A 55563-nucleotide genomic window follows, 5' to 3' on the forward strand; every position below is an offset into this window, starting at 1 on the left:
TGACGACCGACGCGATAACGGTGAGTTCCCAACTGACGCCGTAGAGAGGAGTGACACCCTTGTCCTGCGCAGCTGACAGGAGAGCAGAAAGGGTCGCGCAAAGCGATGAGAGCAGGTAAGCGCGAATGCGCACCCAGCGCGTGCGGATGCCGGCATAGGCTGCAGCCTGCTCGTTTCCGCCCGTAGCAAAGGTCTCATAGCCCCAACGGGTCTTGGCAAGCACATAAGCGCCGATGACAGCGATGAGAAGGAAGATCGCGATCTGGTTGTTGAAGCCGAGAGCATTGATCTCGCCGAGATGAAAGAAGAGCGGATAGTCTTTCGCCTTGCTGGAGTAATAGATCGCCTGACCATGCGTAAGCGCAAGAACGAAGCCGCGACCGATGAAAAGCATCGTCAGCGTAGCAATGAAGGCAGGCACTCTCAGGGTCGTCACAAGCACGCCGTTGACGAGGCCAATCACCGTGCCCAGCAGCACACAGAAGATTGCGGACTCCATGACCCCAAAGTCGAGAACGTTCGACGCAAAAAGCCTGGCGAAAACCACGGCGATCAGTCCGTAGGTGGAGCCGACCGAAAGATCGAGATCCTTGTTGGCGATGACAAAGGTCATTCCGACCGCGATGGTCCCGACACGGGATGTATCGCGCAGCAGCGCGTGAAGGGCTTCCGGAGAGCCAAAAAAGGCCGGATTGACGAAAGCGCCGCCGAGATAGAGCAACATGAGGAAGAGCAGCAGCCCAGCCTCCCAGCCGCCGACGAGCTGAGGCGGTGCGCGGCCTAACGATGTTGTCGTGGACGCCATGGTCTCTGCCGATCAACCTTGCCGTCGCGATGCCGGAGGCTTGCGTCCTCCCGCATCGATTTCAGGCGTTTCAGGTGGTTAGTTCTCGAAGCGCTTGCCAACGTTTGCGACGGTCTCCTTCGTCACCAGTTGTGCACGCGTGTCGAGGTTGGCGGCAGCAATGCCGCGATCGATCTGCAGGTAAAGCTGCATGACAGGCCAGAAGCCCTGCAGGAAGGGTTGCTGTCCCAGCGAGCCGGTCAGGTTTCCAGCGGCAATGCCCTCTTGCTGCGCCGGGCCGAGATCGAAACCAAATGCGCAGAACTTGCCGGTCCGCCCCATCTGCGCGACCGCCTTCACGAGCGGTGGCGTGAAGACGTTGTTGGCTGTGAAGGCGCCGACCGCGTCGCCGCGGGACTCGAAGAGCGAAACGAGCGCATTGACCGGATCGTTCGGGTTCGTGTCGATCCCGACATTCTCCGGCCCGGCGTCGACCTTGAAAGCGTCAAGCTTGCCGGCATCCTTCAACGTCTTGACGATGGCGTTGAAAGCGGCAGTCACGCGGTTGTTCACCTCAACGTTGCCCATCGCGGTCGACGACGGCAAGAGAATCGAGCCGCTGGTCGCGCCGCTTGCAAGCACGCAATTGGCGAGTGCCTCGCCGCCGATTGCTGCGGCCGATGCGTCCTGGCCGGTATGACTAATGTTGTTGCGATGGAGGATGGTCCCATCGAACGAGTTGGTCGTCGCGATCGGTATGCCTGCCGCCTCGGCTGCCTTGACGATGTCATTATAGGCGCCAATCTGCGGCGTCGTCATGATAATACCGTCTATTGTCGGGTCCTGGGCAATCTGGTTCAGGATCTCGATCTCACGCGCTGGATCGTCTACCGGTGATTCCGAACCGAGCAGCAGGATCTTGGCGCCGATCATGTTGCCGGCGACGGTCGCGCCGACATAGACAGGATCAAAAAAGCCGTTGCCTGCCGTATGCGTCACGATCGCGAAGGTCAAATGACCGTCAGCCGAATGGAAATCTTTCGTGCCGGGCGCTTCCTTGGCAGCTTCTGCAAAATTGTAGCCGCCAACCGCTTTCTCAACGCTGCCCGACTGCGCAAATGCGTGCGAGACGCCGAGCGATAGTACCGCAGCTGACGCCGCGTACAGCAAAGTCCGCCTCATGATTAATCCTCCCTTGAGCCAAGGGAGGAAAGCCGTTCGGGCGCAATTTATAGACAGTGAGGGCCGAAGGCTTCCTCCCATGCGCTAATATTCTGCGCAATTGTGATGCAAGTAAACGATGAACTCATCGTAAGGGTGAATTTGTTTGCCGTGGACACTTCTTATACTTGTGTTGACCGGCAAATAGCCGTCGAAGTCGTGTTTGGATGCCTCCAGGCAGATCGGAGCGCATTTCGCCAGCGCTGGCGGGCGTCGGTATTCGAAATCCAGGACCGGGCATCACCGGTTACGGCATTTGCAGCCGCGGACCTTCGACCCGGCACAAACCGACGGACACCGGGTATGGCGATGGCTGCGGGATTGACCGCCCGCATCGGGTTGCCACTATCATCTAGCCGCGATGCGCTGGCACACGACTGTGGGAATAGCCGGTTGCCGTTCATCGATCCGGTAGTTTGCGGTCAGGGCTGCCACTGCGGCATCTGCCGAAGCCTCGCTTGCGGCATGCACCAGCGCAATCGGGTCGCCTTGTTCGACAGCCGTGCCAAGCGGAAGAATGTCTGAAATCCCAACGCGATGATCGATCCTGTCGTCGGGATGCCGTCGTCCGCCACCGAGGTCGACAACGGTCATGCCGATCTCGCGAACGTCGCAGCCGCAAAGCCAACCGGGCCGAGGCGCGGGAACCGGCTTCGTGACCGGTGCCTTGACGAGATATTTGTCCGGCGCTTGCAAAAGATCCGATGGGCCGCCGAGAAGGTGGACCATGCGGGCAAACTTCTCGGCGGCGCTGCCTGAAGCAAGGGCGTCTGCGGCCCGCGTTTCACCGTCCCGCAGTGACGAGGCCAGGCCGGATTTCATCAGCATCTCGGCCGCAAAGGCCAGCACGGCCGCCTCGAGGCGTGTGTTCTTCTTGCCGCCTGCCAGAAATTCCAGGCAATTGCGGATCTCGACGGCATTTCCTGCCGCATCCGCGAGCGGCTGGTTCATGTCGGTGATCAGCGCCGACGTCCTGACGCCTGCGCTATTGGCGACATCGACAAGCGCGCGGGCCAGTGTCTCGGCGTCTTTCGGCTCGGCCATAAACGCGCCGCTACCGACCTTGACGTCGAGGACCAGTGTCTGCAGCCCGGCCGCAAGTTTCTTCGAGAGGATCGAGGCGGTGATGAGCGGGATCGAGTCGACGGTCGCCGTCACATCCCGCACGGCGTAGAGCTTGCCATCGGCAGGAGCAAGGGCTCCGGTCTGCCCGATGATAGCGCATCCGACATCCTTCACGACCTTGCGAAAGAGGGTTGCGTCGGGGGTGATGGTGTAGCCGGGAATGGCTTCGAGCTTGTCCAATGTTCCGCCGGTATGGCCAAGGCCACGACCGGAAATCATCGGAACCGCCAGGCCGCATGCTGCGGCGATCGGCGCGAGCATCAGGGAAACGTTGTCGCCGACACCGCCTGTTGAATGCTTGTCGGCGATCGGACGGTCGATGTCGGTCCAGCTCAGCGTGTCGCCCGAGTGCGCCATTGCAAGCGTCAGGGCCACGACCTCTTCGCGCGACATGCCCTTGAACCAGACTGCCATGGCAAAGGCGCCGATCTGCCCCTCCGAGAGCTGGCCGGACGCAAGTGCGGCAATGAACGACTGAATGTCCCCTTCGGAAAGCGTCTCGCCGTTTCGTTTCTGGCGGATGATCTCCTGCGGGATCATTTCAATAGCTCGATGCAGCGGCGGGCGCGGATTGCGTGCCGCTAAGAACGGCAAGGATATCGTCGAGCAATCCGGACGCACCGAAGCGGAAGGTGGATGGCATGGGCCAATCCGGTGCCATGATCGTCTCCGCAAGGCTCAGATAGAGCGCAGCGTCTGCCACCGATCCGATACCACCCGCCGGCTTGAAGCCGACCTTACGGCCACTCTGGCGGATGACCCGCAACATGATGTCGGCAGCTTCCAACGTCGCATTGACGGACACCTTGCCGGTGGACGTCTTGATGAAATCAGCGCCGGCCTCGATGGCGAGTTCGGAGGCGCGACGGATCAGCGCCGCGTCCTTGATTTCGCCAGTCTCGAGAATGACCTTCAGAAGAACCGGATCCTTGCACTCGGCGCGGACGGCCGCAACCATGTCGGTGACGGCCTTGCCGCTACCCGTCATGAACTTGCGATAGGGGATGACGAGGTCGATTTCGTCGGCGCCATCGGCAATCGCCTCGCGAGTTTCGGCGGCGACGTCGGCAACTTCCATCTCGCCGGAGGGGAAGTTGACCACGGTCGCAATGCGCACCGGATGGCCTGTGCCGAGGACGGCGCGGGCGCGGGCAACGAAGCGTGGCCAGATGCAGATCGCTGCCGTGCTGCCAAAAGGGGTCTGAGCCCGGGCGCACAGCGCATCGATCTGCGCCTCGGTGCAATCATCCTTGAGGTTGGTGAGATCGAGGAGGGAAAGGGCGACGGCCGCCGTCTCCTTGCTGGAATGACTGGTCATTGTTCGCGTTCTCCTGCAATCATTTCTTTCAGTATGGCAGCGAGGCGAGCGCCGCCGATCGGAGCCATGTCCTTGGTTTCGTCATGGCTCAGTTCGCCGCCGGTCATGCCGGCTCCATAGTTGGTGATAACGGACGCTGCCGCAACCCTTAAGCCCAGCATTCGCGCGATAATGACCTCCGGCACGGTCGACATGCCAACGGCATCCGCGCCGAGAATGCGGGCCATCCGGATTTCAGCGGGCGTCTCGAAGCTCGGACCAGAAAACCACATATAGACGCCTTGCGACAATGCGATGCCGATCGTCGCTGCAGCCTTACGCATCTTGTCGGCTAGGCTTGCATCGTAAGCGCTTGTCATGCCCACGAAGCGTCGGTCACTTTCCTCGCCGATCAGCGGATTCATGCCGGAATAGTTGATGTGATCGGTGATCTGCATCACCGAGCCGGGCGGCATGTCGTTTCGCAAGGAACCGGCGGAATTAGTCAGGATCAAGGTTTCAATGCCAAGACCCTTGAGTACCTCGATCGGCAGCCGCATCGCGCTCGCATCGCCTTTCTCGTAAAAGTGGACCCGGCCGGACAGCATGACGACCGGGACACCACCAAGCGAACCGGCAACCACCTCGCCGGCATGGCCCGAAACAGCGCTGACCGGAAAGCCGGGCAAATCATGGTACGGAATGCGATGCGCGTCTGTCAGTTGGCCGACCAGCGAACCGAGGCCGGAGCCAAGCACAATGCCGTAGCGCGGCGAAAGGCCGCCGAGCTTGCCGGCAAGCACGTCCAGCGCGGCGCTCATCCGAGTTCGGTCTCGAAGCTGAAGGGCAGGAGCTCGTCCATGGTCATCGTCTTCTTCACGCCGGCTTCGTCGCAGAGATAGATCTTCGTATCCTTGGAAGCGAACTCCGAGATCTTCTGCCGGCAACCGCCACAGGGCGGGCAAAGGGGCAGCTTCTCGGCGATAACAGCCATTTCGACGATTTTCTTGGCACCGCCCATGATCATGGCGCTGATAGCGGTCGGCTCCGCACACCAGCCCTGCGGGAAAGACAGGTTCTCGATATTGGCGCCGGTATAGACCTTGCCATCCTCGGCGCGGATCGCTGCACCGACCGGGAACTTCGAATAGGGGGCATGAGCGAAAGCCATGGCTCCGCGAGCGGCCTCGAAAAGATCGTGGGACATGTTCTCAACGTTCCTTCGTATAGGGGATACCCCCCGCCTTCGGCGGGATTGCCACGCCGATGAAACCGGCGAGCAGAATGCAGGTGAGGATATAGGGCAGCGCCTGGAAGATCTGCACCGGCACTTCGCCGATCAGAGGAACCTGCTTGCCCTGCATGAAGTTCGCCAGCGCATCGAGGAAGCCGAAGAGGAGGCAGGCGAACATGACGGGTACCGGCTTCCACTTCGCAAAGACCAGCGCCGCAAGCGCAATGTAGCCCTTACCGGCCGACATATCCTTGATGAAGGCTGCCGATTGCGCGATCGCCAAGTAGGTTCCGGAGAAACCGCAGAGGATGCCGGCGCACATGACCGCACGATAGCGCAGCCAGCTCACCGAAATGCCCGCCGTATCGACCGCGCCGGGATTCTCGCCCACCGCCCGCAATCGCAAGCCGAAGCGAGTGCGATAGAGGATCCACCAGGAGAGGGGAACGGCAAGGAAGGCAAGGTAAGTCAGGATGTTGTTGCCCGAGATCACGTTGGCATAGAGCGGACCGATGACGGGAACGCCGCGGATTGCATCGGCACCGGGCAGCACGATCGGAGCAAAGCGGGCGTCCGGAAGCAGCTGCGGCGTGCGACCGCCCTGGCCGAACCAGGCGCCGCCGAGAACGATCGTGATACCGGCGATGAAGAAGTTGATCGCCACGCCCGAGATGATCTGGTTGCCGCGATTGGTGATGGAGGCGAAGCCATGCACGAGGCTGAGCGCCATTGAGCAAATGATACCGGCACCAAGACCGAGCCAAGCTGAGCCGGTCAGGTAGGCGACGCACGCCGCCGCGAACGCCGAGCCAAGCATCTTGCCTTCGAGGCCAATGTCGAAGATGCCGGCACGCTCGGAGAACAGACCTGCCAACGCGGTGAAGATCAGCGGGATCGACAAGCGGATCGTGGAGCTCAGGACGCTGATGAAGATGTCATAATAATCCATCGTCCGTTCCCCCTCACGCGGCCTTGAACTGTTGGTAGGCGCGAACCATCGCAGGTCTGAACATGTATTCCAGCGCGCCCGCGAAGAGGATGACGAGACCCTGGATAACCAGGATCATTTCGCGCGTGATGTTCGGCATCTCGAAGGAGATCCAGTCGCCACCCTGATAGAGGATGCCGAAGAGGACCGCCGAGAAGATGATCCCGACAGGATGATTTCTTCCCATCAGCGACACGGCGATGCCAACGAAGCCGGCTCCACCGACAAACTCTACCTGCAGACGGGCCGAGGAGCCCATCACCGGATTAAGCGCCATCATGCCGGCCAGCGCGCCGGAGAGCAGCATCGCGATCATGACGGTACGGGCGTAGGGGATGCCGGCATAGGCTGCCGCGCTTTGGCTGACGCCAAGCGTCCGCATTTCGAAGCCGAGCTTGGTGCGCCAGATCAGCAGCCAGACGAAATAGGCGGCAATGAGCGCGATAAGGAAGGAGACGTTGAACGGTGCGGCGCCAAGCTTGGCGCCGAAAAGGTTCATAAGCCAGCCGAGTTTCGGCAATTGACCGCCTTCAAGGAATGTCCGTGTTTCCGGAGCCATCTTGCCAGGCACGATAAGCACATGCACCAGCAGATACACCATCAATGCTGCGCCGATATAGTTGAACATGATAGTGGTGATGACGATGTGGCTGCCGCGCTTGGCCTGAAGGAAAGCCGGGATGAAGGCCCAGGCGGCACCAAAGAGGCCCGCGCCCACCACCGCCACCGGCATGGTCACATACCATGGCACATAGTGGTCGAGCGCCAGCGCCACCAGCGCGCAGCCGAGGCCGCCGAGATAGGCCTGGCCTTCCGAACCGATGTTGAACAGGCCCGCGTGAATAGCCACCGCTACGGAAAGTCCGGTGAAGATGAAGCTCGTCGCATAGTAGAGCGTAAAGCCGATGCCTTCGCCGCTACCGAGCGCGCCTTCGATCAGCAGCGACAGGGCCGCAAGCGGGCTCTCCCCGATCAGCCAGACGACGAAGCCGGAGATCAGGAAGGCGACGAACAGATTCAACAGCGGGATGAGGCCGTAGTTGATCCAATTTGGAAGTGGAACTGAAGCGGTGCTCATGAAGGCCTCACGCGGCAATGCCGGCCATCATCAGGCCGAGGGTCTGTTCACCGGCATCGGGCGTCTTCTCGCCGACGATATGGCCGGCAAACATGACAAGGATACGGTCTGAAAGGGCGCGGATTTCGTCAAGCTCGACGGAGACAAGCAGGATCGCCTTGCCTTGGTCGCGCATCTCGATGATCCGGCGATGGATGAATTCGATGGCGCCGATATCGACGCCGCGCGTCGGCTGGCCGATGATCAGCGCCGTCGGATCGCGCTCGATCTCGCGCGCCACGACGATCTTCTGCTGGTTGCCGCCGGAGAAGTTCGCGGTCTTCAGCCGCGGGTTCGGCGGACGGATGTCGTATTTCTCGATCTTCTCCATGGCGTCCTTGCGGATCGCGTCGAGATCGAGCAGCGGGCCTTTGCTGTAGTCAGGATTGCGGTGGTAGCCGAGAACGGAGTTCTCGTATTCCTCGAACTTCAGCACCAGCCCCATGTGATGCCGGTCTTCCGGAATATGGGCAAGGCCAAGCTCGCGCAAGCGCGCCGGATCGGCTTTGTCGATCGTTTGCCCGTCGAGGAAGATTTCGCCGGAATGCGGCTTGCGGATGCCGGCAATCGCCTCCAGCAATTCGGACTGCCCGTTGCCGGCGACGCCAGCAATGCCGACAATCTCGCCGGCGCGGACATCGAAGGACACGTTGTCGACCATGATGACGCCGCGATTGTCCTTAACCGTGAGGCTGCGGACCGACAGGATCACCTTGCCAGGATTGGCCTCACCCTTCTGAACACGCAGCAGGACGCGGCGGCCGACCATCAGCTCGGCCAGTTCCTCGACGGTCGTCTCGGATGTCTTGCGGGTCGCCACCATCTCGCCGCGGCGCATGACGGAAACGGTGTCGGTGATCGCCATGATCTCGCGCAGCTTGTGGGTGATCAGAATGACGGTCTTGCCTTGGTCGCGCAGGACGCGAAGGATTTTGAACAGATGGTCGGCTTCGGCCGGCGTCAGCACGCCCGTCGGCTCGTCAAGAATGAGGATCTCGGCGCCGCGGTACATGGCCTTGAGGATTTCCACGCGTTGCTGCAACCCGACCGGAAGCTCTTCGATCAACGCATCGGGATTGACCTCGAGGCCGTAGTCCTTTTCCAGGCGCCGCAGCTCGGCCCGCGCAGAAGAGACTCCCTTGGCGAGCAGCGCACCGCCCTCGGCCCCAAGCATGATGTTTTCGACCACCGTGAAATTGTCGACCAGCATGAAGTGCTGGTGCACCATACCGATCCCGGTGGCGATCGCAGCCTGGCTGTCCTTAATGGTCACGGGATTGCCGTTGACGCGAATCTCACCGCTATCGGCATGGTAGAAACCGTAGATGATCGACATCAAGGTCGATTTCCCGGCACCGTTTTCCCCGATGATGCCGTGAATCGTACCCTTGGCGACGGTAAGATTGATGTCTTTGTTGGCGTGAACGGCACCGAATTTCTTGTCGATGCCCACAAGTTCGATAGCGGGCGTGTCTGTCACAGCAGGCTCCAAATACGAAAAGGGCGTATGACGGAGTAACTCCGCCATACGCCCGTCTCAGTCACGGATCACTTCGGGCAAGCGTTGTCCGTCGTGTAGTCGTGAACCTTGATGGTTCCCGCGATGATGCCTTCCCTGGCCTTGTCGAGCGCAGCCTGCATTTCCGGCGTGATCAGCGCCTTGTTGTTGTCGTCGACGGCAGCGGCAACGCCGTCCTCCTTGACGCCGAGCGCCTGGACGCCGGCCGTGAACTTGTCACCCTTGACATCGCTGAAACCGTTGTAGACTGCGAGGTCAACACGCTTGACCATCGAGGTCAGGACGGAGCCCGGGTGAAGGTGGTTCTGGTTGCTATCGACGCCGATCGAGAGTTTCTTGTTGTCGGCAGCCGTCTGCAAGACGCCGAGGCCGGTTGCGCCCGCTGCCGCGTAGATGACGTCCGCGCCCTGATCAATCTGGTTCTTGGTGAGTTCGCCACCACGTACCGGGTCATTCCAAGCAGCCCCCGTCGTGCCGGTCATGTTCTGGAACACTTCGACATCAGCCTTGACGGAGCGTGCGCCCTGCTCGTAGCCGCATTCGAACTTGCGGATCAGCGGAATGTCCATGCCGCCGACGAAGCCGACCTTGCCGGTCTTCGAAGCGAGGCCAGCAAGTGTGCCAACGAGGAAGGAACCTTCTTCTTCCTTGTAGACGACGGAACGGACGTTCGGTTTGTCGACGACGGCGTCAACGATGACGAACTTTGTGTCGGGAAATTCAGCCGCGACCTTCTCGATGGCCGAGGTCCAGGCGAAGGAGACGGCGATAACCGGGTTGAAGCCACGGCTTGCGAAGTTGCGGATTGCCTGTTCGCCCTGGGTGTCGCCGGTCGGCTCGAAGTCGCGATAAGCGATCCCCGTTTCCTTCTTGAACTTCTCGGCGCCATTATAGGCTGCTTCGTTAAAGGACTTATCGAACTTCCCGCCGGTACCGTAGACGAGCGCCGGCTTGACGTCGGCGGCGAGCGCCGTCGTGGACATGGCAGCCACGGCCAGGAGAGTCAGAAGGGATTTTTTCATGAGTTGCAGCCCTATTGTTTCTAATTGTTTGGGTCCTCCCGCAAGCCTGTTCCAGGCATGTCTGCGGAACCACCGACCTCCCCCCGGAGGCCTGGCTGGCGCATCCTTGCATGGCTCAAAAAAAATTTCACGAGAAATTTTTCGGCTGGTAAAAATTTGCCGCAATTGCCAAAAATCAGCTCATGCGGGCTGATTTTTGCGCAAAATCATCGTTGGGCTGCGATTTTTCTAGCCAAGCGGGCAGCTTGAGCCGGTTTCGCGTAGGACCGCATATCCGTTCGGATTCGAGGCCAACGAGATAGGTAGCGACTTGGATTATGCAGCGAAACGGCCCGCGACCGGCGGCTTTTTGTAGCCCGCCATCCACAACAGAAGCGATAGCACCAGAAATACCGCGAAGGCCGGCTGAAGCATGAGCCACTGGAAGGCAAGTGTGTAGAACCGCGGGTGGATATAGTAGGCAATGCTCGATTGCAGTGCTTCCAACGACGACGGATTCAAATCCTGCCATGCGTCACCCATGGGCGTTATGACCACGGAAGAGGCGGCAACGGACTGGATTGAATCGATCGTTCCGGCAATCACGGCAACAGCCAGGGCAACAAGACTTGCCAAACGCAAAAGGAAACGCATCGATCTCTCCGGCCACTAATGCACCGGGCTCTCGCCCGGCCAGCCGCGCCATTCGCCACCCAAATTAAAGATAGTTACGGGTGGGTGGAACTGCAATGGAGGCCCTGGCCGCACTTTTACCGGAAGAAGTCAAAAAACTGTTAGATTTGGGTTGATCGGCGAAAATTCATCGGTATATATCGCGGCCGTTCCGACGATTTGCATCTTAGCCGATGCAGACCGCCTAAAGGACAGGTGGCCGAGTGGTTTAAGGCGCACGCCTGGAACGCGTGTGTACGTGAAAGCGTACCGTGGGTTCGAATCCCACCCTGTCCGCCATCTCACCTATTGTCCAGTGCGGAGACATAGGTAATAAAACGTGCCTAACACATGGGTGACAACCTCGTGCCGAACGGGTTGTCGATGGTTTGCAAAGTCCGCTGCTCCAGGTCGATATATCCCAGATCATAGTGCATGAAACTGACGAGCCAAATACCGTCGTCGACTTCCGTGATTCCGAGTTCTGGCCGGCCATGACGGTTGAGATATTGATCTTCTTGCGGTGCATGCAGATGCGGCCGCCCGAAAGATCGTGCGACAACTCTTTCAGATTCCACCCTCTCTTGCTTGCGTTCCGTTGGGCATCGGCAAGCGAACTACCCAACTCGAAATTGCGCAAGCCATGAAGTGTTTTGCGCGCACACTATGCCGCTGTTCGACACCGACGCGATCACCGCAAAGAAGAAGCGGCAAACTAAACACAAGGGATGGCGCATCATCAGAAGAGAAATTATGCTCGTCATCACGAATGGAACGCTTATCCGCAAGGGGCCCGATAGCTGACGACGCAGCCGTTTCTTCGGCGAGATCGTAGACACGAGCAATGGAGCATCCTATATTAGCAATTGGTACTACCTTTGACTAAGGAAGCTGGCATGGCATCTCCTACCTCGCTCAAGCTCGATGACGAACTGAAAGGCCGAGTCCAACACTTGGCCGAAGTCCGTCGCCGCTCGTCTCACTGGATCATGCGTGAGGCGATTGAGCAATATGTGGAACGTGAAGAGAAACGGGAGGCGCTGCGGAGTGAAACACTCAACGCCTGGGATGAATTTCAGGAAACCGGCCTGCACGTGACTGGCGATGAGGTCGAAAAATGGCTTTCGACCTGGGGAACCGACGACGAGCGCGCTCCACCTGAATGCCACAAATAATCTTCTCCCCGGCCGCCGTTCGTGACCTTGAAAGACTTCGGGAATTCTTGCGGCCGAAAAATCCCCTGGCGGCAAAGCGAGCGGGTGAAACTATTCTCAAGGGCCTACGGGCACTTGGCGCACATCCTTACATGGGCCGCCTCGTTGAGGATCTGCCTGATCAGTATCGGGAATGGCTCATTGATTTCGGTGACAGCGGATATCTTGCGCGCTACCGTATCGATGAGGATATCTTGACGGTCCTCGCCGTGCGCCATCAGAAAGAGGTTGGCTTTTGATGGCACCGTCGTATCGATTTTCCGGCAAAGCTCGCGTAGCCAAGAGCTTCAGTCGCAACATGGCGGCGGGGATCTCGGTTCGATTCCTATCAAGAGCCCAGAGCTGTCCACCGCATCTTCTTCAACAGCGGACCGCGTTCGAAACGCCAACCCCGGGTTCGCGATGTGTTCCGACCAAGCATCTCCAGACGCTCAGAGCACACCGCCTTAACAATCTGAAGTAGCAAATCGGTTTGCTTGGCAAGCCAGTCAAGAGCCTTCCCGCTGATCTCGAAATGCTTCGAATAACGGGGTTTTACATAGGCCTCGTTCAGGGTGTTGAACCAGGCGCGCTCACGATGCTGCTCGCGAGGAAAGGCTTCTGCCAGACGCCGTCCTGTTCTTCGGCTAGAGAGCGGAGGAATTTGATGTTATGGGAAGGTGGACCGTAGTTGGTTGGCGTCAGCAGGACGCAGGATAGGCCTGCTCGATCGATTGATGAAGCTCAAAAGCGGCCACGCGAAGCTCCTGCTCTGGAACATAGAACCGACATCCCTTCAGAAATGTCCGTGCCAGCGAAAACCGATCCACATAATGCTCACTCGCCACTCGCAATTGATCCGCCGGTGAGAGTGGCTTGGGTTCCGCAAGCGGCTCATCATCCAGTTCATAAAGGACGATACCTTCCTTGCGGATATCGGCGAAGAAATATTGTCCTTCCTTCAGGTAGGCGTTCACCTCGCGCCTGGAATGAACGATGAAGCTCACGGCGTTTCGATCGACCTTTCGTGGATCAACCGGTCGGGGGCCTTGTACCAGTAATCGGCGAACTCGCAGAGTTTGCGATTGTTGACGATGATCAGGAGATCGAAGTCCGACCGATAGCCCTTCATCGTGAAGGGTTCATCCACCCAGCCTCCCTTGGGCATAGGAGCCGAACAGGACGATCTTCAGGATACGACCGCGCTTCTTGAAGTCTGCAGTGCCGTCCGTCAGCGCGTCTTCAAATTCCTCATGGAGGATTTCCAGAATGCGGCCAAGCTCGCGCTGCTTGGGGTAGCGGAATATGATCGACGGACGACTGCATGGAAGACCGATAGGTGAAAGATCCTGCACCGTCCACCCGCAGTTTTAATAGTCTCCACCTTGCTTGAAGGACACGGGCGAGATACCCCGGACGTCGTGACGGGGGCCATAGCCGCAAAAGGCCTTGCCCGGAAGCAAGGCCTCTTTAATTCAGACCCAATCCGGCGCTGAGAAAGGCGCGACGGAAGGATCGCCGATCCTAGCCGACGGCAGCTGCGCTTTGGTCGCGCTTCGGCAACTTCCAACCCGGTCGGACAAAGTGGCAGGTGTAGCCGTTCGGAATGCGCTCCAGATAATCCTGGTGCTCCGGTTCCGCCTCCCAGAAGGCGCTCACCGGAACGACCTGGGTGACGACCTTGCCGGGCCACAGGCCCGACGCGTTCACGTCAGCGATGGTGTCTTCGGCGGTCAACCGCTGTTCCTCGTTGTCGTAGAGTATCGCCGACCTGTAGCTGGCGCCGAGGTCGTTGCCTTGCCGGTTGAGCGTCGTCGGGTCATGGATCTGGAAAAAGAATTCGAGGATGTCGCGGTAGCTGATCTTCGAGGGATCGAACATGATCTCGATTGCCTCGGCATGATTGCCGTGATTGCGATATGTCGCATTCGCCACCTCGCCACCCGTGTAGCCCACGCGAGTTGACACGACGCCGGGATAGCGTCTGATGAGATCCTGCATACCCCAAAAGCAACCGCCCGCCAGTACCGCACGCTCTACAGTCATTGGATCGTCCTTTCAGTCAAACAATGCGCGTCAAACATAGGCAGCCCGCGCCTTGCCCCGTAAATGGGGAGTGGAACCGACTTTTGCCAGTTCATGTCTCCCTCCGGCCGTTTCGTATCTGCCGCTGCGAATTACCGCTTCATGTCGGGGCAGACGTATGGAGCCTTCGCCGCAGCATAGGTGCGCTCGACAACATCCTTTCCTGCGGTGATCTGAAGAGTGAGACCATCCGAGGAAACGGCTTTTATTTTGGCCCGTATCGTCGCTCCGTCCTCGTCCCATGAAAGCTCGTTGGGGGACAATTGCTTCCAAGTCCTGAGAGCATAAGTCTCCCAGCAGGAGTCGATAAGGAGTTTGCCTTTCGGCAGAAAGATCATCATTGGACCGGGCAGGCCGGACTGCGCTTTGGCTTCTATCCACGGCGTGCCGACCAGCAAAGCTGTGACAGCCTTCTCAGCAGCAAGGGTTGGTGTTGAGAGAAGCAATGCGGCGATCGGGCCGGCTGCGCAACTGGGGTTATCCTCAAAGTCGTTCTCCATAGGCCGGAATCGCCGCCCCGAGCGTCAATCACGATTGGGCGAGAATGTGGCCGGACCCTTAGGCGCACTGCGCACTGTAAAATAGGATCGGCATTTCAGGACGAACGTCCAAGCGTGGCGCTTAAACGAGCACCGCCTGATCGACGCGATCTTCCGTTCCAAAGAACTTCAGGTAGCGCTGAACCTCTGCGGGATCGCCCGTTGCCTTCTGCGGATTGTCCGACAGTTTCACGGCGGGGCGGCCATTGGCGTCGATGACCTTGCAAACGATGGAGATCGGGTTGAGCCCGGAGATCTCCGTCGGCGCGCAGCCGACGAAATCGTTGGTGAGGTTGGTGCCCCAGCCGAAGCTCATCCGCACCTTGCCCTCGAAGTGCTTGTAGGTGTCGATGATCGCATCGACGTCGAGCCCGTCCGAGAAGATGAGCAGCTTCTGGCGGGGATCGCGACCCATCTTTTTCCACCACTCGATGATCTTCTCGCCGCCCTCGATCGGCGGGGCGCTATCCGGACGGAAGCCGGTCCAATCGGCGACCCATTCAGGCGCGTCGCGCAGGAAGGCGGCCGTGCCGAACGCATCCGGAAGCACGATCAGCAGGTTGCCGCCGTAAAGCTTGTTCCAGTCCCGCAGAACCTTGTAGGGCGCATTGAGCAGTTCCTTGTCTGTTGCGGCGAGCGCTGCGGCCACCATCGGCAGCTCGTGGGCGTTCGTGCCCACGGCCTCCAGATCGGAATCCATGGCGAGTAGGACGTTGCTGGTGCCGGTGAAGGCAGGGCCAATGCCTTCCTTCAATGCTTCGACGCACCAGCGCTGCCACAGGAAGCTGTGGCGGCGGCGTGTGCCGAAATCCGAGATGCGGAGACCAGGCAGTTCACGCAGCCGCTCTACCTTCTCCCACATCCTTGCCTTCGCGCGGGCATAGAGAACATCGAGCGTGAACGGCCCAAGCGCCTTCATCGCAGAGCGCGACCGCAGCTCATTGACGATGGCGAGCGCCGGGATTTCCCACATGGTCGTCTCCTTCCACGATCCGTGGAAGTCGAGCCCATACTGGCCGTCGCGCTTCGACAGCTCATATTCTGGCAGCTGGAAATGAGAGAGCCAGGCGAGAAACTCAGGCTCGAAGATCTGCGCGCGCCCGTAGAAGCTGTTACCTGCGAGCCAGATCATCTCCTTCTTGGAGAGGCGGAGCGAACGGGCATGGTCGAGTTGCTCGCGCAGTTCGCCCTCGTCGATCTCTTCGGCCAGCAGCACCCGTTTTGTGCGGTTGATGAGCGTGAAAGTCGCGTTGACGTCTGGATAGAGTTTCCAGATCATCTGCAACATGAGCAGCTTGTAGAAGTCGGTGTCGATCAGGCTGCGAACAATCGGATCGAGCTTCCAGGTGTGATTGTAAACGCGCCGTGCGATATCGGTCTTGGCCATGAACTCCGCCCATTTCCGAACCGGACAAATCGCGCCAAAAGCCGACGCACGAAGACCGGCTCGTGTGCTTTCTTATCGAAAAATCGGTCGATAAAGTCCAGCGCAAATAGAAATGTACCCCTGCCGGCAATCCGGCAGGGCTTGCTGGTGACCGCCTTGACCCGCCGCGTTCTTATTGCGCAGGCGCATTCGGGGTTGCCGGTGCCATGTTCGATGCCGGCGGCTGGGACGGTGTCTCGGTTGGTACGGCCTTGCCGTTCTGCAGCGAAGGCGATGGCGCCGGTGACGGCTGCTGCGACTGAAGCTGCTGTCCCGGCTGCTGCGGCGCGACCTCCGCCGACTCCTTCTTGCCCCAGATTTCAACGGGGATCCATACGATGAAGGCAAGCATCAACGCGACGATCAGGACCGTAAGAATACGAGTGCCCATGCGGCCCTGCTTCGCCTTGACTGGCGAAATCGTCTCTTCGGCGTGGAGCTTGCCGTCGGATTGTTCCCAGCGCGTTTCCGTCTGGTGAGCCATGCCTTTCTCCTTCCGGTGTCGCGCGAGCCATGGTCGGCCCGGGCGCTTCATCTGGGAGAAAAACGAATGGCGCGCAGCATGGTTCCTGCGCTCAATAGCCTGCCTGTCGGTCGACAATGAATTGCAGCGGCTCGCCGCTCTCATAGCGCGCGATCTGGTGCTCGACGTGCCGGAAGAGCGCGGTCTCGTCGGATACGGCTGCATCGTGCGGCGTGATGAACACGTTCTCCAGCCCCCAGAGCGGATCGTCGGACGGCAGCGGCTCGACCGCGAATACGTCGAGCGAGGCGCCGCCGAGCACGCCGTTCTGAACCGCGGCGACAATGTCGGCCTGGACCTGGCTTTTGCCGCGGCCGGCATTGATGAACACCGGCTTGCCGAGCGCGCCGCCCTGCCGCAGTTTTGTGAACAGCTTGGCATTGTAGAAGCCGGTGGTCTCAGGGGTCAGCGGCAGCAGGCCGACGAGAAAATCCGTTCGGGACAGGAATTCATCGAGCTCACCGGCGCCGAACGTCTCGACGCCGTCGATCTTCTTGCCGCTGCGCGACCATCCGATGACGTCGAAACCCATGATCATCAGCTTGCGTGCGGCGTCCTGGCCTAGCACGCCCAGTCCCATGATGCCGACGGTGATCTCGGCTGCCTCAGGCGGAACGAGCTTGCCCCAGATGCGCGCGCGCTGGTCCTTGTCGTGCTGGTATTGTTGCCTGAGGTGCATGAGGCACTGCATCACGACCCATTCGCTCATACGGGTCGTCAGGCTCCGATCGACGAAACGGACGATCGGAACGTCGGGCAACCCTGGAAGGTTCATGAAGCTGTCGACGCCGGCGCCGCCGGAGAAGATGGCCTTGAGGTTCGGGGCACGTGTAAAAAGATCCGCGTCCGGCTTCCAGAGTAGCGCATAGTCAATGCCGGTCAGATCACGATCCTTGCTCGCTGGGTCGGCAATATTGATGCTGCCGCGATCCGGAAAGGCCGTCTTGAGGATGCGGGCAACGGTCTCAGGGTCGAACTTGAGGTCGACGAGGATGGGCGGTCTTGCGGTCATGGTGTTCTTTACTGTTGGACGGCGGGTGTCGGAACCGCCTCGATGTTGAAGGCGGCAGCCATCAGGGCCTTGGTATAGTCGTCCTTTGGCGCGCGAAAGATCTCCGCGGACGGACCCTGCTCGACGACCTTCCCGAAACGCATGACGATGACGTCGTTTGCCAGCGCCTTCACCACTTTCAGGTCATGGCTGATGAACAGGTAGGCGAGGTCATGCTTCTTCTGCAGATCGCGCAGCAGGTCCACGACCTGTGCCTGAACGCTCATGTCGAGCGCGGATGTCGGCTCGTCCAACATCACGAAGCGCGGCTTCAGCACCATGGCGCGAGCAATGGCGATGCGCTGGCGCTGGCCGCCGGAAAACTCGTGCGGATAGCGCCAGCGGGTCAGCGGATCGAGGCCGACTTCCTCCAGCGCCCAGCAGACGCGCTGATCGCGCTCCTCGTAGGAGAGTGACCGCTCATGCACCTTGAGGCCTTCCGCGATGATGTCGCCAACCGACATGCGGGCGCTGAGCGAGCCGTAGGGGTCCTGGAAAACGACCTGCAGCTGATTGCGCAGCGGACGCATTTCCGTGAATGAATAGCTGGCTATATCCGTGCCGACGAAGCTGATTTGACCTTGCGAGGAGATCAGCCGCGTCAGCGCCAGGCCCAACGTTGTCTTGCCGGAGCCGGATTCGCCGACGACGCCGAGCGTCTGTCCGGCGCGCAGCTGGAGATCGATGCCGTCCACGGCCTTCACATGATCGACGACCTTGCGCATCAGGCCGGCCTTGATCGGGAACCAAACGCGGATATCGGCCCCCTGCATCACGACCGGCTTGGAGGGATCGGCAAGCGGCGGCTCACCGCGCGGCTCGGATGCCAGCAGATGCCGGGTGTAGTCGTGCTTCGGATTGCGGAAGACCTCTTCCACCGTACCAGTCTCGACGATCTTGCCCTTGGTCATCACGCAGACGCGGTCGGCGAATTTGCGAACGATGCCGAGGTCGTGGGTGATGAAAAGCATGGACATGCCATGCTGGCCCTTCAGTTGCCGCAGCAGCTCCAGAATCTGCGCCTGCACGGTGACGTCGAGCGCGGTCGTCGGCTCGTCGGCAATCAGCAACTCCGGGCGGTTGGCGAGCGCCATGGCGATCATCACGCGTTGTCGCTGCCCACCGGAAAGCTCGTGCGGATAGGCGTTCAGGCGCTTTTCCGGCTCGCGGATGCCAACCTGGTTCAGCAATTCAAGGATCCGCTTGCGGGCAGCCTGCCCGGTCAGGCCCTGGTGCAGTTCGAGGATCTCAGCAATTTGCTTCTCGATCGTGTGCAGCGGGTTGAGCGATGTCATCGGCTCCTGGAAGATCATCGTGATGTCATTGCCGCGCACCGCGCGCAATGCTTTGTCGGATGCCTTCAGCAGGTCCTTGCCCTTGAACAGGATTTCGCCCGAGGGATGGCTTGCCGCCGGGTAGGGAAGCAGGCGCAGGATCGAATTGGCAGAGACCGATTTGCCGGAGCCGGACTCGCCAACCAGCGCCACGACTTCGCCCTTGCGGATATCGAACGACACGTGATCGACAGCCAGCGATGTATCTCCGCCCTGGTGGAAAGCCACCGAAAGATCGCGAACGGAAAGCAGTGTTTCGGCAGCGTCACTCATTGAAACGTCTTCCTGGGATCGAATGCATCACGAACCGCTTCGCCGATGAAGATCAAGAGCGACAGCATGATCGACATGGTGAAGAACGCGGTCAGCCCGAGCCACGGCGCCTGCAGGTTCGCCTTGCCCTGGGCGATCATCTCGCCGAGCGAGGGCGAACCGGGCGGCATGCCGAAACCGAGGAAGTCGAGCGAGGTCAGCGTCGTGATTGAGCCCGACAGGATGAACGGCAGGAAAGTGAGCGTCGCCACCATCGCGTTTGGCAGCAGGTGACGCCACATGATCGTCCGGTTGTTCACCCCGAGCGCGCGGGCAGCGCGCACATATTCGAAGTTGCGGGCCCGCAGGAATTCCGCCCGCACGACGCCGACGAAGCCAACCCACGAGAAGAGCAGCATGATGCCGAGCAGCACGAAGAAGCCGGGCGGCAGGATGGCCGCGATGATCAAGAGGATGTAGAGCACCGGCATCGACGACCAGATCTCGATGAAGCGCTGCAGCAGCAAGTCCGTCCAGCCGCCGAAGTAGCCCTGGATCGCGCCGGCGCTGACGCCGATGATGGCGGAGCAGATCGTCAGGACCAGGCCGAACAAGACCGAGACGCGGAAGCCGTAGATCACACGGGCAAGCACATCGCGTGCCTGATCGTCCGTGCCGAGCCAGTTGAGATTGCCAAAGTTGCAGCCGCGGTCGGCCGCTCCCTGCGGATAGCCGGAGCAGCGCTCCTCCTTGCTCATCAGCCAGAAGGGCGGTGTCGGGGCCGAATGCGGGATGTTCGAATTGACAGAGCGATAGGAGTAGCGGATCGGCGGCCAGATCATCCAGCCGTTGGCATTGATCTCGTCGGTGATGACGTCGGAGCGGTAATCCGTCTCGGCCAGGAAGCCGCCGAACTTCTCCTCGGGATAGTTGACGACTACGGGAAACAGGATCTCGCCCTTGTAGGAGGCGACGATCGGCCGGTCATTGGCGATGAACTCGGCAAACAGGCTGAGCACGAACAGGATGAGGAACAGAAAGAGCGACCAGTAGCCGCGCCGGTTCGCCTTGAAATTCTTCCAGCGGCGGACGTTGGTCGGCGACTGCAGGCCTTTGCGAGGCGGCTTGACCGGCGTCGCGGTCGTCGGATTGGCGGCGGTGTCCATCAGACGTCCCTCCGCTCGAAGTCGATGCGCGGATCGATCCATGTGTAGATCAGGTCGGAGATCAGGCTGACGAACAGCCCGAGCAGCGAGAAGATGTAGAGCGTCGCAAAGACGATCGGATAGTCGCGGTTGACGACCGAGAGATAGCCGAGCCGCCCCAGCCCATCGAGCGAGAAAATGTTCTCGATCAGCAGCGAGCCGGTGAAGAAGGCGGAGATGAACGCGCCGGGGAAGCCGGCGATGATGATCAGCATGGCGTTGCGGAACACATGGCCGTAAAGCATCTGCCGCTCGTTCAGCCCCTTTGCCCGCGCGGTCACGACATATTGCTTCTTGATCTCCTCGATAAAGGAGTTCTTCGTCAGAAGCGTCGTCGTCGCAAACGCCGCCAGCGAGAGCGAGATCAGCGGCAATGTCAGATGCCAGAAGTAGTCGAGCGGCTTCTGCCACCAGGCGAGCTGATCGAAGTTATCTGAGACAAGCCCGCGCAGCGGGAACCAGTCGTAGAACGATCCGCCGGCAAAGAGCACGATCAGCAGGATGCCGAACAGGAAGCTCGGAACGGCATAGCCGATGATGATGATACCTGAGGTCCAGACGTCGAAGGTGGAACCGTCCTTGACCGCCTTGCGGATGCCGAGCGGGATCGAAATGCCATAGGAAAAGATCATGATCCAGACGCCGAGCGAGGCCGAGACCGGCAGCTTTTCCTTGATCAGTTCGAGCACGGATGTGTTGCGGAAGAAGCTCTCGCCGAAATCGAAGCGGATGTAGTTCCACATCATCTCGCCGAAACGCGTCAGCGGTGGCTTGTCGAAGCCGAACTGCTTTTCCAGTTTGGCGATGAGTTCCGGATCGAGGCCCTGGGCGCCGCGATATTTCGAGCTGCCTTCGTCAAGTCCGCTGCCAAGAAGATCACCGCCGCCACCGGAAATGCGCGCGTCTGCGCCCTGCGCATCGCCGGTCAGTTGCGCGATGACCTGCTCGACCGGACCGCCGGGAGCGAACTGAATGACGGTAAAGGAGATGGCCATGATGCCGATGATCGTCGGGATCATCAAAAGCAGACGGCGAAGGATATAGGCTCCCATCAGTGAAGACCCTTCCGGGAAAGCTCGCGTCGTATGCCGTCCAGTCTATCGCCGTTCAATCGGTGCAGTCTCCTTGTGGTGCCGCCCGGCACGCAGTGCCTTGTCCTGATTCGCATTGTTCATTTGGAGCCCAGTCACCTCAGCAATGCAAGTCCGCCCGCCTGCCTGCCTATTTCGCATCTTTCGACCACCAGACATCGGGAAAGCCGATGGAGTAAGTCGGCAGTTCCGCGGGATGGGCCAGCTTGTTCCAATAGGCTATGCGCGAGTTATTGCTGTAGAAAAGCGGGATGACATAGTGATTGGCGAGCAGGACGCGGTCCATTGCCTTAATCGCGGCGACCTGTTCATCACGATTGGGCGCGAAAATGATCATCCGGATCAGGGCGTCGATGGCTGGATTGGCGATGCCGGCGTAGTTGCGCGAACCCTGCTGGTTTGCGGATTGCGAGCCCCAATAATCCATCTGCTCATTGCCCGGGTTCATCGTCTCGGCCCAGACAGACCAGATCATGTCGTAGTCGAAACTTCTGACGCGGTTCGTATATTGGGAAGCGTCAACGGTGCGCAGGCGCGCGTCGACGCCAATCTTCTTGAGGTTGTTGACAAACGGCATCACCGAGCGCTCGAAGGACGGGTTGGACAACAGGATTTCGAAGCTCATCGGCTGGCCGGTCTTGGTATTGACCATACGGTTGCCCTGAAGCTCGTAGCCCGCCTCCTTGAAAAGCCCGATTGCCTTTCGCAGGTTGTCGCGAAGCTTCTCCGGGTCGCCAGCGACCGGATTGGCGTATGGCGTGGTGAAGACTTCAGGAGGAACCTGATCTTTCAGGCTTTGGAGAATTTCGAGTTCGCGCCCTTGCGGCAACCCGGATGACGCAAGTTCCGTGCCCCAGAAGTAGCTGTCGATGCGCTTGAACGCATTGAAAGCGAGGTTGCGGTTGAGATCTTCGAAATCGAGAGCGTAGTTTAGCGCTTCGCGAACGCGTGGATCCTTGAACTGATCGCGTCGCAGATTGGGCGTTAGCGCCTGCATGACGCCGACGGCGCGCAACGCATTCGACACCTCTTCACGGATCACGCGGCCATCCTTAATGGCGGGAAAGTCATAAGCCTTGGCCCAACGGCTCGCCTGCGTTTCCTGGCGGTAATCCACGTTGCCGGCACGGAAGGCCTCGAACTCGACCTCGCGATCTCCGAAGAAGGTGTAATTGACATTGCGGAAGTTGTTCTGGCCGACATTGACGTTGAGGTCCTTGCCCCAATAGTCGTCGCGGAGTTCGTAGCGGACCGTGGATCCGGCGGTGAATGCGGCAATCTTGTATGGACCGGAGCCCAAGATCGGCTCCAGCGTGGTTTTGGTAATATCGCGCGGCTTCCCATCCGAACCCGTCCCTTCCCACCAATGCTTCGGCAGGATCATCAACTGCCCGAGGATGTTCGGAAGCTCCTTGTTGCCCTTCTCATCAAAGATGAAGGTCACGTCGCGGTCGCCGGTCTTTTCGGCGCGAACGACATGCTTGTAATAGTTGGCGTAAAGCGGGTTCAGTTGCTTGAACTTGTCCAGGCTGAAGATGACGTCCTCAGGTGTAACCGGCTGACCGTCCGCCCACTTTGCTTCGGCGCGCAGCCGGAAGGTTGCGCTCGATATATCCGCCGGAAAGGAAATGCCCTCGGCCAAAAGTCCATAGCTGGCGAGCAGCTCATCATCGGCGGACTTGGTCAGCGTCTCGAAAACCAGCGCCGCGCCGTCGGCAAGTTCGCCCTTCGCCGGCAACGGGTTGAACGTGTCGAAGGTGCCGGTCGTCGAAAGATTGAGCGTCCCACCCTTCGGCGCATTCGGGTTAACGTAATCGAAATGCTTGAAGCCGGGCTTATATTTGAGTTCGCCGATGCTCGAAGTTCCAATTTGGAAGTTCTGTTCCTGTGCCTGAACCGGTAGGGCCAACCAGCTCAAAGCGACCAGCGCAACAATCAAACGTCTTTTCGACCACGTACGCGCCATTCGCCAACCCCGATTGCTTTTCGCTTTCATCGACAATAGGCGAAAAGCGGGCGAAAAAAAGATGATATGACAGTTTTTGTCAGGCTCGCGGGATCGGACCCTTTTGTTGCCCGGGTAAGATTGGCTCATTTCCTGCTTATGCAAAACATCGATTCACCAAAATTGCCTTTCACGGTAGATTCGACGCAAATCACTCGGCCGCGGCCACAGACGTTCAGGACATGGCATGGCTCTCCATACCGCTCGGACTTTCCAAACATTCTTGAAATTGGCATTCGCCGGCGTGCTCGGTGCAAGTCTCGTCGCCGGCGATGCCAGCGCCGAGCAGAAGCAGCCAAGTCCCGGGAGCGCCAAGGCCCTCTTCGGCGCCGTCGCCTTGCCAAATCAAGGGGCGGCGCAGCCCTTCGGCTTCTACGCGAAAGGCTGCATGTCCGGCGCCGTCGCACTTCCGACCGATGGCCCCACCTGGCAGACCATGCGGCTGTCGCGCAATCGCCACTGGGGCAATCCCGCCATGATCTCTCTCTTGGAGCGGCTGTCCCGGGATGCGGCAAAGTATGACGGATGGCCAGGCCTTTTGGTCGGCGATATCTCGCAGCCGCGCGGCGGGCCGATGTTCAACGGCCACGCCTCGCACCAGATAGGACTTGATGCCGACGTGTGGCTGACGCCGATGCCCGCTCACCCGATGAGCGTCGAGGCGCGCGAAACCCTGCCCTTCACGACGATGCTGCAGAAGGGTGCCTTCCTCACCATCAATCCGGATGTCTGGACCGAATCGCGCGCCCGGCTTTTGATGCGTGCGGCCAGCTACCCGCAGGTCGAGCGGATCTTCGTTAATCCGGCCATCAAGAAAAAGATGTGCGATACCTGGAGAGGCGATCGCACCAATCTCGGCAAGCTGCGCCCGATCTACGGTCACGATTCCCACTTCCACATCCGCATCAAGTGCCCACCGGGCGCAGCCTCGTGCAAGCCGCAAGCGCCGGTTCCTGCTGACGATGGATGCGGCAAATCGCTGGCATGGTGGTTCACGAAGGAACCATGGGCGCCGCCGAAGCCGCCGAAGCCCGGTACGAAGCCGGCCAAGCCGCGCGAAGTGATGGTCTCCGATCTTCCGAATGCCTGCTCGTCGGTTCTCGCGGCGCCGTCCGTCGGTTCGGTGCAGACGGCCACCTTTGGCGCCGCCGCCGCTGCTGCCCCGGAGGTCGCGCCGATGGCGCTGGTGCCTGCCGCGGCGTCTGACGAGGCGCTGCCGGCCATCGGACCGGTACCGGACGACAAGCCGTCCGACGAATGACGCTGCCGGCCGGGGCGGTGGTCTTTCAAAAGACGGACGCTTCGTATAGAAGCAACCAAATCGATTGAATTTCAGGTGGAGGTTCTGTTCATGGCCGGCGGCAAGTGCCTTGCATTGATTGCGCATGACCAGAAGAAGGACGACATGGCGGAGTTTGCGCGCCGCAACCGCGAGACATTCGCAAGCTGGAAAATCGTCGCCACGGGCACGACCGGCGGTCGGGTGATCGAGGCGGCTCCGGACCTCGATGTGACCCGCTTGAAAAGCGGCCCGCTCGGCGGCGACCAGCAGATCGGGGCTCTTATTGCCACCGGCGAAGTCGATGCGCTGATCTTTTTTGTCGATCCTCTGACGCCGATGCCGCATGATGTCGATGTCAAGGCTTTGATGCGGCTTGCAATCGTCTACGATATTCCGATGGCGCTCAACGAAGCGACCGCCGACAAGCTCATTGCCACCCTTCACGCGTAACCGGCGCTTGAAAAGCGCGCACGCACGGAACCCGCCATGCCACAGCTCGATACCAGCGAAACCGCCATGCCCTTTCCGATCCTGATCGGCGACATTGGCGGCACGAATGCCCGTTTTGCGATTATCCCGGACGCCGCGGCAGAGCAGATCCATTTTCCCAACGTTCGCACCGCCGATTTCGAGACGATCGACGATGCGATCCGCAGCTGCATTCTCGAAAAGAGCAGCTTGCGGCCGCGCTCGGCGATCTTGGCGGTGGCCGGGCCGATCAGCCGGGACGAAATACCGCTGACCAATTGCGACTGGGTCGTCCGCCCGCGAACCATGATCGATGGCCTCGGTATCGAAGACGTCCTCGTCGTCAACGATTTCGAAGCGCAAGCACTGGCAATCGCTAATCTCTCTGATGACAACCGCGAGCGCCTTGGCGATGCGTCGGGCGACATGATTGCATCCCGCGTCGTCCTCGGCCCGGGCACCGGTCTCGGTGTCGGCGGGCTCGTCCACGCGCGAGGCTCCTGGATTCCCGTGCCGGGCGAGGGTGGTCACGTCGATCTCGGGCCGCGTACCGCGCGCGATCTCGAGCTCTTCCCGCACGTGGAGACGATCGAAGGCCGGATTTCGGCAGAGCAGATTCTCTGCGGCCGTGGCATCGTCAACCTCTACCGGGCAATTTGTGCCGCTGATGGCATTGCCCCCGCCTATTCCGATCCGGCGGACATCACGTCGCACGCGCTCGCCGCTTCCGATAAGGTCGCCGTCGAGACGATTAACCTGTTCTCGACCTATCTCGGCCGCGTCGCCGGTGACATGGCGATGATCTTCATGGCCCGCGGTGGCGTCTTCCTGTCGGGCGGCATCTCGCAGAAGATCCTTCCGGCGCTGAGAAGGCCGCAATTCCGCGCTGCGTTCGAGGACAAGGCGCCGCATTCCGAGCTGCTTGCGACGATCCCGACCTATGTCGTCACGCACCCGCTTGCGGCTCTTGCGGGTCTCTCGTCCTATGCCCGCAAGCCCGAGAGCTTCGGGGTCTCGACGGATGGGCGTCGCTGGCGGGCGTAACGGCTCTGGTCAAAAGCCTGCCAACTCTTTATAGAGCCGCGCGAGCGCACGCAGTCATGAGGACATGCGTGTCCTGACACACAGGAAGACGGATTTTTGCAAGCACTGGACACCCAGCAGAAGCCTGTAACGAGCGACAGCATCACCGGCATCTTGAAGCGCATCATCGCAGAAAACGGCCGGGATCATCTCTGGGGCTATGTTTTTGCTATCAGCTGCCTCGTCATCGTTGCCTTGTCGACGGCGTATACCGCCTGGATCATGAAGTCGGTGATCAACGAGGCGTTCGCAAACCGGCGCGCGGATATTGTCTGGGCCATCTGTTTCACCATCTTCATTGCCTTCGTGCTGCGCGGTTTCGCGAGCTATGGCCAGGCGGTGGTCCTCTCCAAGATCGGCAACAACATTGTGGCGCGGTATCAGCAGCGCGCCTATTCGCACCTGATGAAATTGTCGCTCGGCTACTTCAACCAGACGCGCTCGGCCCACGTTGTTGCGCAGCTCAACCAGAACATCAGCGGCATCCGTGATGTGATGAACCTGACGATCACGTCGACAGTGCGCGATCTCCTGACGTTCATCTCTCTGCTGGCCGTGATGATCATCCAGGATCCGCTGCTCAGCCTCGCGGTTTTCGTTCTGGCGCCGCCTCTTCTTTACGCGTTGCGATACGTGTCGAAGCGGCTTCGCACGGCGACCAAAGATGCAATCCACGTCAACAGCCATGTCGCCGGCGCGATGCAGGAAACCATCCAGGGTATCGCCATCGTCAAGGCCTTCACCATGGAAGGCCAGTTGGAGCACAAGGTTGACAGGCTTGTGGAGAGCGCCGAACGGCGTGCGAACCGTATCGCTCGTCTATCCGAACGGACAGCGCCGCTGACGGAAAGCTTTGCCGGCCTCGCGGTCGCCAGCGTCCTTGCCTACGCCGCTTACCGCACGATCTACAACAATATTCCGCCGGGCGCCTTCTTCTCTTTCGTGATGGCCTTGCTACTGGCCTACGATCCCGCACGCCGCCTCGCACGTCTGCAGGTGCAGATGGAGCGTGCCGTCGTCAACGCGCGCATGATCTATGAATTCCTCGATACGGTGCCGCATCAGCGCGATGTGCCTGGCGCGAAGGCGCTTGTGGTCAAGGAAGCCAAGATTGAATTCCGCAACGTCTCCTTCGCCTATGGCGAGGATGATGTGTTGCGCCATGTCAGCTTCCTTGCCGAAGGCGGGAAGACGACGGCGCTTGTCGGGCCATCCGGTGCCGGCAAGTCGACGATCATCACGCTCATTCCGCGCTTCTACGACCCGAAGGCTGGGCAAATCCTGATCGACGGCCAGGACATTGCGCATGTGACGAAACAGTCGCTGCGTGAGCAACTGGCCTATGTCTCCCAGCAGCCGTATCTCTTTGAGGGTACGATCCGCGACAATATCCGCTACGGCCGCCCGGAGGCGACCGATGAGGAGGTCGAGCGCGCCGCGCGCCTTGCCTACGCACACGACTTCATCCTGGCACAGCCCCATGGCTACGACACCCCAGTCGGAGAAAACGGCGTGACGCTTTCCGGCGGTCAACGCCAGCGCCTGTCGATTGCCCGCGCCCTCGTGCGCAACGCTCCGATCTTGCTGCTGGATGAAGCGACCTCGGCGCTGGACACGGAATCGGAGGCGGCGGTCCAGAAGGCACTCGATGGGGCCATGGTTGGCCGCACGGTGGTCGTCATTGCCCACCGCCTTTCGACGGTTGTCCGCGCCGACAAGATCGTGGTTATGCAGCAGGGCCGGATCATGGAGGAAGGCAATCACGAGAGCCTTGCACAGCGCAGCGACGGTCTCTACGCTCGCCTCAACAATCTGCAGAGGCCAGCAGCCTCGGATGCCCGCTGACACATAGGATGATCGACTGACATGAGCGATGCTGCGATGAAACTGGTAGTGGTTGGAGCAGCGGGACGCATGGGGCAGACGCTCATACGGCTTGTCGATTCGATGGATGGGGTCACGCTGCATGCGGCTGTGGCCCGCCCCGGCTCACCGTTCGTCGGCAAGGATGCCGGCGAAATTGCGGGTCTTGGGACGAACGGCATCACTGTCGGGGACGATCCTCTCGCGGCGTTTCTTCATGCCGATGGCGTCCTCGATTTTACGACCCCGGCAACAACGAACGAATTCGCCGCACTTGCCGGTCAGGCGCGCATCGTCCATGTGATCGGGACAACCGGCTGCTCGGCAGAGGACAACGCGAAGATTACGGCGGCCGCCCGTCACGCCCGGGTGGTGAAGTCGGGCAATATGGGCCTCGGCGTGAATCTGCTCAGCGTCCTTGTCGAGCGGGCCGCTCGTGCGCTCGATCCGGCCGACTGGGACATCGAAGTCCTCGAAATGCATCACAAGCGCAAGGTTGACGCGCCCTCGGGCACGGCGCTGCTTCTTGGCGAAGCGGCGGCCAAGGGCAGGGGCATCGATCTCGCATCGAAGTCGGTGCGCTCGCGCGACGGTCACACCGGTCCGCGCGAGGAAGGCACCATCGGCTTTGCGACACTGCGCGGCGGCTCGGTTGTCGGCGAGCACTCCGTGATCTTTGCCGGCGAGGGCGAAACGGTGACGATGTCGCACAGCGCCACCGATCGTTCGATCTTCGGCCGCGGCGCCGTCAAGGCGGCGCTCTGGGCGCGTGACAAGAAGCCCGGTCTCTATTCCATGCTCGACGTGCTCGGGCTCTCTTCAAGGTAATCTTTTTCGGAGGCATTTTTCATGAGCGGCACCCTCGTTCTCGTTCGCCACGGCCAAAGCGACTGGAATCTGAAGAACCTTTTCACCGGCTGGAAGGATCCGGAGCTGACCGAGCTTGGCATCCAGGAGGCCAACACCGGCGGCAAGGCGCTGGCCGACTACGGCATCAAGTTCGATGTCGCCTTCACCTCCGACCTGAAGCGCGCTCAGGACACGCTGACGATCATCCTCGACAATGTCGGCCAGCCGGACCTCGAGACGCTCAAAGATCAGGCGCTCAACGAGCGCGATTACGGCGATCTCTCGGGCCTCAACAAGGACGATGCCCGCGCCAAGTGGGGCGAGGAGCAAGTCCACATCTGGCGCCGCTCTTATGATGTTCCGCCTCCGGGTGGCGAAAGCCTGCGCGACACCGGCGCCCGCGTCTGGCCTTACTACCTGACGGAAATCCTGCCCCGCGTGTTGCGCGGCGAAAAGGTGCTCGTCGCCGCCCACGGCAATTCGTTGCGCTCGCTGGTGATGGTGCTCGACCGCCTGACCAAGGAACAGATCCTGGCGCTCAACCTCGCGACCGGCGTCCCCATGGTCTACAAGCTCAACGCCGATTCCACCGTCGCTTCCAAGGAAGTGCTCGGCGACATGTCCGGCGCGCATTGAGTTCAAAGGCGCCGCGCATCATCGGGCGCGCGGCGTTTTTTGAATTTTGCCCGGTTCTAGCTCTTTGCTGCGTCCGTCGCGCGAGGCGACTGCGCGCGGGCCGCCTCGAAATCCGGCAGACGATTGGCGATCCACTGCCAGAGCGCCACGACTTCTACCAGAAGCTCGCCGCCAAGCGGCGTCAGTTCATATTCCACTCGTGGCGGCACCTGCGGGTAGAGCGTTCGCGTCACCAGACCGTCGCTCTCCAGCGTCCGTAGCGTCTGCGTCAGCACCTTCTGACTGATCCCCTCCACCCGTTCCAGAACGCGCGAAAAGCGCAAGGGGCCGTTGGCCTTAGCCAATATGTGCATGACCCGCAGCGGCCATTTGGCGCTGGCGCGTTCCAGCATCTCGCGAGCAAGCGCGTCCTGCGCGTCCATCAGCGTTTCGCAGAAATCGAATGTACCATCGTCCAGGCCAGTTACCATTGGGTATGTATAGCTCCTGTGGGTACCTTCTTTCAAGATGAGACTGATTTGCCTATATGGCCTTCCGGCGGATCAAGGAGATTTCCATGTCACAGGTTTGGTTGATTACAGGCAGTTCTCGTGGGCTCGGCAGGGCGCTTGCTGAAGGGGTACTGGCGGTGGGGCACAAATTGGTCGCAACGGCGCGCAATCCGTCGCAACTTGAGGATCTCAAGCAACGCTTCGGCGACAACGTCCTGACAGCCACCCTCGATGTCGCCGATGAGCGGTCTGCCGCATCGGCCGTGAAGTCGGCGGTCGACAGGTTCGGCCGGCTGGATGTTCTCGTCAACAATGCAGGTTACGGCGATGTCGGCTCGATTGAGGATACAAGCCTTGCCGACTTCCGTGCCCAGATCGAAACGAACCTCTTCGGAACGATCATCGTCACCAAGGCCGCGCTACCGATAATGCGAGAGCAGGGTTTCGGACACATCATCCAGTTCTCCTCCGTCGGCGGTCGCATCGGCCCGGCGGGGCGTGCGCCTTACGCTGCCGCCAAATGGGGCGTGGAGGGCTTCTCGGAAGTTCTGGCCAAGGAGGTCGGCCCGCTCGGCATCAAGGTGACGATCATCGAGCCGGGCGGCTTCAGGACCGACTTTGCCGGCTCGTCCACTACACTTCGGGAAGGCCGGCCGGAATACGAGGACACCGTCGGAAAGATGGCGCGCTATCAGCGCGATTATAACGGCAGGCAGCCGGGAGATCCGGCAAAGGCAGCCGCCGCCGTCGTCCATGTTGCCGGCCTTGCCGAACCGCCACTGCGCTTGCTGCTCGGCAGCGATGCGTTGCGCGGCGTCGAGCAGAACGACGCTGCACGAGCCAAGGAGCATGCGGCTTGGCGCGAACTTAGTGTCTCAACCGATTTTGAGCCCGGCGGCTGACGAACGGTCAGGCCCGGATCAGCAATCATCGTCACGAGCTGCTCGCGACTGGATGTGACGTTCATGACTTTGCCTCTGATGATACGGTTGATGCAGCACCTTGCCGGAGAAGCCAGGTACACAAGGGATAAGGGCAGCGATCGCGCCAGCAAGGCCGTGAGCCAGCAGGCGACGGTGGGGTGGCGCGTTTCTTCTAGCGCTCTGCCGCGTCCGTTGCGGACTCGAAGTCCGGCAGGCGATTGGCGATCTGCTGCCCAAGCGTCACGACTTGCACGGCAAGCTCGTCGCCACGCGGCGTCGCAAGATGCGGTCGGTCAAGCAGCTGCGCTAGCCGGCCAATCGCGACAAATGCGAGGACGGCTATAGCACCGACGACGGCGGCAACCGCGAGCGACCACGATACGCCGATGTTCTCCATCATGAACGCGAGGACAAATGGGGCGGTCGACGAAATCACCAAGCGGATGGACAACACCTTGCCCTGTCGTCGCCCGTACCCTTCGCTGCCAAAGAGTGCCAGCGGCAAGGTTCCCTGCACGATGCTGCTCAGCCCCGAGCCAAGACCGAAGACGACGGCGAAGACCAATGCGCCTGGTACGGACGGGGCGGTGACGATCAGAGTGACCAGGGCCGCCGGCAGCAACACCGCAGAGATGAGCGCCAGCGTCAGCTGCGACAGTCCGCCCCCGAAGACCATGTTGATGAAGCGGCTCAGCACCTGCGACGGGCCAAACACCGTGCCGACCATCACCGCCAGGGCTCCAAGCCCAAGTCCGGATAGCACCGGAACCATGTGCACGAGGAGTGCTGCGTTGACGAAGCTCTCCAGAGCAAACCCCATGACCATCAGGATGAAGGCCGGCGTTCGCACGGATGGCGGAAGGCTCGGTTCGACGTGCTTTGCCGCTTCGTTCTTCTCCCGTTTGCGGGTTTCGCTGACGCTGCGCGACAACCATGCATGAATGGGAAGGCAGACCAGAAGATTGATAGCAGCGAAGATCAGATACACGTGCTGCCAGGACATGTGCGCGTTGGCCGCCGTGGTGATCGGCCAGAAAATCGTCGAAGCAAAGCCAGCGATCAGTGTCAGATAGGTGATGCTGCGCTGGGCAACCTTCGGCCTGATCTGGACGAGCAAAGCAAAGGCGGCCCCATATTGCACCAGATTGGACGCCGTCTCGATCGCGATCAGTGCGGCGACGAAGGCGATCTTGCCGGGAGCGAAGGCGCACGCGGCAAGCGCTGCGGCCGCAATCGCCGAGCCCGCCGTCATGACACGGCCGGCGCCAAAGCGGTCAATCCACCTGCCCATGGTCGGCGCCGCCAGGCCGCCGATCAGGAGAGCTACGGACAGCGCACCAAAAATCCATTCCGAGGACCAATCGAGATCCCGCGCCATATCCGGCGCAAGGATGCTGAAGCTGTAATAGAGCGTTCCGTAGCCGATGATCTGCGTCAGACCGAGGGCGAGGATTGCCGCGACAGGGGAGCGTTCGGTGCTGGTCGTCGTCATAGGGAATTGAGGCTCACGCGCTGTTCGAGTTTTTCGGCCTCCTCCTTCCGCTCGCTGTAGCGATCGGTGAGATAGGCCGAAGCATCGCGCGTCAGCGAGGTGAACTTCACCAGCTCCTCGCACACATCGACCACGCGGTCGTAATAGGAGGAGGGTTTCATGCGGCCGTCGGCATCGAACTCCTGGAAGGCCTTAGCCACCGACGACTGGTTCGGAATGGTGATCATCCGCATCCAGCGGCCGAGGATGCGCATCTGTCCGACTGCATTGAAGGACTGCGAGCCGCCGGAAACCTGCATGACGGCTAGCGTCTTGCCCTGCGTCGGGCGCACCGAGCCCACCGCCAGCGGGATCCAGTCGATCTGCGCCTTCATGATGCCGGTCATCGCGCCATGACGTTCGGGGCTGACCCACACCTGGCCTTCCGACCATTCAGACAGCGCGCGCAGCTCCTGCACCTTGGGATGCGTCACCGGAGCGCCGTCGGGAAGCGGCAGGCCTTCCGGATTGAAGATCCTAACCTCGCAGCCGAAGTGATCGAGCAGCCGTGCCGCCTCCTGCGCAAGCAGGCGACTGTAGGATACAGTCCTCAGCGAGCCACAAAGGATCAGAATGCGCGGCTTGTGGGTCGAGAAGGGCGGCCGCAACGCCGAGAGATCCGGCTGGCGCAGATGCTGCGGGGATACGGCAGGCAGATCAGACAATGCGCTTGCCCTCGCCGTCGAGCACCTGTTCGCCATCCTCCTTGGTGAAGGCGCCCTTGTGGGTGCCGGGGAGAATATCCAGAACGACTTCGGACGGGCGCGCAAGCCTGGTGCCGAGCGGTGTGATGACGAACGGCCGGTTGATCAGGATCGGGTCTTTCAGCATCGCGTCGAGCAGTTGATCGTCGGTCAGGGCAGGGTTATCGAGACCGAGCTCCGCATAGGGCGTGCCCTTTTCCCGGATTGCTTGGCGCACGGTCAACCCTGCGTCGGCGATCATCTTCACGAGCTGCGCACGCGACGGCGGGTCCTTCAGGTATTCGATGATATCAGGTTCGATGCCGGTGTTGCGGATCATCGCCAGCGTGTTGCGTGACGTGCCGCATTGCGTGTTGTGATAGATGGTAACGTTCATAACTTTGCCTCTGACGATGCGGTTGATGTAGCACCTGGCCGCAGAAGCCAGGTACACAGGATGAGGGCAGCGACCGCGCCAGCAATCTCTGCCAACCAGAACCCCGGTAGATCGACCGGGCGGATCCCGGAGAAGGTGTCGGTCAACGACCGTGCCAAAGCGACGGCGGGATTGGCGAATGAGGTGGAGGCGGTGAACCAGTAAGCGGCCGTGATATAGAGCCCCACAAGCCAAGGCACCGCCCTCTGTTCGAACTTGATGCCGGCAAGGATGACCGCCACCAGCCCGAACGTCGCGACTCCTTCGGAGAACCACTGTGCGCCGCCGGTACGAGCCTTGCTCGACATTTCGACCAGCGGCAGGCCGAACATAAGGTGAGCTGCGATTGTGCCGGCCACGCCGCCGGCAATCTGAGCCAGGATGTATCCCCCAAAGTCACGCTTCGGCAACTTGCGAGAGATAGCGAAAATCAGCGAGACCGCAGGATTGAATTGGGCTCCGGAGATCGGGCCGAGGATGGTGATCAGGACCACCAGGATTGCGCCGGTCGCCAGCGTGTTCCCCAGCAATGTCAGGCCAACATCCTGAGTCAGCGATGCTGCCATGACGCCAGATCCGACCACTGTTGCGACTAGCATGGCTGTCCCAAGTCCCTCTGCGACCAGCCGGCGCGGCAGATCGAACCGGGTCATCGGCTTGCCCTGGATGGCTTTAAGGTCGCACCCTCCAAGGTGCCGATCTGATGGAGATGCGTCTCCAACGCGAGCTTGTCGATCGATGCAAGCGGCAGGCTGACAAAAGCCATGATCCTATTCTTCAGAAAGCGAGCAGCCTGGGCAAAAGCGCGACCCTTTTCGACGTCGCTGCCTTCGACGGCGGCCGGATCCTCCACACCCCAGTGGGCGGTCATGGGATGGCCGATCCAAACCGGACAGGCCTCGCCGGCGGCCCTGTCGCAGACCGTGAAGATGAAGTCCATCTCCGGCGCCCCCGGCTCGGCAAACTCGTCCCAGCTCTTCGAGTGGAAGCCGTTCGTTGGGTAACCAAGCGCCGCAAGCTCCTTCAGCGCCAGAAGGTTAACCTCACCGTTTGGCTGGCTGCCGGCTGAATAGGCTTTGAAGCGGCCATTGCCCTCGGCATTGAGAATGGATTCGGCCAGGATCGAGCGGGCGGAATTGCCCGTGCAGAGAAAGAGCGCATTGTAAACGCGGTCAGCGGTCATTGCAGGTTTTCCTCCATTTTAGGGGTGCAGCAGGCCGCGACCTTAGCGGCGGGCGCGCAGATTTCCGGGTGCCCGGAGCAGCAGTCTTCCATCAGGAACCGAACCAGGCCGCCGAGCGCCTCATAGTTCGCGGTGTAGATGATCGATCGTGATTCGCGCTGCTGCGCGATCAGTCCTGAGCGTTCCAGCTCCTTCAGATGGAAGGAGACGTTGGACGGTGATACCTCCGCTTGTTCTGCGATCGCCCCTGCCGCCATGCCGTTCGGGCCGGCGACCACAAGCATGCGGACGATGTGCAGGCGGGTTTCCTGTGACAGCGCGCCAAATGCGACGAGGGCTTGACGTTGATCCATATTTCAACAATCCTTGAATGATTGAAATGAGGAATAACGCAGATGGACGCGATCGACAATAGCGACGTTCAGGAAGACGATATCAGCCTCGGCCTATTGCTCAGCACACTTGCCGATGCCAAAGATTCTCCGCTGATATTCTACTACGATGGACAACCGGTGAAGCCTGGCTACCACGTCACTGAGGTCAAGGCCGGTCGGTTTTCGGCGCTGGACTGCGGCGCCAACCCGGAAGCATGGACGGAGATTTTCATTCAGCTCTGGGATATCGAGGAGGGCGACCGCACCCATATGCCTGCTGGCAAATTCTCCGCGATCATCCGCAAGGTCACGGAGCACGTGAAGCTCGATGATTCAGCCAAACTGACCTTTGAAGTCAGCGACGGCGTTCAACCGATGCAGCTCTACCGCGCCGCGATGCCAACGCTGCGCGCCGGCACTGTGCACGTCGAGCTATCGCCGCGGCCCGCCAGCTGCAAACCGTGCGATCGGTGGCTTGCGGAACAACAGGCACGATCGTGTTGTGCCCCCACGGCGGGAAGTAACGCCTGTTGCGCTTGACGCCGCACGGCAATGACGCATTACCGTCAGGATAAGGCGTCTAAATCCAATGCCAGCTTTGGAGGGCCGGGTTCTCCAGCGCGCCCGGCCTTTCTCAGTTCTCGATGGTGAACTGCACCCGATCCGCCGAAAACCGACTGATCGCATATTGCACTGGCACACCCTTTAGATCCGTGTTCATCGCCTTGGTGATCAGGACGATCGCCCCCGGCGTCAGTTCCAGTGCCGCCAGATCGGCGGCGTCGGCATGGGCGGCGGTGACCTCCGTCGTCGCGCGTACATAGTCGGATAGGCCGAATTCGGCAAAGGCCCGGGTGATCGATTCCGTCTTCTCGTAGGCCGCCGGCATGCCGGCAAAGCGTTCGGCAGGAAACCAGGCCGTGGCGCAGGAGACCGGCCGATTGTCGGCCTTGCGCACCGTTTCCATGCGGATCACCGGTGCCCCCTGCCGCAGCTTCAACCAGCGGGCCACCTCGTCGTCCGCTCTCTCTTCGCTATGCCCAAGCAGCAGTCCGCGCATTTCGCGCGCCTGCTCACCGATACCGGTCGTGAACCGCGTGCGTCGGGTGATCGGAAAGTTCAGCCGTTCCTTACGTTCGATCAGTGTGCCGCGGCCCTGCACAGCGCGCACGATGCCCTCCTGGGCAAGCGCGGCGATCGCGCTGCGCACCGTATGGCGGTTGACGCCGAACTGCAGCGCCAGAACCGTCTCCGGCGGCACCATACCCGCCTCGTCATAAACCCCGGCGCTGATTGCCTGGCGAATGCGGTCGGCAATCTGGCGCCATAGCGCAACGCCTGTCTGTCTTTGTACCTGTCCAGCCATTTTGCCCCTTGATGTCACACGCTTGTCACGTCGGCGATTTAAGCGTAACTATATCTTGTATAGTTGTCTATATCAATAGACATTTAAAGGATGCGGCAATGAGCTTGGCGGAGACGAATGAGCCGGCGGCGGCAGGCGGACGCAAGCGCGTCATCGACCTGCTCGCACGTGCAGAGCGACCGGAATTGGTTAAAGCATGGAACGGCCTGGCGGAGAAACCGGTGGTCCAGCCGGTGCGCGGGCCGGAAACGGGCCTCGTCATGGTCCGCGGCCGCATGGGCGGCGGTGGCGCACCGTTCAATCTCGGTGAGGTGACCGTGACGCGTGCGACCGTTCGTCTCGCTTCCGGCACCGTCGGCCACGCCCAGGCGCTTGGCACGGACCGCGAGAAGGCGCGGCTTTCCGCCATTTTCGATGCGCTTTGGCAGGAGGCTGCGACGCAGCAGTTTGTCGAGCAGACGCTGCTTGCGCCGATCGCTGCCCGGGTGGCCGCAGAAGAGCGCCGCAGGGCCGACGAGACGGCCGCGACGCGCGTCGATTTCTTCACCATGGTTCGCGGAGACGACTGATGAGCCTCAAGACGGAAGCACTGATCGGCGGCTTTGCTGAACCGGTCTTCCACGCACAGAGCGTGTTCAAGCTGCTGATGGATGCGATGGCGCGTCCCGGCACGATCCAGACGGTCGCCCCCGATGCGACGCCGCCGGCGCCGCTCGGCATTGCCGCCGGCGCGATCGCGCTAACGCTCTGCGATCACGATACGCCCGTATGGCTGTCTGCCGGTCTCGCAAAATCGGCCGTGCCTCAGTGGCTCGGCTTCCACACCGGCGCGACGGTAACGCCTGAGAAGGCCGAAGCGCGCTTCGCCTTTGTCGAAGCGGGTACAACGCTGTCCCCCTTCGGTCTCTTTGCCGCCGGGACGCAGGAATATCCTGATCGCTCGACCACCCTGGTCATCGAGTTGGCGGATCTCGAGGCAGGACGCAGGCTCGCCCTGATGGGGCCGGGCATTGAGACGGTGACGGACCTTGCGCCGATCGGTCTGCCCGATACCTTCCCCCGCCTCTGGACGGAGAACCGTGCGCTCTTCCCGCGCGGCATCGACATCGTGCTGACCTCGGGCAACCGTTTCGTCTGCCTGCCGCGCACCACCAAGATCACCGCAACGGAGATGTGACCCCATGTATGTTGCTGTCAAAGGAGGCGACGCCGCCATTGCCAATGCCCATCGCCTGCTGGCGGATCGCCGCCGCGGCGACCGTTCGCTGCCGGCTATCGGCATCGACCAGATCGTGGCGCAGCTGGCGCTCGCCGTCGACCGCGTCATGGCGGAAGCCTCGCTTTACGATCGCATGCTCGCAGCTCTCGCCGTTCGCCAGTCGCGCGGCGACATGATCGAGGCGATCTTCCTGCTGCGCGCCTATCGCACGACGCTGCCGCGTTTGGGCTATTCCAACCCGATCGACACGGCCCGGATGAAAATCGAGCGCCGTGTTTCGGCAACCTACAAGGATCTCCCGGGCGGCCAGTTGCTCGGCCCGACCTTCGATTATACCCACCGCCTGCTCGACCCGTCGCTCCTGGCAGATGACGCCGTCGACGAGCCGGCGCTGCGCGATGCCGAATCCGGCCGCGTCATGCGCGTTTCGGAAATCCTCGCTCAGGAGGGCCTGATCGAGGGTGATGGCGAAATGCCTGAGGATCACGAGATCGGCGATCTGACGCGCGAGCCGATGGAGTTCCCGATGACGCGCGACCTGCGCCTGCAGGCGCTTGCCCGCGGCGACGAAGGCTTCCTCTTGGCGCTCGGCTATTCGACCCAGCGCGGCTACGGCCGCAACCACCCCTTCACCGGCGAAATCCGCATCGGCGAGGTCGAGGTGGAGTTCGATGTTCCCGAACTCGGCTTTTCTGTTTCCCTCGGCACCATCCAGGTCACGGAATGCCAGATGGTCAACCAGTTCAAGGGCTCGTCCAAGGCGCCACCGCAGTTCACCCGCGGCTACGGCCTGGTCTTCGGCCAGAGCGAGCGCAAGGCGATGTCGATGTCTCTCGTCGACCGGGCGCTGCGTGCCGAAGAGCTCGGCGAGGACATCACCGCTCCGGCGCAGGACGAGGAATTCGTCATTTCGCACGCCGACAACGTCCAGTCGACCGGCTTCGTCGAGCACCTGAAGCTGCCGCACTACGTGGACTTCCAGGCTGAACTCGACCTGGTCCGTCGTATGCGCAGCGAATTTGTAGCCGGCCGCGCCGGTGGCCGCGACACCATCAAGGAGGCGGCCGAATGACGAGATCAGTCGCCGCCTCCACCGTCGTCAGCATCGCAAGTGGCATCGCCGCCACCAGCATGTCTGACATCGCCGCCGCCATCAGCAGCTACACCATTTGTCTTCGGCTTGAAGAGGAAGGGGAGGACGACGAAGCAGGTCATTACAGCCAAGATCACGAGCGCTTCGCTCGAAGTGTCGGCTTCCATTGTGACCTTCCGTCTGTCTGGCCCCTGCAACCACAGGGCAATCAAAGATGACCGATCTAGCCACCTACAATTTCGCTTATCTGGACGAACAGACGAAGCGGATGATCCGTCGCGCCATCCTGAAGGCGATCGCCATTCCCGGCTATCAGGTGCCCTTTGCCTCGCGCGAAATGCCGATGCCTTACGGCTGGGGAACCGGTGGCGTGCAGGTGACGGCCTCGATCATCGGTCCGGACGATGTGCTGAAGGTCATCGATCAGGGCGCTGACGACACCACCAACGCCGTCTCGATCCGCGCTTTCTTCCAGAAGGTCGCCAATGTCGCGGTCACAACGCACACCAAGGATGCGACGATCATCCAGACGCGCCACCGCATTCCGGAAGAGAAGCTTGGACCGAACCAGGTGCTCGTCTATCAGGTGCCGATCCCGGAACCGCTCCGCTTCCTCGAGCCGCGCGAGACCGAAACCCGCAAGATGCATGCGCTGGAAGAATATGGCCTCATGCATGTAAAGCTTTACGAGGACATTGCGCATAACGGCCGCATCTCCAAGACCTATGCCTATCCGGTGAAGGTTGCCGGCCGCTACGTCATGGACCCGTCGCCGACGCCGAAGTTCGACAATCCGAAAATGCACATGTCGGATGCGCTGCAGCTCTTCGGGGCAGGGCGCGAGAAGCGCATCTATGCCGTTCCGCCCTATACCGATGTGGTCAGCCTCGACTTCGACGATTACCCCTTCGAGATTCAGCGCTTCGGCAAGCCCTGCGCGCTGTGCGGAGCCGAAGAGGTTTATCTCGACGAGGTCATCCTCGACGACAAGGGCGGCCGCATGTTCGTCTGCTCCGACACCGACCACTGCGAAGACCGCCGCGCCAAAGGGCATGTCGGCGAGATGTTGGCACCCAATCAGGAGGCCGCCGAATGACTGACGCCCCGCTTCTCAAGGCCAACGACGTCTCAAAGTTCTACGGCAATCGCATCGGGTGCCGGAACGTCTCCTTCGAGCTCTGGCCCGGCGAAGTGCTCGCCATCGTCGGTGAATCCGGCTCGGGCAAGACGACGCTTCTGAACTGCATCTCGACCCGTCTGATGCCGACCACCGGCAGCGTCGAATACCACATGCGTGATGGCGCCTATCGCGATCTCTATCGTATGAGCGAGGCCGAACGCCGCTTTCTGATGCGCACGGACTGGGGTTTCGTGCATCAGAAGCCGGCTGACGGTCTGCGCATGATGGTGTCTGCCGGCGCCAATGTCGGCGAGCGCCTGATGGCGATCGGTGACCGCCACTATGGCAACATCCGCTCGACGGCGGTCGATTGGCTGCAGCGCGTCGAAATCGATGCGGGCCGTATCGACGATCAGCCGCGCGCCTTCTCCGGCGGCATGCGTCAACGCCTGCAGATCGCCCGCAATCTGGTCACCGGTCCACGCCTCGTCTTCATGGATGAGCCGACCGGCGGCCTCGATGTCTCGGTGCAGGCCCGCCTGCTCGACCTCGTGCGCGGTCTTGTCAACGATCTTGGCCTTGCCGCGATCATCGTCACCCACGATCTCGCCGTCGCACGCCTGCTGTCGCATCGCATCATGGTGATGAAGGATGGCCATGTCATCGAGCACGGCCTGACCGATCGCGTCCTGGACGATCCGCGCGAGCCGTACACGCAGCTCCTTGTCTCCTCCATTCTGCAGGTCTGATCGCGCATGCTGTTTGGAAGCCGGCTACCGGCTTCGCGAGTAAGCGAAAACTAAGGAAAGAAATCATGGCAACGCCCCTTGTTGTTTCTGAAGTCGCCAAGAGCTTCACCATGCACCTGCGCGACGGCATCAAACTGCCGGTCGTTTCGGACGTGTCCTTTTCCGTGGCATCCGGTGAATGCGTCGTCCTCGGCGGGCCGTCTGGCATCGGCAAGAGCTCGCTTCTGAAAATGATCTACGGCAATTATGCCGTCGACAGTGGCCAGATCCTGATCAAGCATCAGGACAGGATCGTCGATCTGGCGACCGCGGATCCGCGCACGGTCATCGACGTGCGCCGCCACACACTCGGCTATGTCAGCCAGTTCCTGCGCACTGTGCCGCGTGTCGCGGCGATCGACGTGGTCGCCGAGCCGCTGGTCGCGCGCGGCGAGAAAGCCGACGCCGCGCGGGAAAAGGCCGCCGAACTGCTGTCGAAACTGAACCTGCCGGAAGCGCTCTGGCAACTTCCGCCCGCCACCTTCTCCGGCGGTGAGCAGCAGCGTGTCAACATCGCCCGCGGCTTTATCACCGAGCACACGGTTCTCCTGCTCGACGAGCCGACCGCCTCGCTCGATGCCAAGAACCGTGCCGTGGTCGTCAGCATGATCGAGGAAAAGAAGAAAGCGGGCGTCGCCCTTCTTGGAATTTTCCACGACGAGGAAGTGCGCGAAGCTGTCGCCGACCGCATTCTCGACGTCCAGACGTTCTCGCCGCGAAAGGCAATTGCCGCATGAACCGCAAGATTGGCATCGAGCCCTATTTCCATGAAACGGCATCCGTCACGAACACCACCTTTGGCCGCTTCACGGAAGTCTCGGAGCGCTGCCGCATCGACGAGGTCGAGTTCGGCGACTATTCCTACGTCATGCAGGACGGCTCCATCTGGTGCGCGACGATCGGAAAGTTCGTCAACATCGCCGCATCGGTGCGTATCAATGCCACCAACCACCCGACCTGGCGCGCGACGCTGCACCACTTCACCTACCGCGCTGCTGACTACTGGCCGGACGCCGATATGGAGGCCGATTTCTTCGCATGGCGCCGCTCCAACCGCGTCGTCATCGGCCATGATGTCTGGATCGGTCACGGCGCCACCATTTTACCCGGCGTCAAGATCGGCAATGGTGCGGTCATCGGCGCCGGTGCCGTGGTCTCCAGGGACGTTGCACCCTACACCATCGTCGGTGGCGTGCCGGCAAGGCTCATCCGCGAACGCTTCCCGAAGGAAATCGGCGAGCGGATGGATCGGCTTGCCTGGTGGGATTGGGAACATGACCGCCTGCGGGTCGCCTTGCCTGATTTTCGCAATCTGAGTGCCGAGGATTTCCTCTCGCGCTACGAACAGTGAACGAAGCCCCCTGGGTTCGCTCCGGGGGCCGCTTAACGTCCTGCAGGCCTCCGGGGCGGTTCAAGGCTTGCGGAGACGGTCACTCCGCTGCCCGTCAGGAGAGCCTACGGCCTCGGATTCTTTGCCAATTGCCACTCACCGGTCGCGTCCGCCTCGACGCGCTTGTTGCCGCGGTAGAAGATCGGTAGACCGGTTTTTTTGTCCATCGAGAAACGGCTGGGCGTATATTTTTCGTCTTCATGCCCACGGGTGGCGAGGCCGAGTGCCTCCTTAAATTTGCCGGCGTTGCACAGGCTTTTGAAGAGAGTTTGATCCATCGCTTTTGCTCCAGTATCCTTTCTAAACTGCCTGCCATTGACGGGTGATTGGGTCAACCATCAATGACGGACGCTCTCATCGCCTGCTGTCCGGACTGACCGGGCGTGCAATCGCACAGCAAAGCTTCTGATCGGTAGCTCTCGTCCAATCCTTCACCCGGCACGCAGCGGCAACAGCACGCCGGCCCGGCCGGATTTTCGGCATCAGGGACGCGCCCACCAAGGCCCCGATTGTGACAGTCCTTACATAAAACTGACATTCCCCATTCATGAAGCGGGACTAATGCACTGGCTCATATCGCATCTGGACTATGAGGAAGAGCATGATGTTCGAGCTGAGGAATGTCACCCGCCGTTTCGGAAGCAAGACAGCCGTCGATTCCGTGACGCTCGACATTCCTCAGGGCCAGATGGTCGGCATCATCGGCCGTTCCGGCGCCGGCAAGTCTACGCTGCTTCGCATGATCAACCGCCTGCAGGAGCCGACCTCGGGATCGATCCAGTTCGCGGGTGTCGAGGTTTCCAGCCTCCGCGGCCAGGCGTTGCGCAACTGGCAGCGCGATTGCGCCATGATCTTCCAGCAGTTCAATCTCGTTCCGCGTCTCGACGTGTTGACCAACGTCATGCTCGGCCGTCTGAACCATCGCCCGACCGCAATGAGCCTGCTCGGTGTCTTCACCCGCGAGGAGCGCATTCATGCGATCGCAGCTCTTGAGCGCCTCGGCATCGAGCAGACGGCGCTGCAAATGGCCGGCACGCTCTCCGGCGGCCAGCAGCAGCGCGTCGCCATTGCCCGCGCTCTGATGCAGAACCCGAAGATGGTGCTTGCCGACGAGCCGATTGCCTCGCTCGATCCGCTCAACGCCAAGATCGTCATGGACGCACTGCGCGACATCAACGAGCGCGAAGGCATCACCGTCGTCACCAACCTGCACACGCTGGATACGGCTCGCAACTACTGCGAACGCATCGTCGGCATGGCCGCCGGCCGTGTCGTCTTCGACGGCAAGCCGTCCGAACTGACGGCCGGTGCCGTCAAGCAGATCTACGGCACCGACAGGGACGGCGCCGGCATCGACGAGACGATGACCTCGACCTCGATCAACATTCCCGCGGCCGCGGCCGCGCAACAATCCGCTGGCCTGCAACCGCTGGCGCTGGCCGGTCTCTGATAGGGGCGGCCTCGATCGCAAGCCCGCGTTACGGGCAAACTTCTTCTTAAACAGAGTTGCCGGGGACACCGGTCAATCAGGAGAGAACCATGTTGAAGAAAGCACTTTTTGCCGCGACGGCGCTGTTTGCGCTTGCCGGCGTTTCGCATGCTGCAGACCTCAAGGAATTCCGCGTTGGTATTCTCGGCGGCGAAAACGAAGCTGACCGTCTGCGCAACTACGCTTGCCTTGCAGACCACCTGAAGACCGAATTCGGCTTCGAGAAGGTTTCGCTCTTCCCGGCTGCTGACTATGACGGCGTTATCCAGGGTCTGCTCGGTGGCACGCTCGACTTCGCAGAACTCGGCGCGTCCGGCTACGCTGCTATCGCTATCAAGGACGAAAAGGCTGTGACCCCGATCCTGACGACGGTCCAGAAGGACGGCTCGACCGGCTACCACTCGATCGGTCTTGCTCTCAAGTCCTCGGGCATCAAGGACATCAAGGATGCCAAGGGCAAGAAGCTCGGCTACGCCGATCCGGACTCCACCTCGGGCTACCTCATTCCGCTGACACAGATCCCGAAGGACACGGGCATGCCGAATGACAAGTACTTCGCCTCCACGCAGTTCAACGGCGGCCACGAGAACAACCTTCTCGCTGCCTACGACGGCAAGGTCGACATCGCTGTCGACGACTCTTCGGGCATCGGCGATTTCAAGGACGGTTACACCTCTGGCACCTTCCGCAAGGCTGTCGACAAGGGTACCGTAGACCCGAACAAGCTCGTCGAAGTCTGGCGTTCGCCGTTGATCCCGAACGGTCCGCTCGTCGTTCGCAACGAACTCGGCGCCGATTGGCAGGCAAAGCTCACCGACTTCTTCACGAAGCTGCCGAAGACGGACGCCAAGTGCTTTGCAGCCATCGAAGGCGGCGACTACCAGGGCTACACCAAGGTTCAGCCTGATTTCTACAACGCTATTATCGACGCTCGTAAGGCTGCCATCGGCGGTTGATCGATCCTGATAGCTGGAGGGCGGCCGTTACGGCCGCCCTTTGCCCTGCGAAGAAAGCGGACACCGTTCATGACTTTTGCCGATCCCAACGCCCACGCGCCGGCCACGCCGCAAAGCGCCCGTGAAATCGGTGACGCCTGGGGCAAGATGGTGGCTCGCCGCCGCCTCTATACCGGCCTCGGTCTGGTGATCCTGCTTGCCGCCTTCGTCGCCTCGGTACGCTTTGCCGACGAGAGCAATGCCGGCCATTTCTTCGATCGCCTGCCGCACCTCTTCGATTTTCTGAGCTGGCTCATTCCCAAGGATTGGAACGACGTCTGGCGCGCGTTGTTCGATATCGCAAGCCCGATGCAGAAGACGGGCGAAGAGTATAATTTCGCCGAGGGTCGCGTTCCGGTCTGGGGTGGCTTCTATATCCCCGAATATTTCGAGCTGATGATCATCACGATCAATGTCGCGTTGGTCTCGACCATCATCGGCTTCATCTTCGCCGTACCGCTCAGCTTTCTTGTCGCCCGCAATCTGGCGCCCTCCAATCCGTTGCGCATCGTTGCCAAGCGGCTCACCGAATTCCTGCGCGCCTTTCCCGAGATCGTCATCGCCGGCCTGTTTTCGGCGATTCTGTCGATCGGCCCGGTCGCCGCCATCATCGCCGTCAGCTTGCACACCATCGGCGCGCTCGGCAAACTTTTCTACGAAGTCGTCGAAAACATCGACATGAAGCCGGACGAGGGCATGAAAGCCGTCGGCGCCAGCTGGTCGGAGCGCGTGCGTTTTGCCGCCCTGCCGCAGGTCATGCCGAACTTCGTCTCCTACGCACTGCTGCGCCTTGAGGTCAACGTCCGCGCCTCCACCATCATCGGTGCGGTCGGCGGCGGCGGTATCGGCGAGGAACTGAAGCTCTCGATCTCGCGCGGGTTCGGCGCCAAGACGGTCGCGCTCGTCCTTTTGCTTTTCATCACCATCGTTGCGGTCGACCAGTTCTCCGCATGGCTGCGCCGCCGCCTCGTCGGCGAGCACGCCTTCCTTTTGCAGCATTGAGGTCCGCCATGACGGTGATCGACGCCAACCGGATGCATGAGATCGAGCAGCGCTACCCGGAGTATTTCAAACGCTCCTTCCAGCAGCGCTTCGGCGGTCTGATGGCCGTCATCGCGACGCTCGTCTATGCGCTCTACGCAACCTGGTTCTTCGACCTGCCGAAACTGCTTGCTGATGCCCATTGGGAGCGCGTCGGCCTCTATCTCAGCCAGTGGGTGAGCTACGACGTGCAGCCGGAGTTCCGTATCGGCGACGACGGCATTGCGGTCAAATATCCGCGCTTCTCGCCGCTCGGTGACGACCCGCATCCCAATTGGGTCATCAACAATCCGGATGGCAGCGTCACCGTTTCGGTCAGCGGCACGGGCCGCACTGTTGCCGTCTCCAAGACGGAAACGACGGTGACTGCCCGCGGCGTCAGCGTGCCGGTGGAAGTCTCTAGCGGCGCGCCGAAGGTTATCGGCCCCGTGCCGAGCTGGATGACGGTCTATGACGACAACGTCCTGGCCGATCTCGGCTTTGCCGGCGATGTCAGCATCTCGGTTGATCGCGTCAAGGTGCGCAAGCGCTTCCTCGGCTGGGCGAATTTCGTCTTCGACACCCAGTCCCCCTTCTTCGACAAGCCGGTGGGCGAGGTGCTGAGCCTGATTGTTTCGGGGCCGGAACTGACGCCCGGCCAATCCAACCTGTCGCTCGCCTTCGACAATGTCTGGAACAACAGCGCCTGGCAGCATGGCGACGTCTGGACCAAGCTGTTCCAGACCATCGTCATGGCCTTCCTCGGCACGCTGCTCGGCGCCCTGCTGGCCTTTCCGCTGGCCTTCTTCGCCGCGCGCAACATCACGCCGAACCGCGTGGTCAACCAGGTGCTGAAGCGAGCCTTTGATTTCCTGCGCTCGGTCGACATGCTGATCTGGGCGCTGTTCCTCACCCGTGCCTTCGGGCCCGGTCCGCTCGCCGGCAGCGGCGCCATCTTCCTCACGGAGACTGGCACGCTCGGCAAGCTCTATTCCGAAGGCCTCGAGAATATCGACAACAAGCCGCGCGAAGGCATCAAATCCACGGGCGCCTCCACCGTGCTCACCCATCGCTACGGCATCATCCCGCAGATCGTGCCGGTCTTCGTCAGCCAGACGCTCTACCAGTGGGAATCGAACGTCCGCGGTGCGACCATCATCGGCGCCGTCGGTGCCGGCGGCATCGGCCTCAAGCTCTGGGAAGCGATGCGCACCAACGCCAACTGGGAAAACGTCGCCTACATGGTGCTGTTGATCCTCATCGTCGTCTTCCTGTTCGACATGGCCTCGAACGCGCTGCGCCACCGGCTGATGGGCACCAAGGTCCACTGAAAAAGCGCGGGATCGTTCGGGATCATCATCATTCTGTCACGGAAATCTTTTAGCCGGAAGCCAGCTTGCGGTGGCGGTCAAATCACTGAAGACTGCCATCCGCATTCCGATTGATTCCCAGGATACGAGCCTTGCGCTACGCACTCTATTTCACACCGCCGAAGGACGATCCTTTGAACGGAACGGCTGCGCTCTGGCTCGGCCGTGATGCCTTCACCGGCGAAACTTACCCGGCTCCCGATCATTCGGACCTGCCTGCCGCCGAGCAGTTCGAGTTGACCGCCGAGCCTCGTCGCTACGCCTTCCATGCGACACTCAAAGCCCCCTTCGCGCTCGCCGCCTCGGTCACCGAACAGGACCTGCTTCAAGTCGCCGAGGATTTCGCCGCCCGCACGCCGGCGTTTGAAATCCCCGAGCTGGTCCTGGGGCAGTTGGGCAAGTTTTTCGCTCTCGTGCCGGCTTCGCTGCACCCGCCGCTTCAAGATTTCGCGGCAACGGTGGTAAAATTCTTCGAACCGTTCCGGGCCGCCCTGTCGGAGGTCGACATTGCCCGCCGGAACCCGGAGACGTTGAGCGAGAGCCAGCGTGCCAATCTGTTGCGCTGGGGCTATCCTTATGTGATGGATGACTTCGGTTTCCACATGACGCTGACCGGCCAGGTGCCGGAGGAGCGCGCCGGCGTGATGAAGGCCATTCTGACCGAGCGTTTTGCCGCGTTCACCGGCCGGCCGCTCGCGATCACGGGCCTTGCCGTTTTCGTTGAAGAGGCGCGTGGCGCGCCGTTCAAAGCCCATTCCTGGTGGCCGCTTGCTGGCGCCAAAAACTGAAAGACCTGATCCGATGACCACAGAAACCGTCTTCTCCAACGCCCGCATTGTCCTCGAGGATGAGATCGTCGAAGGATCGGTCCTCGTCCGCGACGGCAAGATCGCCGACATCTCGACGGGCAGCTCCACGGTCGGCGAGGATTTCGAAGGCGATTATCTGATCCCGGGTCTCGTCGAACTGCACACCGATCATCTCGAGGGCCACTATTCGCCGCGCCCCGGCCTGCGCTGGAACATGATCGCGGCGATCCAGGCCCACGACGCCCAGATCGTCACCTCCGGCATCACGACCGTTTTCGACTGCCTGCGCATGGGAGCCGACGAAGACGGCGGCTTCGAGCACGGCGAAATGCGTGGGATGGCCGATGCCATCCAGAAGGCCGAGCAGGAAGGTCGGTTGCGCGCCGAGCACCTGATCCACCTGCGCTGCGAAGTCTCCGCCGACAATGTTTTGGAACATTTCGCCGACTTCGAGAACGATCCCTACGTTCGCCTCGTATCGCTGATGGACCACGCCCCGGGTCAGCGTCAGTTCCAGACCATGGACCAGTACATCTTCTACTACCAGAAGAAGCGCGGCCTCTCCGATGCCGAGTTCGCCCGCTTCATCGAAAAGCGCGTTGGCGAATCCGAGCGCAATTCCACGCCGCACCGCATCGCGATTGCCAAGGTCTGCGCCGAGCGTGGCATCACCGTTGCCAGCCACGACGACGCAACGTTGGCGCATGTCGACGAAGCCATCGAAAACGGTGTTCGCCTGGCGGAATTCCCGACCAGCTTCGATGCCGCCAAGGCCTCGCATGAGCACGGCATGAGCGTGCTGATGGGCGCGCCGAACATCGTGCGCGGCAAGTCGCACTCCGGCAACATCGCCGCCCGCGATCTCGCCGAACGCGGCGTCCTCGACGTGCTGTCCTCGGATTACGTGCCGCTCAGCCTGCTCTACGCGCCGTTCCTCATTGCCGACGAGGTCGAGAGCATTTCGCTGCCGAAGGCGATCGCCATGGTCACCGCGACGCCGGCCCGTACCGTCAGCCTCAATGATCGCGGCCGCATCGCAACCGGTCTGCGCGCCGATGTCGTCCGCGTTTTCCGCGACCACGGCGTTCCCGTCACCCGCTCCGTCTGGCGCGAAGGGCGCCGCGTCGCATGATGCCCTCGCACGAGCCCCACATCGTTCCCGGAACCGAGCGCGGCATCATGGTCGTCGTCGTCGGTCCGAGCGGCGCCGGCAAGGACACGCTGATGGCGCTCGCAGCCAAGTACTTCCGGGGACGCCCGGACGTGCATTTCGTCCGTCGCGTCATCACCCGTGACAGCGAGGCCGGCGGGGAACATCATCTCGCCGTGTCGGACCAGGGCTTCGCCTCCATGGAGCAGGCCGGAAGCTTCTCGGTTTGGTGGGAAGCGCACGGCCTGAAGTATGGCATTCCGGCGGAGGTGTCGGTATCCCTTGCGCAGGGAAATCTGGTCGTCGCCAATGGCTCCCGTTCGGCGCTTCACCATTTCAAGGCCGTTTTTCCGCGGCTAAAGGTTATCAATGTGACGGCGCGTGCCGAGGTGCTGGCAAGCCGCCTGGAGGCTCGCGGCCGCGAGACACATGAAGATATCATGGCAAGGCTCGCCCGCGGCCCGCTCACCGTCCGCGGCGACTACGACGTCGTCGACCTCGACAACAGCGATTCACGCGAAGAGGGCGAACGCCGCATGGTCGAGGCGCTGAGCGCCTGCCTTGCGGAGATCGGCTAAGGGACAACGATGCGGCCGGTCAGGGTGGTCGACTATGACCCGAAATGGCCCGACCTCTTCGAGGCCGCAAGGGCCGAACTCCTCGATCTGGCCGCCGATCGTATTCTCGCGATCGAGCACATCGGCAGCACTTCGGTTCCAGGCCTGGCCGCCAAGCCGAAAATCGATCTCGATGCCGTGCTCGCGAATGAAACGGCGTTGGCCGAGCTCGGCGCGTTGCTTCCATCCGCCGGTTTTCGGGATCACGGCGATCCCCAAGGCGAAGGCCGCTGGACCTTCACCCGCGATCACGATTGCTATGGCCTGCGTCTCTATCTCTGCACATCAGGCAATCCGGCTCACCGCGACCGCCTCCTATTCCGCGATTATCTCAGGCTCGACCCGGACCGGGCGGCAGAGTATCAGTCGCTGAAACGGCACCTTGCCAAAGAGGCCGACGGCGATTGGGACGTCTATACCGATGGCAAAAGCGACTTCGTAGCCGAGACGCTGCGGCTGGCTAAGGCCGAGACCGAGTTGCCGCGCGGATAATTTTCTTGTGCGATAAAAGACTTGGGAGGGATCTCAACCACTTGTCCAGCCGCATATTGATCGCGTCATTGGACAAGGAGCCGGATCGCGAACCGGATTTGACAGAACTGGTCGAAAGTCCGGCGTCCGGTGATGGTTGCGACAGGTGGATCGAAGGCCGTCAGGGTCGACGGTCCATCCGGAAGGGAGGGGCTGTCAGACGCTCCTGTTGGCCCGGAAGCTCCGGAAACCTCGATACGATCGGGCAGGCTATACCGCCTGACAATCCACATCCACCAACACCACCGCCTGCCCATTCCCACCCGAGCCATGCCGTCGTGGAGATCTCTCCGGCGCGAGGTTTTCTGTTGTCTGCGGCAGCCGTATCAGGGGCTGCCGCAAACGAAGCGATCACTCGCTCTCGCCGCTGCGCGCCGTCACGATCTCTCTTTTGCCGACATGATTTGCCGGGCCGACGAGGCCTTCCTTCTCCATGCGTTCGACAAGCGAAGCTGCGCGGTTGTAGCCAATACCGAGACGGCGCTGAATGTAGGAGGTCGAGCACTTCTTATCGCGCAGGACGACCTTGACGGCCTTGTCGTAGAGATCGTTGCCGTCCTCGGCCGCCATGTCGCCCTTGTCGAAGACGGCGCTGTCCTCGTCGTCGACCTCTTCCTCTTCGTCTGCCGTGACGGTGTCGAGATATTCCGGCCGACCCTGCGTCTTCAGATGCGCGACGACCTTCTCCACTTCGGTATCCGAAACGAACGGCCCGTGCACGCGGGCAATACGCCCGCCGCCCTGCATATGAAGCATGTCGCCCTGACCGAGCAGCTGCTCCGCGCCCTGTTCGCCAAGGATAGTGCGGCTGTCGATCTTCGACGTCACCTGGAAGGAGATGCGTGTCGGGAAGTTCGCCTTGATGGTGCCGGTGATGACATCGACGGACGGACGCTGAGTGGCCATGATCAGGTGGATGCCGGCGGCGCGCGCCATCTGCGCCAGGCGCTGGATCGCCCCTTCGATTTCCTTGCCGGCGACCATCATCAGATCGGCCATCTCGTCGACGATGACGACGATGTATGGCATCGGCGTCAGGTCCATTTCCTGTTGCTCTTCGATCGGCGCACCGGTGCTTCTGTCGAAGCCGGTCTGGATCATGACGTGGATGGTCTCGCCCGTGTCGCGTGCCTGCGCCACGCGGCTGTTGTAGCCGTCGATGTTGCGCACGCCGAGGCGCGACATTTTGCGATAGCGATCCTCCATCTCGCGCACCGCCCACTTCAGCGCCATGACCGCCTTCTTGGGGTCGGTGACAACAGGCGTCAGCAAATGCGGGATACCGTCGTAGACGGAGAGTTCGAGCATCTTTGGATCGACCATGATCAGGCGGCATTGCTCCGGCGACATCCGGTAGAGCAGCGACAGGATCATCGTGTTGATGGCGACGGACTTGCCCGAGCCCGTCGTGCCGGCGACGAGCAGGTGTGGCATCTTCGCGAGCTCGGCGATCACGGGCTCGCCGCCGATCGTCTTGCCGAGGCCGAGCGCCAGCTTGTAGCCGCTCTTCTCGAAATCCTGGCTCTCGATCATCTCGCGGAAATAGACGGTTTCGCGCAGCACGTTCGGCAGTTCGATGCCGATGACATTGCGGCCGGGGACCACCGCAACGCGTGCAGAGAGCGCCGACATCGAACGGGCGATATCGTCGGCCAGGCCGATGACGCGTGAGGATTTGACGCCCGGCGCCGGCTCGAACTCATAAAGCGTGACGACGGGACCGGGGCGGACATGGATGATCTCGCCCTTGATGCCGAAATCCTCAAGTACGCTCTCGAGAAGACCGGCATTCTGCTCCAGCGTCTCCTGCGACATGATCTCGCCAACCCGTTCCGGCGGCTCCTGCAGCAGTGAATGCGATGGGAATTCATAACCGGAGGCATCGATCCTGGAGGGGACAATCTTCTGCGCAGCAAAACGCGGTGCGGGCGCAAGCGGCTGCGGCGCCTGTGTGCGGACCGGCACCGGAGCGATGGGCTGCGTTTTCGGCTGGGCCGCCGACGCTTCCTCGACATGGGGCTGCGTTGCGCGGTTGCGTGTCAAAGCAGGGGCTGGCGCAGCCGGGGCCGGGATGATTGGCGACGGAGCTGGCGCCTGTGCAACAGCTGCTGCGGGCCGTTGGCGGCCAGGCTGCCATTCCAAGATCCGGAACCGGCTGATGATCGATTCCGGACTGACCTCGGGCCTCGGCAGGGAAACCTGAGGAAGCAAGATCGGTTCGGCCGGAGCTTCTTCGAAGGCCATGACTTCCCAGAATGCGAAGTCCGAGATGGACGCCAGTTCGGTGGATGCGCGGATATGCGTTTCAGCATCGGGCTCGACCAAAATCGCCGGCGGCGCAGTTGCAGCCTGCGGCATCTCAATCACGGCCGAGGTCTCCGGTTCGTAAACGTCGAACGGAACGTTGACGACGACCGGTACCGGCGGCTGTGCGCTGACACAGATGTCTGCCGCAACGTGTTCCTGTGTCGCAAGAGGCGGCGTGTGAACCGGGAGGACCGGCACGCGTTTAGGATTGATCAGATTCTCGGGCGTGCGGGTGAACCGCACGTTCGGAGCCAGTGAAAAATTGCTCTGCCAGATTGGTGCCGTAGGCTTCTCGCCCGCGTGTTCCTGCAGCTGTTCACCTTCGACTTCCGTGGAAATATCCTCGGCCCCTGTCAGATTGGTTCTAGGAAAGCGCATACGACCGCTACTCACTCATGATTAGCAACTATTACCCGCTTCCGGATTAGGAAAGGAAGGTTAATAAGTTCCTTCTGCCTGCGCGGTGTTCCGGCGGAAAAGTACAAGAAAAATGTTTTATATCAATGGCTTGCAAGGTAATGAAAATTTTAATGGATTTTCGACGAAGCGCTCAGTGCGCTTCGTCCCAGTTGGTCGCCGACCGCGCATCGACCTTCAGCGGCACGCGCATTTCAAGCGCCGGCATAGTGGCATTTTCCATGACCGAAACGATGATCGGCGTTGCCTTTTCGACGTCGGCATCCTCGACCTCGAAGATCAATTCGTCATGCACCTGCAAGAGCATGCGGACGCGGTCGCCAAGTCCCGCCTCCGCCAGCGCCGGCTCCATCTTGATCATCGCCCGGCGGATAATGTCCGCGGCCGATCCCTGGATCGGGGCGTTGATGGCCGCACGTTCGTTGAAGGCGCGCACCGACGGATTGGAAGAGCGAATCTCCGGATAGTTGATTCGCCGCCCGAAGATCGTTTCGACGTAGCCCTTGTCGCGTGCCATTTGCTTGCGGCTGTCCATGTAATCACGGATGCCGGGGAAGCGCTCGAAGTACTTCTTGATATAGTCGCCCGCTTCCGAGCGTTCGATCGACAGCTGATTGGCAAGACCGAAGGCGGAAATGCCGTAGATGATGCCGAAGTTGATTGCCTTCGCTCGACGCCGCACCTCGGACGGCATGCCCTCGACTGGTACGCTGAACATCTCCGATGCGGTCATGGCATGAATATCGACGCCGTCAGCAAAGGCCTGCGTCAGCTGCGGAATCTCGGCGACGTGCGCGAGCACGCGCAGCTCGATTTGGCTATAGTCGGCCGAGATCAGCTTGTGGCCCGGTGTCGAAATGAAGGCGGTGCGGATCTTGCGACCTTCCGCCGTGCGAACGGGGATGTTTTGCAGGTTCGGTTCTGAGGACGAGAGACGGCCGGTCGTCGTCGATGCCAGTGAATACGAGGTGTGAACCCGCTTCGTCTCGGGATGGATGTATCCCGGCAGCGCATCCGTGTAGGTCGACTTCAGCTTGGTCAGCTGGCGCCAGTCGACGATCTTGCGTGGCAACTCGAAGCCTGCGGCTGCGAGGTCTTCCAAGACGCTTGCCGATGTGGACCACTGGCCGGTCTTCGTCTTGCTGCCGCCGGCGAGCCCCATCTTGCCGAACAGGATGTCGCCCAGCTGCTTCGGCGAGCCGATGGTAAAGCGCCCACCTGCAAGCTTGTAAATCTCATCCTCCAATGCGGCGGCGCCCTGTGCGAGGTCGCCGGACAGACGCGACAGAATTTGCCTGTCGACGGTGACGCCGCGCGCTTCCATGTGCGCCAGAACAGGAAGCAACGGCCGCTCAAGGCGCTCGTAGACCGTGGTCAGCTTTTCGGCGGCAAGGCGCGGCTTCAGAACGAGCCAGAGCCGCAATGTGATGTCGGCATCTTCGGCGGCATAGTGCGTGGCGCGGTCGATGTCGACGAGGTCGAATGTAATGTTCGACTTACCACTGCCGGCCACGTCCTTATAGGCAATCGGGGTGTGGCCGAGGAACTTCTCCGACAGCGGATCCATTCCGTGCGCGCCGGTTCCAGCGTCCAGCACGTAGGAAATGAGCATCGTATCGTCAAAGTTCTTCGTTTCGACGCCGTAACGCTTCATCAGCAGGTAGTCGTATTTGAGGTTCTGGGCGACCTTCAGGATCGACTCGTCTTCCAGCAGTGCCTTCAGTCGGGGAAGGGCATCGCGCATCGGAATCTGATTGTCGGCAAGTCCGCCGCCGAGCAGATCGCCGATGCCTGTCTTGTGGCCGATCGGAACATAGGCGGCGCGGATGCTGGTGCCGGTGGGATCCTTGTCGTTTTCGGCAATCGCCATCGAAAATCCGACGAGCTCGGCCTGCATCGCATCGAGCGACGTGGTTTCGGTATCGAAGGCAACCAGTCCCGTGTCGCGCGCATCGGCAATCCATTTGTCGAGCGTCGCGACATCGCGGATGGTGGCGTAGCGCGAATGGTCGAAGGGCAGGGACGCGAACGCTTCGGCGCGCGCCTTGGCAAGATCGCCTGGCAGGAAAGTGCCTTCACGACCGTTTGCGCCATTCGCTTTCGCGGGAACGGGCACCGACTCGCCGGCGACGTCGGGAATGCCGCCGGCAACCGGCTCCGGCTGGGCGATGTCGAGATCGGGGCCGCGTGCCGCGGCACCCCACTCCACCGGAACGTCGATGGCGTCGATGGCGCTGGCATCACAATCGCAGGCGTCAGCCACGCGCCGCGTCAGCGATGTGAACTGCATTGCCTTCAGGAAGCCGATCAGCTTCGGCCCGTTCTGCGGCTCCAGGATGAGCGCTTCCAGCCCGAGCTCCAGCGGCACGTCCGTGCGCAACCGCACCAGCTCACGCGACAGGCGGGCCTTATCGGCGT

At 61.2% G+C, this 55563-nt stretch carries 57 protein-coding genes, 1 tRNA gene and 2 pseudogenes (2 of these 60 running past the window's edge); 27 read left to right on the forward strand and 33 right to left on the reverse strand.

The features are described 5' to 3' along the window. The 11 genes from WGT02_RS02195 to WGT02_RS02245 form a co-directional block, all read right to left on the reverse strand. On the reverse strand, positions 1-805 hold the 5' portion of the coding sequence (locus tag WGT02_RS02195) for an ABC transporter permease (protein ID WP_208249288.1). It extends 1448 nt beyond the left edge of the window; only the first 805 of its 2253 coding nucleotides appear in the window; its start codon is at positions 803-805; its stop codon lies beyond the left edge, outside the window. Between the two features lie 78 nt (positions 806-883). Continuing rightward, the gene (locus WGT02_RS02200) at positions 884-1966 is read right to left on the reverse strand and encodes a substrate-binding domain-containing protein (protein ID WP_024313422.1); all 1083 of its coding nucleotides are present in this window, start codon (positions 1964-1966) and stop codon (positions 884-886) included. Between the two features lie 387 nt (positions 1967-2353). Next, positions 2354-3670 carry a thymidine phosphorylase gene (deoA, locus tag WGT02_RS02205; protein WP_208249285.1) on the reverse strand — a complete coding sequence of 439 codons (1317 nt, stop codon included), beginning with the start codon at positions 3668-3670 and terminating at the stop codon, positions 2354-2356. 1 nt (position 3671) lies between these two features. Then, positions 3672-4448 (reverse strand): deoxyribose-phosphate aldolase, encoded by a 777-nt coding sequence (deoC, locus tag WGT02_RS02210; RefSeq protein WP_024313424.1) that lies wholly within the window; start codon positions 4446-4448, stop codon positions 3672-3674. Next, on the reverse strand, positions 4445-5248 hold the full coding sequence (locus WGT02_RS02215; protein ID WP_024313425.1) for a purine-nucleoside phosphorylase: 804 nt from the start codon (positions 5246-5248) through the stop codon (positions 4445-4447). The genes deoC and WGT02_RS02215 overlap by 4 nt, the downstream gene beginning before the upstream one ends. Next, entirely contained in the window at positions 5245-5634 is a 390-nt protein-coding gene (locus tag WGT02_RS02220; protein ID WP_024313426.1) for a cytidine deaminase, read from the reverse strand. The genes WGT02_RS02215 and WGT02_RS02220 overlap by 4 nt, the downstream gene beginning before the upstream one ends. Positions 5635-5638: 4 nt before the next feature. Further along, positions 5639-6610, reverse strand: a complete 972-nt coding sequence (locus tag WGT02_RS02225) for an ABC transporter permease (protein WP_024313427.1) — start codon at positions 6608-6610, stop codon at positions 5639-5641. 13 nt (positions 6611-6623) lie between these two features. Then, the gene (locus WGT02_RS02230; protein ID WP_024313428.1) at positions 6624-7727 is read right to left on the reverse strand and encodes an ABC transporter permease; all 1104 of its coding nucleotides are present in this window, start codon (positions 7725-7727) and stop codon (positions 6624-6626) included. Between the two features lie 7 nt (positions 7728-7734). Further along, the gene (locus WGT02_RS02235) at positions 7735-9246 is read right to left on the reverse strand and encodes an ABC transporter ATP-binding protein (RefSeq protein WP_208249283.1); all 1512 of its coding nucleotides are present in this window, start codon (positions 9244-9246) and stop codon (positions 7735-7737) included. Between the two features lie 68 nt (positions 9247-9314). Further along, entirely contained in the window at positions 9315-10307 is a 993-nt protein-coding gene (locus tag WGT02_RS02240; protein ID WP_024313430.1) for a BMP family protein, read from the reverse strand. A gap of 315 nt (positions 10308-10622) precedes the next feature. Continuing rightward, a complete protein-coding gene (locus tag WGT02_RS02245) occupies positions 10623-10940 on the reverse strand; it encodes a hypothetical protein (RefSeq protein WP_024313431.1) in 318 nt (105 codons plus the stop codon). A gap of 228 nt (positions 10941-11168) precedes the next feature. On the opposite strand from WGT02_RS02245, the gene WGT02_RS02250 reads away from it, so the two are divergent. Next, a tRNA-Ser gene (locus WGT02_RS02250) sits at positions 11169-11258 on the forward strand. 44 nt (positions 11259-11302) lie between these two features. Here WGT02_RS02250 and WGT02_RS02255 read toward each other — a convergent pair. Further along, a pseudogene (locus WGT02_RS02255) lies at positions 11303-11499 on the reverse strand (IS481 family transposase); the annotation flags it as partial. A gap of 355 nt (positions 11500-11854) precedes the next feature. Between WGT02_RS02255 and WGT02_RS02260 the strand changes: the two are divergent. After that, entirely contained in the window at positions 11855-12133 is a 279-nt protein-coding gene (locus WGT02_RS02260) for a CopG family ribbon-helix-helix protein (RefSeq protein WP_024313432.1), read from the forward strand. After that, positions 12121-12411, forward strand: a complete 291-nt coding sequence (locus WGT02_RS02265; protein WP_024313433.1) for a type II toxin-antitoxin system RelE/ParE family toxin — start codon at positions 12121-12123, stop codon at positions 12409-12411. Before WGT02_RS02260 ends, WGT02_RS02265 begins: the two co-directional genes overlap by 13 nt. 89 nt (positions 12412-12500) lie before the next feature. Here WGT02_RS02265 and WGT02_RS02270 read toward each other — a convergent pair. The 10 genes and pseudogenes from WGT02_RS02270 to WGT02_RS02315 form a co-directional block, all read right to left on the reverse strand. Beyond that, positions 12501-13477, reverse strand: a pseudogene (locus WGT02_RS02270) (nucleotidyltransferase and HEPN domain-containing protein). 198 nt (positions 13478-13675) lie between these two features. After that, positions 13676-14197 carry a peptide-methionine (S)-S-oxide reductase MsrA gene (gene msrA, locus WGT02_RS02275; protein WP_208249281.1) on the reverse strand — a complete coding sequence of 174 codons (522 nt, stop codon included), beginning with the start codon at positions 14195-14197 and terminating at the stop codon, positions 13676-13678. A gap of 131 nt (positions 14198-14328) precedes the next feature. Beyond that, positions 14329-14736: a hypothetical protein gene (locus WGT02_RS02280; RefSeq protein ID WP_208249279.1), complete on the reverse strand. Its 408-nt coding sequence runs from the start codon at positions 14734-14736 to the stop codon at positions 14329-14331. 121 nt (positions 14737-14857) lie between these two features. Continuing rightward, the gene (pncB, locus tag WGT02_RS02285; protein ID WP_024313436.1) at positions 14858-16162 is read right to left on the reverse strand and encodes a nicotinate phosphoribosyltransferase; all 1305 of its coding nucleotides are present in this window, start codon (positions 16160-16162) and stop codon (positions 14858-14860) included. 172 nt (positions 16163-16334) lie between these two features. Beyond that, on the reverse strand, positions 16335-16685 hold the full coding sequence (locus tag WGT02_RS02290) for a hypothetical protein (protein WP_024313437.1): 351 nt from the start codon (positions 16683-16685) through the stop codon (positions 16335-16337). A gap of 91 nt (positions 16686-16776) precedes the next feature. Next, positions 16777-17736 carry a glyoxylate/hydroxypyruvate reductase A gene (locus WGT02_RS02295; RefSeq protein WP_024313438.1) on the reverse strand — a complete coding sequence of 320 codons (960 nt, stop codon included), beginning with the start codon at positions 17734-17736 and terminating at the stop codon, positions 16777-16779. Between the two features lie 8 nt (positions 17737-17744). Next, positions 17745-19382 carry an ABC transporter ATP-binding protein gene (locus tag WGT02_RS02300; protein WP_208249278.1) on the reverse strand — a complete coding sequence of 546 codons (1638 nt, stop codon included), beginning with the start codon at positions 19380-19382 and terminating at the stop codon, positions 17745-17747. Beyond that, on the reverse strand, positions 19379-20527 hold the full coding sequence (locus WGT02_RS02305) for an ABC transporter permease (RefSeq protein WP_024313440.1): 1149 nt from the start codon (positions 20525-20527) through the stop codon (positions 19379-19381). Before WGT02_RS02305 ends, WGT02_RS02300 begins: the two co-directional genes overlap by 4 nt. Next, complete coding sequence (locus tag WGT02_RS02310; RefSeq protein WP_024313441.1) at positions 20527-21618, reverse strand: microcin C ABC transporter permease YejB; 1092 nt, start codon at positions 21616-21618, stop codon at positions 20527-20529. The genes WGT02_RS02305 and WGT02_RS02310 overlap by 1 nt, the downstream gene beginning before the upstream one ends. Positions 21619-21787: 169 nt before the next feature. Then, a complete protein-coding gene (locus tag WGT02_RS02315) occupies positions 21788-23623 on the reverse strand; it encodes an extracellular solute-binding protein (RefSeq protein WP_208249276.1) in 1836 nt (611 codons plus the stop codon). Between the two features lie 226 nt (positions 23624-23849). Here WGT02_RS02315 and mepA point away from each other — a divergent pair, with 226 nt between their 5' ends. From mepA to WGT02_RS02345, 6 genes are all read left to right on the forward strand, one after another. Next, positions 23850-24923 carry a penicillin-insensitive murein endopeptidase gene (mepA, locus tag WGT02_RS02320; protein WP_024313443.1) on the forward strand — a complete coding sequence of 358 codons (1074 nt, stop codon included), beginning with the start codon at positions 23850-23852 and terminating at the stop codon, positions 24921-24923. Positions 24924-25013: 90 nt separating this feature from the next. Next, a complete protein-coding gene (locus WGT02_RS02325) occupies positions 25014-25394 on the forward strand; it encodes a methylglyoxal synthase (protein WP_024313444.1) in 381 nt (126 codons plus the stop codon). A 36-nt stretch (positions 25395-25430) separates the two neighbouring features. Continuing rightward, positions 25431-26456, forward strand: a complete 1026-nt coding sequence (locus tag WGT02_RS02330) for a glucokinase (protein WP_024313445.1) — start codon at positions 25431-25433, stop codon at positions 26454-26456. Positions 26457-26552: 96 nt separating this feature from the next. Beyond that, the gene (locus WGT02_RS02335) at positions 26553-28340 is read left to right on the forward strand and encodes an ABC transporter ATP-binding protein (RefSeq protein WP_024313446.1); all 1788 of its coding nucleotides are present in this window, start codon (positions 26553-26555) and stop codon (positions 28338-28340) included. Between the two features lie 21 nt (positions 28341-28361). Then, a complete protein-coding gene (dapB, locus tag WGT02_RS02340) occupies positions 28362-29186 on the forward strand; it encodes a 4-hydroxy-tetrahydrodipicolinate reductase (protein WP_208249274.1) in 825 nt (274 codons plus the stop codon). A 21-nt stretch (positions 29187-29207) separates the two neighbouring features. Then, the gene (locus tag WGT02_RS02345; RefSeq protein WP_024313448.1) at positions 29208-29843 is read left to right on the forward strand and encodes a 2,3-bisphosphoglycerate-dependent phosphoglycerate mutase; all 636 of its coding nucleotides are present in this window, start codon (positions 29208-29210) and stop codon (positions 29841-29843) included. Positions 29844-29899: 56 nt separating this feature from the next. Here the strand turns inward: WGT02_RS02345 and WGT02_RS02350 are convergent, their stop codons facing one another. Next, the gene (locus tag WGT02_RS02350; RefSeq protein ID WP_024313449.1) at positions 29900-30313 is read right to left on the reverse strand and encodes a helix-turn-helix domain-containing protein; all 414 of its coding nucleotides are present in this window, start codon (positions 30311-30313) and stop codon (positions 29900-29902) included. 86 nt (positions 30314-30399) lie between these two features. Here WGT02_RS02350 and WGT02_RS02355 point away from each other — a divergent pair, with 86 nt between their 5' ends. Further along, a complete protein-coding gene (locus WGT02_RS02355) occupies positions 30400-31236 on the forward strand; it encodes an oxidoreductase (RefSeq protein ID WP_024313450.1) in 837 nt (278 codons plus the stop codon). 193 nt (positions 31237-31429) lie between these two features. On the opposite strand, the gene arsK is transcribed toward WGT02_RS02355, so the two are convergent. From arsK to WGT02_RS02385, 6 genes are read right to left on the reverse strand one after another with little or no spacing between them, the layout of a single operon-like run. Beyond that, the gene (arsK, locus tag WGT02_RS02360; RefSeq protein WP_208249270.1) at positions 31430-32749 is read right to left on the reverse strand and encodes an arsenite efflux MFS transporter ArsK; all 1320 of its coding nucleotides are present in this window, start codon (positions 32747-32749) and stop codon (positions 31430-31432) included. Further along, complete coding sequence (arsH, locus tag WGT02_RS02365; protein ID WP_208249268.1) at positions 32746-33489, reverse strand: arsenical resistance protein ArsH; 744 nt, start codon at positions 33487-33489, stop codon at positions 32746-32748. The genes arsK and arsH overlap by 4 nt, the downstream gene beginning before the upstream one ends. Beyond that, complete coding sequence (gene arsC, locus WGT02_RS02370) at positions 33446-33868, reverse strand: arsenate reductase (glutaredoxin) (protein ID WP_024313453.1); 423 nt, start codon at positions 33866-33868, stop codon at positions 33446-33448. Before arsC ends, arsH begins: the two co-directional genes overlap by 44 nt. Further along, positions 33865-34560: an MIP/aquaporin family protein gene (locus WGT02_RS02375; RefSeq protein WP_024313454.1), complete on the reverse strand. Its 696-nt coding sequence runs from the start codon at positions 34558-34560 to the stop codon at positions 33865-33867. The genes arsC and WGT02_RS02375 overlap by 4 nt, the downstream gene beginning before the upstream one ends. Next, positions 34557-35090: an arsenate reductase ArsC gene (locus WGT02_RS02380; protein WP_024313455.1), complete on the reverse strand. Its 534-nt coding sequence runs from the start codon at positions 35088-35090 to the stop codon at positions 34557-34559. Before WGT02_RS02380 ends, WGT02_RS02375 begins: the two co-directional genes overlap by 4 nt. Next, positions 35087-35443, reverse strand: a complete 357-nt coding sequence (locus tag WGT02_RS02385; RefSeq protein WP_024313456.1) for a helix-turn-helix transcriptional regulator — start codon at positions 35441-35443, stop codon at positions 35087-35089. The genes WGT02_RS02380 and WGT02_RS02385 overlap by 4 nt, the downstream gene beginning before the upstream one ends. 42 nt (positions 35444-35485) lie before the next feature. Between WGT02_RS02385 and WGT02_RS02390 the strand changes: the two genes are divergently transcribed. Next, on the forward strand, positions 35486-36004 hold the full coding sequence (locus WGT02_RS02390; RefSeq protein WP_208249262.1) for a DUF6428 family protein: 519 nt from the start codon (positions 35486-35488) through the stop codon (positions 36002-36004). 94 nt (positions 36005-36098) lie between these two features. Here the strand turns inward: WGT02_RS02390 and phnF are convergent, their stop codons facing one another. Next, positions 36099-36830: a phosphonate metabolism transcriptional regulator PhnF gene (gene phnF / locus WGT02_RS02395; RefSeq protein WP_208249261.1), complete on the reverse strand. Its 732-nt coding sequence runs from the start codon at positions 36828-36830 to the stop codon at positions 36099-36101. A gap of 98 nt (positions 36831-36928) precedes the next feature. Between phnF and phnG the strand changes: the two genes are divergently transcribed. The 8 genes from phnG (at position 36929) to WGT02_RS02435 (ending at position 42401) form a co-directional block, all read left to right on the forward strand. Further along, on the forward strand, positions 36929-37399 hold the full coding sequence (gene phnG, locus WGT02_RS02400; RefSeq protein WP_024313459.1) for a phosphonate C-P lyase system protein PhnG: 471 nt from the start codon (positions 36929-36931) through the stop codon (positions 37397-37399). Continuing rightward, positions 37399-38007 (forward strand): phosphonate C-P lyase system protein PhnH, encoded by a 609-nt coding sequence (gene phnH, locus WGT02_RS02405; protein ID WP_024313460.1) that lies wholly within the window; start codon positions 37399-37401, stop codon positions 38005-38007. The genes phnG and phnH overlap by 1 nt, the downstream gene beginning before the upstream one ends. Positions 38008-38011: 4 nt before the next feature. Further along, the gene (locus tag WGT02_RS02410; RefSeq protein ID WP_208249259.1) at positions 38012-39121 is read left to right on the forward strand and encodes a carbon-phosphorus lyase complex subunit PhnI; all 1110 of its coding nucleotides are present in this window, start codon (positions 38012-38014) and stop codon (positions 39119-39121) included. Further along, a complete protein-coding gene (locus WGT02_RS02415) occupies positions 39118-39360 on the forward strand; it encodes a hypothetical protein (RefSeq protein WP_208249256.1) in 243 nt (80 codons plus the stop codon). Before WGT02_RS02410 ends, WGT02_RS02415 begins: the two co-directional genes overlap by 4 nt. Then, entirely contained in the window at positions 39357-40238 is an 882-nt protein-coding gene (locus WGT02_RS02420; RefSeq protein ID WP_024313462.1) for an alpha-D-ribose 1-methylphosphonate 5-phosphate C-P-lyase PhnJ, read from the forward strand. The genes WGT02_RS02415 and WGT02_RS02420 overlap by 4 nt, the downstream gene beginning before the upstream one ends. Next, the gene (gene phnK / locus WGT02_RS02425; RefSeq protein ID WP_208249254.1) at positions 40235-41011 is read left to right on the forward strand and encodes a phosphonate C-P lyase system protein PhnK; all 777 of its coding nucleotides are present in this window, start codon (positions 40235-40237) and stop codon (positions 41009-41011) included. The genes WGT02_RS02420 and phnK overlap by 4 nt, the downstream gene beginning before the upstream one ends. Before the next feature lie 65 nt (positions 41012-41076). Then, positions 41077-41787: a phosphonate C-P lyase system protein PhnL gene (gene phnL, locus WGT02_RS02430; RefSeq protein WP_024313464.1), complete on the forward strand. Its 711-nt coding sequence runs from the start codon at positions 41077-41079 to the stop codon at positions 41785-41787. After that, positions 41784-42401: a DapH/DapD/GlmU-related protein gene (locus WGT02_RS02435; RefSeq protein WP_024313465.1), complete on the forward strand. Its 618-nt coding sequence runs from the start codon at positions 41784-41786 to the stop codon at positions 42399-42401. The genes phnL and WGT02_RS02435 overlap by 4 nt, the downstream gene beginning before the upstream one ends. A gap of 104 nt (positions 42402-42505) precedes the next feature. Here WGT02_RS02435 and WGT02_RS02440 read toward each other — a convergent pair whose 3' ends face one another. Next, entirely contained in the window at positions 42506-42718 is a 213-nt protein-coding gene (locus tag WGT02_RS02440; RefSeq protein ID WP_024313466.1) for a hypothetical protein, read from the reverse strand. Between the two features lie 326 nt (positions 42719-43044). On the opposite strand from WGT02_RS02440, the gene phnC reads away from it, so the two are divergent. From phnC to WGT02_RS02480, 8 genes are all read left to right on the forward strand, one after another. Beyond that, positions 43045-43890 (forward strand): phosphonate ABC transporter ATP-binding protein, encoded by an 846-nt coding sequence (phnC, locus tag WGT02_RS02445; protein ID WP_208249251.1) that lies wholly within the window; start codon positions 43045-43047, stop codon positions 43888-43890. A gap of 89 nt (positions 43891-43979) precedes the next feature. Further along, entirely contained in the window at positions 43980-44885 is a 906-nt protein-coding gene (gene phnD / locus WGT02_RS02450; protein WP_037115015.1) for a phosphonate ABC transporter substrate-binding protein, read from the forward strand. Positions 44886-44954: 69 nt separating this feature from the next. Then, positions 44955-45926, forward strand: coding sequence for a phosphonate ABC transporter, permease protein PhnE (gene phnE / locus WGT02_RS02455; RefSeq protein WP_024313468.1), 972 nt, complete (start codon positions 44955-44957; stop codon positions 45924-45926). Positions 45927-45934: 8 nt separating this feature from the next. Further along, positions 45935-47275, forward strand: coding sequence for a phosphonate ABC transporter, permease protein PhnE (phnE, locus tag WGT02_RS02460; RefSeq protein WP_208249248.1), 1341 nt, complete (start codon positions 45935-45937; stop codon positions 47273-47275). A gap of 131 nt (positions 47276-47406) precedes the next feature. Beyond that, on the forward strand, positions 47407-48102 hold the full coding sequence (locus WGT02_RS02465) for a DUF1045 domain-containing protein (protein WP_208249245.1): 696 nt from the start codon (positions 47407-47409) through the stop codon (positions 48100-48102). Positions 48103-48115: 13 nt separating this feature from the next. Next, positions 48116-49255 (forward strand): alpha-D-ribose 1-methylphosphonate 5-triphosphate diphosphatase, encoded by a 1140-nt coding sequence (locus WGT02_RS02470; protein WP_024313470.1) that lies wholly within the window; start codon positions 48116-48118, stop codon positions 49253-49255. After that, the gene (gene phnN / locus WGT02_RS02475) at positions 49252-49851 is read left to right on the forward strand and encodes a phosphonate metabolism protein/1,5-bisphosphokinase (PRPP-forming) PhnN (RefSeq protein ID WP_024313471.1); all 600 of its coding nucleotides are present in this window, start codon (positions 49252-49254) and stop codon (positions 49849-49851) included. The genes WGT02_RS02470 and phnN overlap by 4 nt, the downstream gene beginning before the upstream one ends. A gap of 9 nt (positions 49852-49860) precedes the next feature. Beyond that, positions 49861-50382, forward strand: coding sequence for a GrpB family protein (locus WGT02_RS02480; RefSeq protein ID WP_024313472.1), 522 nt, complete (start codon positions 49861-49863; stop codon positions 50380-50382). A 390-nt stretch (positions 50383-50772) separates the two neighbouring features. Here WGT02_RS02480 and WGT02_RS02485 read toward each other — a convergent pair whose 3' ends face one another. Together WGT02_RS02485 and polA are read right to left on the reverse strand one after the other, a co-directional pair. After that, positions 50773-53106, reverse strand: coding sequence for a DNA translocase FtsK (locus WGT02_RS02485; protein ID WP_208249243.1), 2334 nt, complete (start codon positions 53104-53106; stop codon positions 50773-50775). A 172-nt stretch (positions 53107-53278) separates the two neighbouring features. Next, positions 53279-55563: the 3' portion of a DNA polymerase I gene (gene polA, locus WGT02_RS02490; protein ID WP_024313474.1), read on the reverse strand. 715 nt of this gene lie beyond the right edge of the window; only the last 2285 of its 3000 coding nucleotides appear in the window; its start codon lies off the right edge, out of view; the stop codon is at positions 53279-53281.

The organism is Rhizobium sp. T1470, assembly GCF_042140505.1.
Taxonomy (GTDB): domain Bacteria; phylum Pseudomonadota; class Alphaproteobacteria; order Rhizobiales; family Rhizobiaceae; genus Rhizobium; species Rhizobium favelukesii.

Bases quoted from the DNA above. Each gene is read 5' to 3' on its own strand.
- WGT02_RS02300 (WP_208249278.1), bottom strand. From the start codon at position 19,382: ATGAGTGACGCTGCCGAAACACTGCTTTCCGTTCGCGATCTTTCGGTG.
- WGT02_RS02225 (WP_024313427.1), bottom strand. From the start codon at position 6,610: ATGGATTATTATGACATCTTCATCAGCGTCCTGAGCTCCACGATCCGC.
- pncB (WP_024313436.1), bottom strand. From the start codon at position 16,162: ATGGCCAAGACCGATATCGCACGGCGCGTTTACAATCACACCTGGAAG.
- WGT02_RS02240 (WP_024313430.1), bottom strand. From the start codon at position 10,307: ATGAAAAAATCCCTTCTGACTCTCCTGGCCGTGGCTGCCATGTCCACG.
- WGT02_RS02385 (WP_024313456.1), bottom strand. From the start codon at position 35,443: ATGGATCAACGTCAAGCCCTCGTCGCATTTGGCGCGCTGTCACAGGAA.
- WGT02_RS02440 (WP_024313466.1), bottom strand. From the start codon at position 42,718: ATGGATCAAACTCTCTTCAAAAGCCTGTGCAACGCCGGCAAATTTAAG.
- WGT02_RS02330 (WP_024313445.1), top strand. From the start codon at position 25,431: ATGCCACAGCTCGATACCAGCGAAACCGCCATGCCCTTTCCGATCCTG.
- WGT02_RS02215 (WP_024313425.1), bottom strand. From the start codon at position 5,248: ATGAGCGCCGCGCTGGACGTGCTTGCCGGCAAGCTCGGCGGCCTTTCG.
- phnK (WP_208249254.1), top strand. From the start codon at position 40,235: ATGACTGACGCCCCGCTTCTCAAGGCCAACGACGTCTCAAAGTTCTAC.
- WGT02_RS02315 (WP_208249276.1), bottom strand. From the start codon at position 23,623: ATGGCGCGTACGTGGTCGAAAAGACGTTTGATTGTTGCGCTGGTCGCT.
- WGT02_RS02260 (WP_024313432.1), top strand. From the start codon at position 11,855: ATGGCATCTCCTACCTCGCTCAAGCTCGATGACGAACTGAAAGGCCGA.
- WGT02_RS02295 (WP_024313438.1), bottom strand. From the start codon at position 17,736: ATGACCGCAAGACCGCCCATCCTCGTCGACCTCAAGTTCGACCCTGAG.
- phnN (WP_024313471.1), top strand. From the start codon at position 49,252: ATGATGCCCTCGCACGAGCCCCACATCGTTCCCGGAACCGAGCGCGGC.
- phnC (WP_208249251.1), top strand. From the start codon at position 43,045: ATGTTCGAGCTGAGGAATGTCACCCGCCGTTTCGGAAGCAAGACAGCC.
- phnE (WP_024313468.1), top strand. From the start codon at position 44,955: ATGACTTTTGCCGATCCCAACGCCCACGCGCCGGCCACGCCGCAAAGC.
- arsH (WP_208249268.1), bottom strand. From the start codon at position 33,489: ATGGCGAACAGGTGCTCGACGGCGAGGGCAAGCGCATTGTCTGATCTG.
- msrA (WP_208249281.1), bottom strand. From the start codon at position 14,197: ATGACTGTAGAGCGTGCGGTACTGGCGGGCGGTTGCTTTTGGGGTATG.
- WGT02_RS02230 (WP_024313428.1), bottom strand. From the start codon at position 7,727: ATGAGCACCGCTTCAGTTCCACTTCCAAATTGGATCAACTACGGCCTC.
- deoC (WP_024313424.1), bottom strand. From the start codon at position 4,448: ATGACCAGTCATTCCAGCAAGGAGACGGCGGCCGTCGCCCTTTCCCTC.
- phnD (WP_037115015.1), top strand. From the start codon at position 43,980: ATGTTGAAGAAAGCACTTTTTGCCGCGACGGCGCTGTTTGCGCTTGCC.
- WGT02_RS02280 (WP_208249279.1), bottom strand. From the start codon at position 14,736: ATGGAGAACGACTTTGAGGATAACCCCAGTTGCGCAGCCGGCCCGATC.
- arsC (WP_024313453.1), bottom strand. From the start codon at position 33,868: ATGAACGTTACCATCTATCACAACACGCAATGCGGCACGTCACGCAAC.
- WGT02_RS02220 (WP_024313426.1), bottom strand. From the start codon at position 5,634: ATGTCCCACGATCTTTTCGAGGCCGCTCGCGGAGCCATGGCTTTCGCT.
- WGT02_RS02485 (WP_208249243.1), bottom strand. From the start codon at position 53,106: ATGCGCTTTCCTAGAACCAATCTGACAGGGGCCGAGGATATTTCCACG.
- WGT02_RS02435 (WP_024313465.1), top strand. From the start codon at position 41,784: ATGAACCGCAAGATTGGCATCGAGCCCTATTTCCATGAAACGGCATCC.
- phnG (WP_024313459.1), top strand. From the start codon at position 36,929: ATGAGCTTGGCGGAGACGAATGAGCCGGCGGCGGCAGGCGGACGCAAG.
- WGT02_RS02415 (WP_208249256.1), top strand. From the start codon at position 39,118: ATGACGAGATCAGTCGCCGCCTCCACCGTCGTCAGCATCGCAAGTGGC.
- WGT02_RS02480 (WP_024313472.1), top strand. From the start codon at position 49,861: ATGCGGCCGGTCAGGGTGGTCGACTATGACCCGAAATGGCCCGACCTC.
- WGT02_RS02355 (WP_024313450.1), top strand. From the start codon at position 30,400: ATGTCACAGGTTTGGTTGATTACAGGCAGTTCTCGTGGGCTCGGCAGG.
- WGT02_RS02290 (WP_024313437.1), bottom strand. From the start codon at position 16,685: ATGGCTCACCAGACGGAAACGCGCTGGGAACAATCCGACGGCAAGCTC.
- dapB (WP_208249274.1), top strand. From the start codon at position 28,362: ATGAGCGATGCTGCGATGAAACTGGTAGTGGTTGGAGCAGCGGGACGC.
- WGT02_RS02380 (WP_024313455.1), bottom strand. From the start codon at position 35,090: ATGACCGCTGACCGCGTTTACAATGCGCTCTTTCTCTGCACGGGCAAT.
- WGT02_RS02390 (WP_208249262.1), top strand. From the start codon at position 35,486: ATGGACGCGATCGACAATAGCGACGTTCAGGAAGACGATATCAGCCTC.
- WGT02_RS02325 (WP_024313444.1), top strand. From the start codon at position 25,014: ATGGCCGGCGGCAAGTGCCTTGCATTGATTGCGCATGACCAGAAGAAG.
- deoA (WP_208249285.1), bottom strand. From the start codon at position 3,670: ATGATCCCGCAGGAGATCATCCGCCAGAAACGAAACGGCGAGACGCTT.
- mepA (WP_024313443.1), top strand. From the start codon at position 23,850: ATGGCTCTCCATACCGCTCGGACTTTCCAAACATTCTTGAAATTGGCA.
- WGT02_RS02470 (WP_024313470.1), top strand. From the start codon at position 48,116: ATGACCACAGAAACCGTCTTCTCCAACGCCCGCATTGTCCTCGAGGAT.
- WGT02_RS02245 (WP_024313431.1), bottom strand. From the start codon at position 10,940: ATGCGTTTCCTTTTGCGTTTGGCAAGTCTTGTTGCCCTGGCTGTTGCC.
- WGT02_RS02265 (WP_024313433.1), top strand. From the start codon at position 12,121: ATGCCACAAATAATCTTCTCCCCGGCCGCCGTTCGTGACCTTGAAAGA.
- WGT02_RS02375 (WP_024313454.1), bottom strand. From the start codon at position 34,560: ATGACCCGGTTCGATCTGCCGCGCCGGCTGGTCGCAGAGGGACTTGGG.
- WGT02_RS02345 (WP_024313448.1), top strand. From the start codon at position 29,208: ATGAGCGGCACCCTCGTTCTCGTTCGCCACGGCCAAAGCGACTGGAAT.
- WGT02_RS02305 (WP_024313440.1), bottom strand. From the start codon at position 20,527: ATGGACACCGCCGCCAATCCGACGACCGCGACGCCGGTCAAGCCGCCT.
- WGT02_RS02200 (WP_024313422.1), bottom strand. From the start codon at position 1,966: ATGAGGCGGACTTTGCTGTACGCGGCGTCAGCTGCGGTACTATCGCTC.
- phnH (WP_024313460.1), top strand. From the start codon at position 37,399: ATGAGCCTCAAGACGGAAGCACTGATCGGCGGCTTTGCTGAACCGGTC.
- phnL (WP_024313464.1), top strand. From the start codon at position 41,077: ATGGCAACGCCCCTTGTTGTTTCTGAAGTCGCCAAGAGCTTCACCATG.
- WGT02_RS02410 (WP_208249259.1), top strand. From the start codon at position 38,012: ATGTATGTTGCTGTCAAAGGAGGCGACGCCGCCATTGCCAATGCCCAT.
- phnF (WP_208249261.1), bottom strand. From the start codon at position 36,830: ATGGCTGGACAGGTACAAAGACAGACAGGCGTTGCGCTATGGCGCCAG.
- WGT02_RS02350 (WP_024313449.1), bottom strand. From the start codon at position 30,313: ATGGTAACTGGCCTGGACGATGGTACATTCGATTTCTGCGAAACGCTG.
- arsK (WP_208249270.1), bottom strand. From the start codon at position 32,749: ATGACGACGACCAGCACCGAACGCTCCCCTGTCGCGGCAATCCTCGCC.
- WGT02_RS02420 (WP_024313462.1), top strand. From the start codon at position 39,357: ATGACCGATCTAGCCACCTACAATTTCGCTTATCTGGACGAACAGACG.
- WGT02_RS02310 (WP_024313441.1), bottom strand. From the start codon at position 21,618: ATGGGAGCCTATATCCTTCGCCGTCTGCTTTTGATGATCCCGACGATC.
- phnE (WP_208249248.1), top strand. From the start codon at position 45,935: ATGACGGTGATCGACGCCAACCGGATGCATGAGATCGAGCAGCGCTAC.